Here is a 57,158-nt window from a genome sequence, read left to right on the forward strand (position 1 = left end):
CGCCGACAACTCCACCGCGGACTCCACGGGCCTGCTCGAGATCGTGTCCGACGACTTCGTCGACCACCTCATCACCAACTCGACGTTCGTCGGCAACGACACCGGCTTCGGCATCGTCGTCGCGTCCTCCGAAGACACGATCTCCCTCCTGCACAACACATTCGCCGACAACACCAGCCCGAACGTGGCCGACGTCCGCGCCTTCGCCCCGGACGTCACGCTCATCGGCAACGTCTTCGCCTCGACGTCCGGCACTGCCAGCTGTCAGATCGACACCAGCGAGGGAGCGATCACGGCGTCCAACTTCGACGTCGACGGCACCTGCACCGACGACTGGTCCGGCACGGGCGACATCGGCGACGGCCTCGATCCGCTGCTTAAGGCCCTCGCCGACAACGGCGGCTACGTGCCCACGATGCTCCCGACGGACGGCAGCCCGCTGATCGACGCCGTCCCGGCGACGTACGACGTCGACGTCGATGCGCGCGGGATCACGCGCCCCCAGGGCCAGGCGAACGACATCGGCGCGGCGGAGGTCGCGGTCCCCACGGCGCGCGAGGAGCTCACCGCATCCATCGAGGCAGCGGTCAAACTCCGCGACGGCTCTCTCTCGCGCTTCCTCACCCCGACGCAGAACCGCTCTCTCAAGAGCGACATCGCCGACGCCAAGGCGCTGCGCGCGAAGGGCACCTCGAAGGCACGCGCCGCCGAGGCGAAGGCCCTGGCTGAGACCGTGTCGAAGCTCAAGGCACGTGCGATCACCAAGCGCACGGCATACCGCGAGCTCACGACCACGATCGAGACTGCCGTGAAGTTCAGGAACAGCGCACTCGCGAAGAACCATCTCTCCACGGCGCAGAAGCACAAGCTCAAGACCGCCGTGGTCGAGGCGAAGGAGACCAACCGCTATGCGGGGGCGTCCACGATCCGAAAGACCGACAGCGATCTCGCGGAACTGGTCACAAAGCTGAAGAAGAAGGCAAAGGCCGCGCGAGACGGCTGAGCCTCCACGCGCCATCCGGCCCCGTGTGCCGCCGGGGGTGCGCGTTCATCATGATTTCCTGAGGATCACGGTTGATCTGTCATCTTGTGTCGCATCAGCGCTAGGGTGACGCCGATACCAGGACGGACGCTTCGCCCGTCGGGTCGAATTCTGGGGGGAACACCATGACGATCGATCTCACACGCCCGCGCGAGCGCGCCCTCGCACTCGCCACCGGCACCGCACTGCTCGCCGCGGGCCTCACCGCGGTCACTGCCTCGCCCGCGCACGCGACGACGCTCGAGGCTTACGACGCGGACTCGTGGGCCGCGGCGGTGCAGGCCGCGATGGACAACGCGGGCGCCGACACCATCGTCATCACGGCCGACTTCTCGGCTCCCGGCGGCGAGTGGTACTACAAGCACCAGGACCTCACCATCGACGGCCAGGGACACACGGTCACGTGGGACGGCACGCGGATGGGGCCGTTCATCGAGGCCCACGCCTACACCACCCTGGACGCCAACCTCACGATGCGCGACCTCACCATCGACGGCTTCGGCAGCGACGGCGACTTCGGCTTCTCGCTCGACGCCCGCAAGGCCATCGTGGTGGACAACGTCACCGTGCATCAGGCCGACGACGCGCGCCCCTACTTCATGTACGTCGACGGCACGGCCACGATCACCGACTCGACGTTCGACTACACCGGCTCGAGCACCACGGCGATGGCGATCATGATGACCTATCTGAGCGACTCCGGCGAGGTGACGATCGAGGACTCGACGTTCGCGAACCAGAACGGGGAGGGCTTCGGCGCGCTCCAGCTGCGCGACATGAACGCCACCATCACGGGCTCGACCTTCGACTCGAACACGTCGAACACCTCCGCTGCCGCGGCGGGCAACGGAGGCGCGATCTACGCCGACGGTGAGGGAAGCCTCGCCGTCGAGGACTCCACGTTCGAGGACAACACCGCTGAGGGAACCGGCGGGGCGATCTACTCCGAGGTGCCGCTCACGGTGACCGGCAGTACGTTCACCGCCAACGGCGCGCTCACGGCCAGCGCGATCATGATGAACGACGACTCGGCCTCGCTCGACATCACCGGATCGCTCTTCACGGACCACCTCGACGCCAGCCTCCTGCAGGCCGGCGGGCGGGTGGAGATCGACTCCTCCACGTTCGCGTTCAACTCTGCGGGCGTCGGGACGGGACTGCTGTCGCTCGCCGCGGACGACGAGTCGGATCGCACCATCACGAACTCGACGTTCGTGGGCAACGAGACCGGCCTCGGCGCCGTCGTCGCGTCCTCGGAGTCCACCGTCGCACTGCTCCACAACACGTTCGCGGACAACGCGAGCCCCGGAGCGGCGGATGCACTCGTGACCGCGCGCTCGGTCGAGGTTGTCGGCAACGTGTTCGCGTCGACCGCAGGCACCTCGGCATGCACGGTCAGCGGCACCATCGACGACGCCGTTCACACCGCCGGCAACTTCGACGTCGACGGCACCTGCACCGACGACTGGTCCGGCACGGGCGACATCGGCGACGGCCTCGATCCGCTGCTTAAGGCCCTCGCCGACAACGGCGGCGACGTGCCCACGATGCTCCCGACGGACGGCAGTCCGCTGATCGACGCCGTCCCGGCGACGTACGACGTCGACGTCGATGCGCGCGGGATCACGCGCCCCCAGGGCCAGGCGAACGACATCGGCGCGGCGGAGGTCGCGGTCCCCACGGCGCGCGAGGAGCTCACCGCATCCATCGAGGCAGCGGTCAAGCTCCGCGACGGCTCTCTCTCGCGCTTCCTCACCCCGACGCAGAACCGCTCTCTCAAGAGCGACATCGCCGACGCCAAGGCGCTGCGCGCGAAGGGCACCTCGAAGGCACGCGCCGCCGAGGCGAAGGCCCTGGCTGAGACCGTGTCGAAGCTCAAGGCACGTGCGATCACCAAGCGCACGGCATACCGCGAGCTCACGACCACGATCGAGACTGCCGTGAAGTTCAGGAACAGCGCACTCGCGAAGAACCATCTCTCCACGGCGCAGAAGCACAAGCTCAAGACCGCCGTGGTCGAGGCGAAGGAGACCAACCGCTATGCGGGGGCGTCCACGATCCGAAAGACCGACAGCGATCTCGCGGAACTGGTCACAAAGCTGAAGAAGAAGGCAAAGGCCGCGCGAGACGGCTGAGCCTCCACGCGCCATCCGGCCCCGTGTGCCGCCGACCGGCGGTCAGACGTGAAGGAGCCCCGGGGAGATCTCCCCGGGGCTCCTTCACGCTCCGCTCAGGCGACCCCGAACTTCTCCGCGGTCTCGCGGATCGAGCGGGCCGACGCCTCGAGCGCGGCCTGCTCCTCCGCGTTCATGGGCACCGACGCGTGATGCTCGATGCCATGGCGGCCGATGACGGCGGGGAGGGACATGCAGACCTCGCCGACGTTCGGGTAATCGATGAGCGTGGACACGGGCATGATGCGGCGCTGGTCGCCGAGCACGGCTTCGACGATGCGCGCGCCCGCGACGCCGACCGCATAGTTCGTCGCGCCCTTGCCTTCGATGATCGTGTACGCGGAGCGCATGACGTCGTGGTGGATCTGCTCGCGCACCTCGGGGGTCATGACGACCTCGCCGTCGCGTCCGCGCCACTCCGTCAGCAGCTGGCCGCCGATCGTCGCGGACGACCACAGCGCGACCTCGGAGTCGCCGTGCTCGCCCGCGATGTAGCCGTGGACGTTGCCCACCGCGATGTCGCACTTCGCCGCGATCTGGTGGCGCAGGCGTGAGGTGTCGAGGGCGGTTCCCGAGCCGAACATCTGGGCGGGATCCATGCCGGACTTCTTGATCGCGGCGTACGTCACGACGTCGACCGGGTTCGTCACGAGGATGTAGATCGCGTCGGGCGCGACCTTCAGCAGCGGCGGCAGGACCTTGTCCATGAGCGAGATCGTCGCCCCCGCGAGCTCCATGCGGGACTGGCCGGGCTGCTGCTTCGCGCCGGCCGTGATCACGACGACGTCCGAGTCACGCACGACCTCGACATCGTCCGATCCGAGCACGGTCGCCTCGGGCATGAACTGGATGCCCTGCGCGAGGTCGAGCGCCTCCGCCTCGACCTTCGCCTTGTTGATGTCGTACAGGGCGACGGTGCGCGCGAATCCGCGCATCAGCCCTGCATAGGCGAGGGTCGAGCCCACCGCCCCGGCTCCGATGATCGAGACCTTGGACGTCTTGGATTCCATCATTCCTCCGCAGGTTCGGGGTCCGGGACGAGCCTACTCGGAATGCGGGTCCAAGGTCCCGCAGGGGACGCGTCGTCGAGGCGCCTCCCGGCTAGAGCTTCTCGAGGTTGTTGAAGCGCAGCACGAGGCGCTTGACCTCGCTGCCGAAGTCGACCTTCGCGACGGCATTGCGGCCCGAGCCCTCGGTGCCGACGACCTTGCCCATGCCGAACTTGTCGTGCAGCACGCGGTCGCCGACCTCGAACCCGGTGTCGCCCCCGCCCGAGCCCGGCGGGCTCGGCGGCACGCGTCGCGTCGACACCGCGCCGGCGCGCGAGTACGAGTTGCCGTCGCCGCGATCCTGGTTGCCGCCGTAGCCCATGCCTGACCACGCTCCCGAGCGCGACGAGCCGCGGTCCGAGCGCGCGCGCAGGGCCGCCATCGACGCCTTCGACTTCTTCCACTCCATGAGCTCGGAAGGGATCTCGTCGACGAAGCGCGACGCTCCGAAGTACTGCGGCGCACCCCAGCTCGAGCGCACCTCAGCGCGCGAGAGGTACAGCCGCTGGCGGGCACGCGTCAGCCCCACGTAGGCGAGGCGCCGCTCCTCCTCCATGTCCTTCACGTTACCCGACTCGATCGAGCGCATGTGCGGGAAGGTCCCGTCCTCCATGCCCGTGAGGAAGACGACGGGGAACTCGAGGCCCTTGGCGGTGTGCAGCGTCATGAGCGTGACGACGCCGCCCGTGCCCTCGGCGTCGGGGAGCTGGTCCGCGTCGGCGACGAGCGCGACCTTCTCGAGGAAGTCCGCGAGCGTGCCGTCCGGATTCTCCTCCGAGAACTCACGGCCGACCGCCACGAGCTCCATGATGTTCTCGATCCGCGTCTCGTCCTGCGGGTCGTCAGACGAGCGAAGGGTCGACAGCAGGCCGCTGCGGTCGGCGATCGCGTCGAGCACGCCCGCCGGGCCGTTGTCGACCGCGAGCGAGCGCAGGTCGTCCATGAGGGCGACGAAGTCCTGGATCGACCGCAGCGAGCGGGTCGCGAGGCCGGCCTCGTCCGCCTTGCGCAGGGCGGCACCGAAGCTGATCGGCGCCACGGCGTTCGCGCGCTGCAGGATCGCGACGGAGTCGACTGCCGCATCGCCGATCCCGCGCTTGGGGGTGTTGACGATGCGTCGCGTCGCCACGTCGTCGTCCTCGTTCACGACCGCCGCCAGGTAGGCGAGCATGTCCTTGATCTCCTTGCGCTCGTAGAAGCGCGTGCCACCGATCACCTTGTAGGGGATGTCGGCGCGCATGAAGCGCTCCTCGAGCGCGCGCGACTGCGCGTTGGCGCGGTACATGATCGCGACATCGGACGGGTTCACGTCGTCCTCGCGCATGAGGCGCTTGATCTCGTCGGCGACGAACTGCGCCTCATCCTGCTCGGAGTCGCCGGAGAAGCCCATGATGCGTGCGCCCGCGCCGGCGTCGGTCCACAGGTGCTTGGGTCGCCGGCCCTCGTTGTTCGCGATCACCGCGTTGGCGGCGGACAGGATGGTCTGCGTCGAGCGGTAGTTCTGCTCGAGGTGGACGATGTGCGCCTCCGGGTAGTCCTTCTCGAACTCCAGGATGTTGCGGATCGTCGCGCCACGGAACGCATAGATGGACTGGTCGGCGTCACCGACGACGGTCAGCTCCCCTGACGCGCCGACCAGCTCGCGCACGAGCACGTACTGGGCGTGGTTGGTGTCCTGGTACTCGTCGACGAGCACGTGGCGGAAGCGCGCGCGGTACTCCCCCGCGATCTCGGGGTGGTCCTGCATGAGGTGGACCGTGCGCACGATGATGTCGTCGAAGTCGACGGCGTGTGCCGCGGCGAGGCGGCGCTGGTACGGACCGTACGCGATCGCGGCAGCATGATCGATGCTGAACCGGCTCTTGCCCTCGTTGGCCGCGAGCGCCTGCTCGGGGCTGATGAGCTCGTCCTTGAACGTGCCGATGCGCCCCAGGATCGCCTTCGGCGTGAACTTCTTCGGGTCGAGCTCGAGCTCCTTCATGACGAGCTTCATGAGGTTGACCGAGTCGGCGGTGTCGTAGATCGAGAACGACGAGCGCAGACCCGCGGCCTCGTGGTGCTGTCGCAGGATCCTCACGCACGCCGAGTGGAACGTGGACACCCACATGTGGCGGGCCTCAGGGCCCACCAGCGCGGCGACGCGCTCGCGCATCTCCCCCGCCGCCTTGTTCGTGAACGTGATCGCGAGGATCTCGTGCGGACGCGCGCGGCCCGACTCGAGCAGATGAGCGATGCGGTGCGTCAGCACGCGGGTCTTGCCCGAGCCCGCGCCCGCGATGATCAGCAGCGCGTGGCCCTGATGCAGGACAGCCTCCGCCTGGGGAGGGTTGAGCCCCTCGACGAGCGCCGAGGTGGCGGGCTGGGTGGGCGCCGGGGTCTGGTCGGCGGGGTCCGTGAGATCGAAGAGCGCATCCATGACCGGGCCAGTCTAGGTGCAGCCTCCGACGCACGGAGTCGTGTCGGGGCCCGCGTCAGCGCGCGTCATCGGCGTGCTTCGAGTCCGGCTCGACCGGCGCGTAGTCGTCGACCAGGACGACGCGATCACGTCCCTCCTGCTTCGCACGGTAGAGCGCGTGGTCGGCCGCGGCGAAGCAGTCATCCGGGGTGCGGCCAGGACGCCCATGAGCGGCGCCGATCGAGACCGTGAGGGACGTCCCGCGGCCCTTGCAGGCGAGCTCCGCGGCGGCGACCTGCCTCCTCACCCGCTCGAGCACCTGCGGGACCTCGACGGTCAGCACGCGCGGGATGACCACGACGAACTCGTCCCCTCCCCAGCGGGACACGATGTCCTCCTCGCGGAACGAGTCGGCGAGCACGTCCGCCACGAGGCTGATCGCGGCGTCGCCGCACTCATGACCGAACGAGTCGTTGACATCCTTGAAGTTGTCGAGGTCGAGGACCGCGATCGCGTAGGACGCGCGCCCCTCCCGCGCGAGCCGCTCGAGCTGGTCGTATACGGGTCGGCGGTTGACCAGCCCCGTGAGCGGGTCGGTCGCCGCCTGGAGCTCGCCGAACCGTGCCACCCCCTCGAGGATCCGGCGCGTGGCGGCGAACCTCAGCTGCAGCACCAGGACCGCGATCATCCCCGTCGCCACCGTGAGCATGTTGCACGCGAAGGAGGCGATCTCGAGCCGAGCCATGTCGACGCCGAGCGCCTCCGGATGGCCCACGGGGACGATCTGGAGGACGACGAATGCACCGCAGATCAGGAACATGAAGCCGATCTTCAGGTACAGCGACTCGTCGAAGAGCAGCACGAAGAGTGCGAGCCCCACCCCGAGCAGCAGGAGGTCGAAGGACGCCTCCTTCGAGAACGCGAGGGTCAGGAGTATCGGCAGGGAGACATTCACGAGCAGGACGATGATGCCTGCAAGGAGCAGGGGCGCGAGGTAGCTGAGCACGAACGCCAGGGCGAGTACGACGATCGCGACCCCGGCGATGGCGCCGAACTGCGGCAGGTCGTTGCGCAGTGACATCGCGAGCACGCCGATCACCATGAGGATCGAGTACACGATGTACCCGCGGGCGAACTGCACCGTCCGCTCCCGCTCGAGCCGGGCCGCCGCTCGCGCCTGGGCGGGCGACAGCGCCACGGGCGCGTCACGGCGACCGCGGCGGCGGTCGAGGATCGTCCACGACCTCAGCTCGGAGAATGCACGGCGGTGCATCCCTCCACGCTAGGGGGAGGGATGACTCCGCGGACCCGGGCGTGACGCGCGTCACATCCCGCTTGCCCCGGATGTCCCTTACCAATATCTGGAACGACGAAGTTGCAGGAACGAAGCCCTCAATCCGACGCCTGTGGCACCTCGTCGCAGTCGGCCTCGCCGAGCACGACCACGCGGTCGCGACCCTCCTGCTTGGCGCGGTACAGGGCACCGTCTGCCGCGGCGATGACGTCGTCCGGCTCGGAGCCCTCGCGCCCCATCGCCGCGCCGATCGAGACGGTGACCGAGAGGAGCCCGCCTTCATGAGGGAGCGGGGTCTCCCCGACGGCCTCACGGAGTCTCTCAAGCAGCGGCTCGAGGTCGCCGGGCCGCATCCCGGCGAGCAGCACGAGGAACTCGTCCCCTCCCCAGCGGCTCACCAGGTCGGCATCCCGGAAGTGCACCCGCATCGTCTCCGCGACCTTCTGGATCATGCGGTCGCCACACTCGTGGCCATGCACGTCGTTCACCGTCTTGAACTCGTCGACGTCGACCAGCGCGATCGCATAGTCATCCCGACCCGAGAGCTCCTCGAGCCGCTGGATCATGGGTCGCCGGTTGAACAGGCCTGTGAGCTCGTCCGTGGTGGCCCGCAGCTCGGCGTAGCGCGCCACTCCGAGAAGGATCAGCCTGCTCTGCACGAACCGGACCTGCATGAGGGCGACGTCGACCGCGATGTGCGCGGCCATCGCCATGCGAATCGCCGCCTCGACCTGGGAGTTGAGCTCGCTGTCGAGCGGCACGAGCCCGCTGCCAGGCGGGATCAGGAGCTCCACGTAGAGGAAGCCTGCGAGGCCGAACAGCCCCATGGCCCATCGGGCGCCGTCCTCCTCCGGCTGAAGGAGGACGTAGGCCGCGAACAGGAGCCCGATGATGAGCAGGTGGGCGTTGGCGTCGGTGAAGACCGTGGCTGAGTAGAGGACGATCGCCACGGTGCCGACGAAGAACACCGCCATGCTCGCGAACAGCCGGTAGCCCTTGATCGCCGCGGCGAGCAGGCCGGCGTTGATGGCCAGGAGCACCCAGGTGCCGACCAGCAGGCCCCGACCCCCTGGCCCGTCGGCGAGCCCGTACACGAACCAGAGCATCGCGGCCGTCGCGAGGACATCGGCGGCCAGATACACGACGACGGCCCGGCCCAGGAAGCGCACGACCTCCGCCTGCCGCTCGAGCGCGCGCACAGGCGAGAGCGGCACCGGTGCGGCCCGCACGGCCTCCCGGCGCCGGTCGAAGAGGCGCGGGCGCGTCAGGATCCACCTCCCTGGGAGGTCTCACCGCGAGAGTATCCGAGCCGCCTGTCGCGCGTCATCGCTCCCCCTGGGCCGCACGAGAGACCAGTTCGATCCCCTCGCCGAGCACGACGACACGGTCCCGGCCTGCGGCCTTGGCGAGATACAGGGCACGGTCAGCCTCGGTGATCACCTCGTCAGGCGTCTCTCCCGGGGCCCCGAGGGCGGCGCCGACCGAGACGGTCACCCGGACCGACCGGTCACCGCACACGCGCGGCGAGCCGTTGACGGTCGTGCGCACGCGCTCGAGGACCGCGAGCACGTCCTGGCCCGAGAGATCCGACATGATCACGAGGAACTCGTCCCCTCCCCAGCGGCTCACCATGTCCGACTCGCGGAAGCGGCTCGAGAGGATGTCGGCGACCTCCTTGATGAGGCGGTCTCCGCAATCATGGCCGAGGCCGTCGTTGATCGCCTTGAACTCGTCGACGTCGATCACCGCGATCGCGTAGCCGCCCGCACCCTGCGCGGCGAGCTCCTCGAGGCGACGAACCATCGGGCGTCGGTTGTGGAGCCCTGTGAGCTGGTCGGTGTTCGCCCGCTTCTCCCCGTGCCGCGCGACGCCCTGCAGGATCCTGCGGCTGGAACGGAAGCGGTACTGCATGGCGGCGACCGCGATGCTCACATGTGCGACCACACACACGCGGACCACGACGGCGACGCCGACGAGGGCCTCGCCGTCGAGCGGAGCGAATCCTGCGCCGTAGGGGAGGCCGAACTCGACGATCAGATAGACCGAGACGGCCACGGTCGGCATGACGTATCGCATGGCGATCCGGTCGGGCGGAAGGAAGACCAGCGCAGCGAAGAACATCCCCAGCAGCAGGAGATGCGCCTGCGCCGCTGCGGAGAACACCAGCGAGTAGGCGAGGATCAGCGCCGTGCCGACGAAGAAGAACAGGACATTCGCGAGCACGTGGTGGCCGCGGAGCGAGGCGAGGAAGAGAGCCAGGTAGACGAAGACGACGATGCCTGTGAACAGGGCGAGCGGGGCGTAGCGCGGATCCGTCGCGAGGTCCCGCATCCACCACAGGAGCATGGACGCTGACACTGCCGACGACAGCATGTAGAACGTCACGAACTTCCCGACGAAGCTCTCGTCCGCGGCCTCTCGCGCAGCGACCTGCGCACGGTCGAGCGCGGGCGGCTGCGCATGCGCGCGGCGCCAGGCAGCGATCCATGCAGCCAGCACGCGCACCTCCGGAAAGGACTGGGGACGCGGTCGCGTCGCTCTCCCCCTCCCTATCGGCTCACGGGCGCTCGCGGGCGAGAGAACCGGTTTGAGGAATGCGTCACGCAGTCAGACGATGCGGCGCTGCGCGGCCCAATGAGCGAGCTCGTGACGGCTTGTGAGCTGCAGCTTGTGAAGCACCTTGCCCACATGCGTCTCGACGGTCTTGATCGAGATGAACAGCTTCTCCCCCACCTCGCGGTACGTGTAGCCGCGAGCGATCAGCCGCATGACCTCCTGCTCGCGGGCCGTGAGCTTGTCGAGGTCCTCGTCCGCCTGCGCGACCTCGCCGCCGGCGACGTTGAAGGCGTCGAGCACGAAGCCCGCGAGCCGCGGGGAGAACACCGCGTCTCCGGAGGCCACGCGTCGCACCGCATCGGAAAGCTCCGGCCCGGAGATCGACTTCGTGACGTAGCCGCGCGCACCTGCACGCACCGTCGAGACCACGTCCTCGGCGGCGTCGGAGACCGACAGCGCGAGGACCCGGGGCGGCTCGGGATCCGTGAGAATCTCCGCGAGCACGTCGAGCGCCCCGCCGCCCGTGCCCCCCGGCAGGTGGACGTCGAGGATCACGACCTCGGGGTGGGCCTGCCGCACCGCCGCGATCGCGGACTCGACGTCGCGCCCCTCCCCCACGACCTCGATGTCGTCGTCGAGCGACTCCCGCACGCCGACGCGGATCACGTCGTGGTCGTCCACGATGACGACTCTGGTGGTGCTGCTGCTGTCCATCATTCCTCCTGACGCGGCACGCTGATGGTGACCTCGGTGCGACCGCCAGGAGCGGACGCGATGGACGCGTCGCCGCCGTAGCGGCGGGCGCGGCCCACGATCGAGTTGCGGATGCCCGCGCGGTCCTCGGGGACCTGCGTCGGGTCGAAGCCGGGGCCCGAGTCCCTCACGAAGACCTCGTAGCGGTCCGCGGTGAGCTCGGCGTAGACGCTGATCGGCTCACTGCCGTGCCGCGCGGCGTTCTGGACGGCCTCGCGCGCGGCTTTCACCGCGGCCCGCAGCGCGCGCGCCGTCGGGGCGTCGCCGACGTGGACGACGTCCACGGTCACGCCGTGTGCGTCCTCGACCTCGGACACCGCCTGCTGGAGCGCGGTCGCCACCGAGTCGTCCTCGCTGCGGCGATCCTGATAGAGATACGCGCGCAGGTCACGCTCCTGCGCCCTCGCGAGTCTCGACACGGCATCGGGGTCGTTCGCCTTCGCCCTGATGAGGGTGAGCGTCTGCAGGACCGAGTCGTGCAGGTGAGCCGCGATCTCCGCGCGCTCGAACTCTCGCACGCGGCGCTCCCTCTCGACGCCCACCTGGCGGATCAGGCGCAGCCACCACGGCGCAAGGATGAGCGCGAACGCGACGAGGACGACCACGGGCATGAGGAGCACGCGGAGCACCGGATCATCGGAGAACTCCCACTGCGCGAACCACACGAGGGTCACGATCGCGAGGACGAGGCCCAGCACCACGCGCGCCCAGGCGTCCTTGGAGAAGAGTGCGACCACGTCGGGGCGCCGCGCGTCCGACTGGACCGCGCTCTCGAGCGGGCTCCACACGAGCACGAGCGAGGCGGCGAACAGGAACGCCGGGATCATCCATGGTGCGACGCCCATGAAGCCCCACCGGTGCGCGAGCAGTGTGAGCGCCATCGCGAGCAGCAGGCCTCCGAGCGTCGCCAGCCACCACCGCGACTGCGGGGCGCGGCGACGCAGCGGGGTCGCGAGGCGCTCGTCGGTCACGCTCCCATCGTGGCAGAGCGGTCCTCAGCATGTCGTCCCTCCTGCGACGGACCCCGACGCCAAGGATCCACGCGAAGATCAGGGGTCGTCTCAGGGGGATACCCAATAGCGTGGGCGAACCCCGCGGCGGGAGCATGGAGGCAGACACACGACCATGAGGGAGTCATCATGAGCCAGCAGGGAGAGCAGCCGCCCCGCGAGGCCGCGTTCTTCACGACCATCCGGTCGTGGGGCCTCACACGCGGAGACCACGGGATCCTCGGCGGCGTCGTCGAGGGCGTGGGCGAGCGCATCGGCCTCGCACGCGTGCCGGCCCGCCTGATCTTCGTCGTCATCGCGCTGGTGACGGCGGGCTTCGGCGTGCTCGCCTACGCCGCGGGATGGGCGCTGCTGCCCGACCGGCGCGGCAACATCATCGTCCAGAACTTCGGCCGCGGCATCCCCAACGTCGGCGCCCTGCTCGGCATCGCGCTGCTCACCCTGATCGGCCTCGGGGGGCTGCCCGACGGGCTCAAGCGCCTCGCACCGTGGAGCTGGTCCGAGGGCTGGCCGTGGGACGGCGGCTGGGGCGTCGGCGACACGCTCGCCATCGTGTGGTGGTTCATCGTCGTCGGCGGCCTCACGTGGCTCGTGATCTACCTCATCCGTCGCGGCCGGGACAGCGCCCCGAGCGCCGGGGCCCAGCCCGGGTCCGCCGCGAGCGACGCGGCAGGAGCGGCAGCGCCCTCCGCCTCCGAGCCCGTGTACGCCGCGCTTCCCGGGGAGGCTGGCCCTGCCGCCGCTCCGCCGTACGCGGCGACACGCGACCCGCACCCGGGGGCGGCACAGGCCGCTTGGGACGCGGACCGACAGGGATGGGACGCGCAGCAGCAGGCGCAGCGGCAGGCATGGCAGGCCCAGCAGGAGGCTCAGCGACGCGCCGCGGAGGCGCAGCGTCAGGCTCACGCCGCCGCGGTCGAGGCGCGGCGTCGGTCCCGCATCCCGGGTCCCGGGGCCGCCGGCTACCTCACGGCGCTCGCCTGGCTGGTCCTGTCGGGGGTCGGCCTGTGGATCGCCGAGCGGAATGACCTGCTCGCGGTGCATCCCCTCGTCGCGTGGCCCGTGGCCGTGCTCATCGGATGGGGAGCGATCCTCGTCGTCGTCAGCCTGCTCGGCCGTCGCCTCGGCTTCCTCGGCGTGCTGACCGTGCTCGGCGTCATCCCCGTCCTGCTGATCGGCTCCGCCGCGACCGGCCTGCGCGGCTACTGGGAGGAGGACCACTCCTTCCTGCCGCACTGGGAGCATGAGAACGACGCGGAGATCGAGGAGAACGTGAAGTCCGCCGTCGAGGGCTGGATCCAGGACAACATCGATCCGGAGTTCGAGATCGACGAGGGCGACGGCGAGGCCTCGGCCGAGACCGGGCCCGAGGCCGAGGCCGAGGCGAGCGCCGACCCCGAGGCCACGGTGGCACCCGTCCCGTACTTCGACGACTACTCGACGGTCGTGCTCCGGGGCGACTGCTACGACGCGGCCGCGAACCCGATGGAGAGCGAGGGTGGCAACGAGCAGATCGCGCTGAGCGCCCTCACCTCGGATCAGGAGCTGTCGCTCTCGGCCGAGAACACCCTCATCACGATCCCCTCCGGCACCGCGGTGAGCATCGTGACCGACGACAGCGCCCAGGTCGACGTCGAGTGGGCCGCGCGCGAGGTGTGGTGCTCGGTCGCAGGGTCCGACACGACTCTTGCCGCCGTCGCGACAGACGAGGACGCTCCGACGCTCACGCTCGTCGTCACCGACGAGGACGTCGCGACCGTCACCATCAACGAGATCGAGGAGTGAGACCGATGGACACCATCGCCCGTCCCCGCCGCAGCCCCGCCCAGCGTCTCGGCTGGTCGACCGTCGGCGCCGCATCGTCCGCCGTGGGCGTCATGGTCGCGTACGAGCTGTCCGGCTACGAGATCGACCTGGAGCTCATCGCGATCGTCGCGCTCGGCGCGCTCGGCGTGTGGTTCCTGATCACCGCCGCCGTCGCGGGCCGTCGCGAACGCACCCAGGCCCCCACCGCATCGTCCATGGGCGACGGAACCGCGCCCTACGCGGGCACGCCGGACGCCTAGCCCGCCGCCACCGTAGACGGCCCGCGACTCGTGGACCGTCCGGTGTAGGCGACGACGAGGCGGAACACCGCCCAGGCGACTCCTCCCACCGCGGAGGCGGTCATCACGAGGGCCATGTCGGGCTGGAACACCCACACGGTCGACAGCGGCGCCCCCATCCAGCCCGGTACCAGGAACAGCAGCACCCACGCCGCCACGGCGGTGGTGAGCAGCGGGAACCACAGGCTGAACAGTCCCGCCACGCCGGCCTTGGCGCGAATCTCCGCGCGGTGCCACCATGCCCACGCCATGCTCAGGAGGTACACGACCGGCAGGAGCGCAAGCCCGAGAAAGAGCGCCTTCTGCGACCAGCGCGAACCCTCGCCGGCGTAGTCCAGGCCCAGCGCGAGCGCGGTGATCCCGTAGCGCAGCTGCACGGTCTCGCCGAAGCCGACCCCACTGCCTCCGTTGACGAGGACCACGACGGCATCGCCCCCGGCGGGCCGCATCGTCGCCTGGGTCTCGACGCCGGGGATCGCACCGGTGTGGCCCGCGGTGCCATCGGCCGTGTCGACGTACCAGCCCAGTCCGTAGAACGGCGAGACGTCGCTCGCCGGCCGCAGCATCTCGGCCTTTCCCTCGGCGCTGAGCACGTCGTCCTCGCCGTTCATCATCACGACGAGGTAGGCCGCCACGTCGCTCGCGCTCGCGACGATTCCTCCCTGGGGAGCCGTCACGACGTCCGTCGGGCCCTCGGCGAGGGGCCCCTTGGTCCAGAACCACGGCACATGACCGGTAGCCATTTCCTCGTGGACCTCGCCGTCGGCGACGAAGCTGTGATCCATTCCGACAGGCTCAAGGATGTACTCGGTCACGTACGACTGGTAGTCGGAGCCGGACACCTCCTCGATGAGACTTCCGAGTACCTGGTAGTTGGTGTTCGAGTACTCCCAGACGGTGCCCGGCGCGTAGGCAGGCTCGACGTCGACGAGCGCGGCGACGGCCGCCTCGAGGCTGCCGGTCGACGCGCCACGGGAGGTGTTGCCCTGCAGCGTCGAGAAACCGCTCGTGTGGCTGAGCAGCTCGCGCACTGTGGGCTCGCCGGCCGGCGTCTCAGCCAGAGCGTCCAGATAGCTGCCCACGCCCGCGTCCAGTTCGACATCCCCTGCCTCGGCCAGCTGCATGACCGCGAGCGCGGTGAAGCTCTTGGAGATCGAGCCGATCCCGAAGGGCGAGTCCGGGGTGACGGTCTCGTCGGTTCCCGCGCGCATCACCCCGCGTGCGCCCGACTCGGTCAGCTCGCCATCGGTCACGACCGCGTACGCCATCCCAGGCGCGCCGGATGCGGGCATCTCCGCGTCGATGAACTCGTCGATCGAGCCTCTCGGAGCGGCCGTCGCGACGGCCGTGCTCACCGCGAGCACCACCACTGACAACAGGAGTCGCACGGGAAACCTCCGGGGCGGGTTGCACGGTGCTCCCGAGGCTAGCGACGCGAGACTGACCTGGCAACGGCATCGTCCCTCGCAACGTGGCCGTACGCGGGCACTCCTGACGCCTGACCACCCGTTCCGGAATGCTGTCCGGAGCAGACGCAGAAGGGGCGCCGTGCGCTGGATCTCCAGCGGACGGCGCCCCTTCTCATGCGGCTACTCCCACTCGATGGTGCCCGGCGGCTTGCTCGTGACGTCGAGCGTGACGCGGTTGACCTCGGCCACCTCGTTGGTGATGCGGTTGGAGATGTGCGCGAGCACCTCGTAGGGCAGTCGCGACCAGTCGGCGGTCATCGCGTCCTCCGAGGACACGGGACGCAGGACGATCGGGTGGCCGTAGGTGCGGCCGTCTCCCTGGACGCCGACCGAGCGGACATCCGCGAGCAGCACCACGGGGCACTGCCAGATCTCCTGGTCCAGGCCCGCCTTCGTGAGCTCCTCGCGCGCAATCGCGTCGGCCGCGCGCAGGATCTCGAGGCGCTCCCACGTGACCTCGCCGATGATGCGGATGCCGAGGCCCGGGCCCGGGAAGGGCTGGCGGCCGACGATCTCCTCGGGGATGCCGAGCTCGCGTCCCACGGCGCGGACCTCGTCCTTGAACAGCGTGCGCAGCGGCTCGACGAGCGAGAACTGCAGGTCGTCGGGGAGGCCGCCCACGTTGTGATGGCTCTTGATGTTGGCCGCGCCCTCGCCGCCACCGGACTCGACGACGTCAGGGTAGAGCGTGCCCTGGACCAGGAACTCGACCTCCTCGCCGTGCGCGCCGGCCTCCTCGACCACCTGTCGCGCGGAGTCCTCGAACACGCGGATGAACTCGCGGCCGATGATCTTGCGCTTGGTCTCGGGGTCGGACACTCCCGCGAGGGCGCTCAGGAAGCGCTCCTTCTCATCGCGGATGATGAGGCGGACGCCGGTCGACGCGACGAAGTCCTTCTCGATCTGCTCGACCTCGCCCGCACGCATGAGCCCGTGGTCCACGTGGATGCACGTGAGCTGGTCGCCCACGGCCTTCTGCACGATGGCCGCGGCGACCGCGGAGTCCACGCCGCCGGACAGCGCGCAGATGACGCGCTTGTCGCCGACCTGCTCGCGGATGAGCGCGACCTGCTCGTCGATGACGTTGGCGCTGGTCCAGTCCGGGGTCAGCCCCGCGACCCGGTACAGGAAGTTCTCGATCGCGGCCTGGCCGAGCGGCGAGTGCTTGACCTCGGGATGCCACTGGACGCCGCACAGCTGGGCGTCGACGTTCTCGAACGCCGCGACGGGAGCGCCCTCCGTGGTCGCGAGCACGGTGAAGCCCTCGGGCGCCTCGTGGACCGAGTCGCCGTGGCTCATCCACACCTCCTGCGTGGAGGGGCTTCCCGAGAGCTGGGCTCCCGCCTCGCCGACGTGCGCCTGGGTGCGGCCGTACTCGCGCAGCCCGGTCTTCGCGACCGTGCCGCCGAGCGCCTTCGCCATGACCTGGAAGCCGTAGCAGATGCCCATGACGGGCACCCCTGCCGCGAACAGGGCGGCCTCGTCGTCCAGGTGGGGCGCGCCGTCCTCGTACACGGACGACGGGCCGCCCGAGAGGATCACCGCGGCGGGGTCCTTCTCGAGCATCCGCGCGACCGGCATGGTGTGCGGGACGATCTCTGAGTACACGCTCGCCTCGCGGACCCGTCGTGCGATCAGCTGCGCGTACTGCGCGCCGAAGTCGACGACCAGGACCGGGCGGTGCTGGGTGGGGTTGCTCACGGCTTCACACTACCGGCGACCTCGTGCGCGATGCGGCGCTCGGCGAAGAACGACAGCAGGGGGACGATGCCTCCCGCGGCCATGTAGATCAGGCACCCGAGGCCCCACCTCATGCGCATCCACAGCATCACGACGGTGACGAGGTACACGATGTAGATCCAGCCGTGGATGATCGCGACCGCGGAGAAGAAGGTGTCCACGGGACCCTCGTCCAGACCGATCGCAGGGATGTACCTCAGCAGGCCGACGAAGACCGTGAGCAGGAAGGTGCCGGTGATGATCGCCATCACCCGATAGCGCTTCAGGTCTCCTGCGAGGCGCGGGTCCACCCCCGCGTCGTCCTGGGGGCTGGGCTGCACGGCAGGCTCGGTCACGTGTCCTCCTGGGCTCCGGGGTCCTCGTCCTCGACGGGACGCACGCGCCCATTGTCACGCATCCAGCGCACCGCGACGAACGCCGCGAAGGCGCCGAAGATCCACCACTCGACCGCGTACGCGGCGTTGCGGAAGTTCGTCTCGCGCGTCGGCTCGAGCGGCTCGAGCGCCTCCCAGCCGTCGATGCCCTCGTACGAGACGAGCACGGCCGTGTAGAGGGGCGACGGCCACTCCTGCGCGAACACCGAGGTCGCGACGGACCCGGCGACAGTCGCGCCGACGGCCGAGCCGGCCGTCGCCGATGCCGACGACTCGGCCGCGCGCAGGTACCCCTCGAGCTCGACGTCACCCGAGGGCACGTCGACCGACGGCGCAGCGTCGGCGTCAGCCCATCCGACGATCACTGCGAGGGTCGCGGGCTCGCCCGTCCCCGTCGCATCCGCGTCGACGAGCAGGGCCCGCACGAGGAACTGAGCCGCCTGGCCGTCGACCTCGCGCCCGGTGACGACGAAGGGCTCGGCATCGGCCCACCGGCCGGTCACGGTGACCTGCCGACCGATCTCCGCGCCCGAGGCGTCGCCGGGCAGCACCACCTCGGCGAGCGGCACCGCAGGGTCGGGGACGACGGTCCGACCGGTCTCGTGCGCGCGGGTCCACTGCCACCATCCGAGCGCACCCGTGACGGTGACGGCGACGATCATGAGGGCCACGGCGGCGCTCAGCGCGCCCCACCGCAGGCGCCCGCGGGTCCCGCTCACGCGTCCCCGTCGCCGGACGGGATCGCGTCGGTGCGGGGGAGGTCGCGGTCGGAGTCGGCGGACAGGTCGCTGACGGCGCGGAGGCACAGGCGGTTGCGCCCCGTCGACTTCGCCTCGTAGAGCGCCTCGTCGGCTCGCTTGACCACGCGATGGCTCCTCTCATCGTCCCGGCCATCCGCCAGGCCGATAGACATCTGCACCTCGTGCGAATGCCCCGAGCAGGGTATCGCGTGGCCCGCCACGACCACGCGCGCGCTCCATCACCTGGGCGGCGTCGTCGAGGCTCGTCAGCGGCATCACGAACACGAACTCCTCGCCTCCCCAGCGGCCGATCATGTCCCCGGCCCTGAGGTGCTCGCGCAGCCGGTGCCCCACGACCGAGAGCACGACGTCGCCGCAGGAGTGCCCGAACGTGTCGTTGATCCGCTTGAAGTGGTCGAGGTCGGCGACCGCGACGCAGTACGCGCCGGCGCCCGGCGCCGAGAGCGAGTCCAGCAGCTCGAGGATGGGGCGACGGTTCGGGAGCCCGGTGAGCTCGTCGGTGTTCGCGAGGTGCTCCGAGCGAGCGGAGGACGCCGCGACTGCGCGCCACGCGGTGCTCGCCCTCGTGTGCGTCGCGAGCGACACGATGGTCGTGGCGAGAGCGGTGAAGATCGCGTTGGCCGTGAACAGGACGGACCTCTGCTCCGGTGTCACGCCGAAGCGGTCGACCTGGTCGGGGAGCGCGAACTGACAGAACACGAAGACGCCGACGCTGAGGACGCCGAATCCCCACCGCAGCGCGCGCTGCCGATCGGTGAACACGAGCACCGCGAGCGCCCCGCCCGCGATGAGGAACAGGTGGACGCCCGACTGCCAGCCCAGCACCCACGCGGACACCACGATCTGCACGATCGCGAGCACGAATATCGCGATGGATCCGAACAGCACGTGGCCGCGACGCACCATCGCGATCGACCCGAGCGCGCCGACGATGCCGAGGAAGTCCATGACCAGCAGGCCCCAGAGCACGTCGCGCCACAGCGACGTGACCATCACCGCGTAGAAGACATCGACCACCGCGACGAGCCCGAGGACGATCGTGACGGCGCGGGCAACCTGGCCCAGATAGTTCTCCTGGCCCTGGACCCACGGGAGGACGGGCTCAGCCACCCGAGAGGCTCCGGTCGCCCGCCACCTCCGGGAGCCGCCGGCGCGCGCGTTCGCGCAGGGTCACGCCTCGGACCATGTTGCGCCCCTCGCGCTTGGCCTCGTAAAGCTGGCCATCCGCGCGAGCGATGGCGACGTCGACGGACCCGGGCTGATCGACCCTGACGGCGCCGATCGAGATGGTGACGTGCTCGGTCTCGTCATCGACCGTGATGGAGCGCTCGGCCGCGGCGCGGGCCCTATCGAGCATCGTGAGCGCGTCGGGCAGCTGCGTCTGGATCATGACCACCAGGAACTCCTCGCCGCCCCAGCGAGCGATCGCGGCCGCGCGCGGAAGCGCGGCGCGGATGTCGGCGGCGACCTCGCTCAGCACCTCGTCGCCCACCTGGTGGCCGAGCCTGTCGTTGATCTGCTTGAAGTGATCGACGTCGGCGATCGCGAGCACGTAGTCGCCTGTGATCTCGGCGGACTGGAGCTCGGGCTCGATGCCGCGCCTGTTGTACAGGCCCGTGAGCGCGTCCGTCACGGCGAGCAGGTGCGCCTCCGACAGGAGCTCCTGGTTCCGCCGACGCTCGCGCTGGAGATAGCTGTTGTTGAAGAACCCCGTGAGGAACAGGAAGAAGGCGACGTTCGCGAGGTTGTAGGCCGCGGCGACCGAGAGCCACCACGCGGGCACGTCGACGCGCGGCTCGGCGAACGCGGGCACGGCCACGAGCACCGCTGCGGTGAGCAACCCGACCACCGAGAACAGCAGCCCCCAGCGCCACCGCGTCGGCACGAACACCACGTAGATCAGGCCGCCGAGCAGCAGCAGCTGAACCTCGAACAGCGACCCCGCGGAGAACAGCACCGACAGGTACAGGTACTGGATCAGCGGCAGCGCGATCCCGAGCAGGCTCGCAGCGGCGAGCCGTCCCCGCCCATTGAGGAAGACGGCCACGTACCAGCCGATGATCATCGCGAGATGAGACACCGCGGGCGAGAGCGTGAGGGGCCACGACCCGACGGCGATGAGGAGGACCAGCGGGGCGTTGGTGACGGTCGAGATGAGGAAGAAGTGGTTGGCACCCTGCACCATGCGCACGTGATTCGGAGGCACCCGGTCTGCTCCGCTGTCGCTCAGGCGCGCGAAGGACGCGGCCAGGCCACTCCACGCGCGCGCTAGCAACACGACTCACCCCTCAGTCCTCAGCCCCCAAAGGGGCGGGTCGGCGCTCGTGCGAGCCCTCGCGCCTTGCGAGCGATTCTAGGGTCCGCGACTGACACGTGGCCAGGACGCGTCGCGTACCTCACACGCGCAGCACACGGTTGACGTGTCAATTCGTACGAATCGTCCCTGAGCACGGAGAAAGTACTCCGCGACGCGTGAACAGTGCTGAACACGTGCCATGCTTGAAGTCGTGTCTAGATCCATCTACATCGCCTCGACCGAAGGCGACACTGGCAAGTCCACCATCGCTCTGGGCATCACTGCGATGCTCTCTCGCACCGTCGGCCGCGTGGGGATCTTCCGTCCCGTCGCGCGCGTCGCCGACGGCTCCGACTATGTCCTCCAGCTCCTCCTCGGCCACGACGGCATCGACCAGTCGTACGAGGAGTCCGTGGGCGTCACCTACGACGACGTGCACGCGAACCCCGACGTCGCCCTCGCGACGATCGTGCAGCGCTATCACGAGGTCGCGCGCAAGTCCGATGTCGTCGTGATCGTCGGCACCGACTACACCGACAAGTCGGCCGCGGCTGAGTTCGAGCTCAACGCGCGCATCGCCGCGAACCTCGGCGCCCCGGTCGCGCTGGTCGTGCGCGGCATGGACCGCACGCCCGCGGAGATCGCGCAGACGATCGACGGCGCACACAAGGAGATGGAGAACAACCACGCCCGTGTGGCCGCGGTGTTCGCCAATCGCTGCGACGCCGACGCGGTCCAGGAGATCGCCTCGCTCCTGCCCGACGGCCTGGTCGGCGGAGCGCTTCCGGAGGAGCCGCTGCTCGTCGCCCCCGCGCTCGCCTCGCTCATCGAGGCCGTGAACGGCACGGTCATCTCCGGCTCGCCCGAGCTGATGTCGCGCGAGGTGTCGACGATCGTCGTCGGCGCGATGAGCCCCGAGCACCTGCTCGGACGGCTCAAGGAGGGCGCGGTCGTCGTCACCCCTGGCGACCGCTCCGACGCGCTGCTCGCGATCCTCACCGCGCACGCCGCGGGCGGCTTCCCCGCGCTTTCCGGCGTGATCCTCAACGGCGGCTTCGAGCCCGCCGAGCCGATCCGCCGCCTCATCGACGGCCTCGGTTCGTCGCTCCCGATCGCGACCACCGACCTGGGCACCTACGACACCGCGAGCACCTGCTGGAACACCCGAGGCCGGCTCTCGCGCGACTCGCAGCTCAAGGTCGACACCGCGCTCGAGATGTTCGAGTCGCACGTCGACACCGAGGCCCTCGCGCGCCTGCTCGACGTCGCGAAGACCGACGTCGTCACCCCGCTCATGTTCGAGAACCGACTGCTCGACCGCGCGCGCGGCTCGATGCAGCACATCGTCCTGCCCGAGGGAGGCGACGACCGCATCCTGCGCGCCGCGTCGACCCTGCTGCGACGCAACGTCGTCGAGCTCACGATCCTCGGTGACGAGGCGGCGATCCGCGCCCGCGGCGCCGAGCTCGGCCTGGACCTCGACAAGGCGCGCATCATCTCCCCGCATGACGAGGAGTACGTGTCCCGCTACGCGGACAAGTACTACGAGATGCGCAAGCACAAGGGCGCCACGATGGACGTCGCCCGCGACCGCGTCCAGGACGTCAGCTACTTCGGCACGATGATGGTCCAGGAGGGCGACGCCGACGGCATGGTCTCCGGCGCCGCGCACACCACGGCCCACACCATCACGCCGTCGTTCCAGATCATCAAGACCGTCCCCGGCACGTCCGTCGTGTCGTCCGTGTTCCTGATGTGCCTGGCCGACCGCGTGCTCGTCTACGGCGACTGCGCCGTGAACCCCGACCCGACGGCCCCCGAGCTCGCGGACATCGCGATCTCGTCGGCCGCGACGGCCGAGCAGTTCGGCATCGCCCCGAAGATCGCGATGCTGTCCTACTCGACCGGTGAGTCCGGCAAGGGCTCCGACGTCGACAAGGTCCGCGAGGCGACCGCGATCGTCCGCGAGCGCCGCCCCGATCTCCTTGTCGAGGGCCCGATCCAGTACGACGCGGCCGTCGATCCGTCCGTCGCTGCGTCCAAGGCCCCGGGTTCCCCCGTGGCCGGACAGGCTACTGTTCTCGTGTTCCCGGACCTCAACACAGGCAACAACACCTACAAGGCGGTGCAGCGTTCCGCGGGTGCCGTGGCCATCGGCCCGGTCCTGCAGGGACTCCGCAAGCCCGTCAACGACCTGTCCAGGGGAGCCCTGGTGCAGGACATCGTCAACACGGTGGCCATCACGGCCATCCAGGCACAGCAGATCGACGCGGAAGGCTGATCAGAACAGTGGCAGTGAACTACGAGGGGATCGCTCTGGTCCTCAACTGCGGGTCCAGCTCGGTGAAGTACCAGGTGGTGGACACGACCAAGGAGGAGCCGCTGGCCTCCGGCATCGTGGAGCGAGTGACCGATCACGGTGTCGCGATCCACGAGATCATCGACGTGCTCGGCAAGCCCGACTCGGGCGTCGACCTCAGCGCGCTGACCGTCGTCGGTCACCGCGTGGTCCAGGGAGGCGAGGAGTTCTCCGCGCCGACCATCATCGACGACGAGGTGGAGCGCGGCATCGCGAAGCTCTCCGTCCTCGCGCCTCTGCACAACCCGGGCCACGTGGCCGGCATCTCGGCCGCGCGCGCCCAGTTCCCGAACATCCCGCACGTCGCGGTGTTCGACACGGCGTTCCACACAACGCTCTCGGAGGCGGCGTACACGTACCCGCTGGACCTGCGCGTCGCCAAGGAGCACGGGATCCGCAAGTACGGCTTCCACGGCACCTCGCACGGCTACGTGTCCCGCGAGTGCGCCGCGCTCATGGGCAAGGAGCCCAAGGACGTCAACATCATCACGCTGCACCTGGGCAACGGCGCGTCCGCCGATGCCGTCCAGGGCGGTCACGCGGTCGACACGTCGATGGGCCTCACCCCGCTCGACGGCCTCATGATGGGCTCGCGCACGGGCACCATCGACCCCGCGGTCGTGTTCCACCTGCACCGCGCGGCCGGCATGTCGATCGACGAGATCGACACGCTCTTCAACAAGCAGTCGGGCCTGCTCGGCATGTGCGGCTACTCGGACCTGCGCGACGTCCACAAGGCGATCGACGAGGGCAGCCACGACGCGCGCCTCGCGCTCGACGTGTACACCCGCCGCATCAAGGGCTACGTGGGCCAGTACTTCGCGCTCATGGGATCCGTCGACGCGATCGTGTTCACCGCGGGCGTCGGAGAGAACGACGACGTCGTGCGCCTCGAGTCGCTCCAGGGCCTCGAGGGTCTCGGCATCAAGATCGACGAGGAGAAGAACGCGGGCCGCAAGAAGCAGGCCACGCTCGTCTCCGCCGACGACTCGAAGGTGCAGATCTGGGTGATCCCGACCGACGAGGAGCGCGAGATCGCGACGCAGTCGATCGCGGCCGTCTCCTAAGACTCGGCAGACTCACGAAGGCCCGTCCCGCAAGGGGCGGGCCTTCGTCGTCCCCGGGCACCGCATTGTCCCCGGCCCTGACCCGGGCTGCCAGCCCCCCTCCACCCCCCGTGCAGGCGGTACGAAAACGTCCACCAGGTGACGCGAGGGGTCCCAGAACGACCATGAGTGTCCACTGGGAGACATCGATCGCGCCGGTGCGCGCCAGTGGACACTCATGGTCGTCTCGCGGCCGGAGCTGCACGCCAGTGGACGATTCTGTACCGCCCGCGGGGCAGGGGCCGGGCCAGGGACGATGCAGAGGCTGGGACCGCGGCACCCGGGACCTCTCGCGCGTCGCAGTGGCGCGCCCGGGCATAGGTTGGAATCATGCTCGCCGCCTACGCCGCCCGATTCAGCCCCGACGACCCTGCCTCCGCCCTCGACATCGGGGATCGCCCCGCTCCCGAGGCGCGCGAGAACTGGACCACCGTCGACGTGCGCGCCGCGAGCATCAACCACCACGACCTCTGGAGCCTCAAGGGCGTGGGGCTCACGGACCGCCAGCTGCCGATGATCCTCGGCTGCGACGCGGCGGGCGTCGCCCCGGACGGCAGCGAGGTCGTCGTCCATGGTGTGATCGGCGCGGACGGCCACGGCGTCGGCCCGCGCGAGCCGCGCAGCATCCTCTCCGAGCGCTACGACGGCACGCTCGCCGAGCAGGTCGCCGTGCCCACCGCGAACCTCATCCCCAAGCCCAAGGAGCTCAGCTTCGAGGAGGCGGCCTGCCTGCCCACGGCGTGGCTCACCGCGTACCGCATGCTGTTCCACGGCGCGGACCTCAAGCCGGGCGACTCGGTGCTGGTCCAGGGCGTGGGCGGAGGCGTCGCGAGCGCGGCGATCTCTCTCGGCGCCGCCGCGGGGCTCGAGGTCTTCGCGACTTCCCGCTCCGAGTGGAAGCGCGAGGCCGCGCTGAGCATGGGCGCCGTCGAGGCGGTCGAGCCCGGCGACCGGCTGCCGACCCGTGTCGACGCCGTGATCGAGACCGTGGGCCGCGCGACGTGGAAGCACTCGATCGCCTCAGTCAAGAACGGCGGCACGATCGCGATCGCCGGTCACACCACGGGCGACCCCGAGCCCGCGCTCCTGACGCGCGTGTTCTTCCACGAGCTGCGGATCCAGGGCGTGACCATGGGCACCCGCAAGGACCTCGCCGCGCTCATGAGCTTCCTGGTGCGCACCGGGCTGCGCCCGACCATCGACCGGGTGATTCCGCTCGCCGAGGCTCGCGCGGCGGTGGACCGCGTCGCCTCAGGCGACCACCTGGGGAAGGTCGTCGTCACCGTCGGGTGAGGCTCGCGGGGCGCGCCAGCCTCAGTCGGCGACGAACCACCGCTGCAGCGCCTCGACGACCTCCGGGTGACCGCTGCCGCTTCCGAAGCTCCCCCATGGGTCGGGGGCGGCTCCCCTGAGCCACGCGAGGACGTCGGCAGGGTCCGCGTGCCCTCCCGCGTCGAACGGCGCCAGTTGCTGCTTGTCAGCTGGAGCCCCGTGGGGCACGCGCCGCCATCCGACGCCGTCTTCCGTGTCGACGATGATCCAGGTGGATGCACACTCGAGCGAGATGCATGCGCAGATCGACAGCGCGTGCCGCGCGCGTCCCTCCCACTCGCCCGCGGGATGCCGCCTCGCCGCCGCATCGAGCAGCGCCTCGACCTCCGCGACCGCGGGGTCCCACACCGGCTCATGCTTCGGGCGCCATCTGAACATGACCACACGGTAGACCCGGCGCGCGCAGCCCGGAAGGACGCCGCACGCGTCCGCCCCGAGGGACGGCGGTCAGAGCGCGCGCAGCCAGTCGCGGATCATCTGCACGCCACCCATGGTCGCCGCGTCGCCGTGCTCGCGGGCTGCAGTCCGCAGGTCGGCAATGGAGAGCCCCCACGCGCGCAGGTCCGAGGTGTGCCCGATGAGCCAGCGCTCGATCGCCTCGGGATCGGCCTCGGGATGGAACTGCACCGCGAGCCACGGCCCGAGCGCGAAGGCCTGATGCGCGTTGGCCTCATTGCCGGCGAGCAGCGTCGCCCCGAACGGCAGGTCGAAGGTGTCGGCGTGCCAATGGAGCACCGGATTGCAGTCGAGCGCCCGGAGCGACGAGGCGCGGCCAGCCTCGGTCAGGTCCACGGTGCCGAAGCCGACCTCGCGGTTCCCCGGGTTGACGGCGGCGCCCGCCACGAGCGCCATGAGCTGCGCGCCGAGGCAGACGCCGATGGTCGGCCGGTCCCGCCTCGCCGACAGCACCTCGCGGACCGAGTCGAGCACGGGGTACGTCTCCGAGTCCCCCGCGTCGATCGGCGCGCCCAGCACGATGGCGACGTCAGCCGAGGCCGCCTCCGCCACATCGTCCACACCGACGTCGAGGTACCGGACCTCGTAGCCGTGTGCGAGGATCTCCGCCTCCCACGTGCCCAGGTCCTCGAACGCGACGAAGCGGACGACGTCGCACCTCATCCCTTGAGCCCCTTGCGCTTCGCGATGAAGCCGGAGATCACCCGCCACCCGACCAGGAAGGCCGCGAGGACGGTGCCGGCGACGATCACGAACGACACCTGCACGCCCTGACCGCTCGCGAGCCTCAGCAGCATCCCCCAGGCGACCGTCGAGCCCCACACCATGAGCCCCGTCGGCTTCCACGCGCACGGGGCCTTCCAGCCGCGCGCGAGGGCCCACCCGATCCCGGCACCGACCAGGAACGGCCATGCGGTCGTCGCCAGCCCGCTCCCCCACGGCCCGAGGATGCCCTCGTCGTGGCTCGCCCGTCCGATGGCCGAGAAGAGGATGATCGCGCCCGCGTCGAGCGCCGCGGCGCCGGCCGCCGCCTGCCTGATGTTCATGCTCGTCAGTCTGCCGCACGGGGCCCTCGGAACGGGTCATGGCGGAGCCCCGACTACCCTTGTCGGGTGGCTCATCTTCTTGGCGCGGAACACCTGCACATCGACTTCGGCACCGGTCCCGTCCTGGACGATGCGACCATCGGCCTCGAGGACGGGGACAGGATCGGCATCGTCGGCGCGAACGGCGCGGGCAAGTCGACGCTCATGAAGGCCCTCGCGGGACGCCAGGAGGCCCACGACGGCCGCGTGACCACCGCGCGCGGCACGACGCTCGGGGTCCTCGACCAGTCGGACAGCGTCGACCCCGACCTCACGGTGCTCGCGGCGATCGTCGGCGACGCGGACGAGCACGAGTGGGCCTCCGACCCCCGCATCCGCGACATCATGTCCGGACTGGTGCCCGACCTCGACGCGGACGCCCTCGTCGGCTCCCTCTCGGGCGGCCAGCAGCGCCGCGTCGCGCTCGCCAAGGTGCTCGTGGGCGATCACGACGTCGTGTTCCTCGACGAGCCGACCAACCACCTGGACGTCGACGGCGTCGTGTGGCTCGCCGAGCACCTCAAGCGGCGATGGGGAGCCAACCGCGGCGCCCTGCTCGTCGTGACCCACGACCGCTGGTTCCTCGACGAGGTCACGAACCGCACGTGGGAGGTCCATGACGGCATCGTCGAGTCGTACGAGGGCGGCTACGCGGCCTACGTGCTTCAGCGCGTGGAACGCGACCGCATCGCCGCGGCGACGGAGCAGAAGCGGCAGAACCTCATGCGCAAGGAACTCGCGTGGCTGCGTCGCGGGGCCCCGGCCCGCACCTCGAAGCCCAAGTTCCGCATCGACGCCGCGAACGCGCTCATCGAGGACGTGCCGCCGATCCGCGACTCGATCCAGCTGCACCGCATGGCCGCGTCGCGCCTGGGCAAGGACGTCGTCAACCTCATCTCCGCGGGCGTCACCTATGGGACCGGGGACGACGCCAAGGAGGTGCTCCACGAGGTCGACTGGAACATCGGCCCGGGCGAGCGCACCGGCATCCTCGGCGAGAACGGCGCAGGCAAGTCGACGCTCCTGAAGCTCATCACGGGCGAGCTCGAGCCCACCAAGGGCCGCGTGAAGCGCGGCATGACGGTGCGCGTCGCGACGCTGAGCCAGCAGCTCGCGGAGCTCGAGGAGCACGCCGAGGAGCGCGTCTCGGCGCTCGTGAAGCAGTACTCGTCGATCACGCTCTCGGACGGCAACGAGATGACGCCCACGCAACTCCTCGAGCGCCTGGGCTTCACGTCGATCCAGCTCAAGACGCAGGTCAAGCGCCTGTCCGGAGGCCAGCGCCGCCGCCTCCAGCTCCTCGTCGTGCTCCTGAGCGAGCCCAACGTGCTGGTCCTCGACGAGCCCACCAACGACCTCGACACCGACATGCTCGCCGCGCTCGAGGACCTGCTCGACTCGTGGCCCGGCACGCTGATCGTCGTGAGCCACGACCGCTACCTCATGGAGCGCGTCACCGACCAGCAGTACGCGGTGCTCGACGGCGGGCTGCGCCACCTCCCCGGAGGCGTGGAGGAGTACGTCCAGCTGCAGCGCGACCGCAAGGCCGGCTCGGGCGGCATCGGCACGTTCGGTCAGAGCGCGTCCGGCGCGGCCTCCGAGGCTTCGGGCGCCGCGGTCGTGGAGAGCGTCCTTGGCGCATCGTCGGCACCGCCCGCCCTTGAGGGCGCCGAGCGCCGCGCCGTCCAGAAGGAGCTCACCGCCGTCGAGCGCCGCATGGGCAAGATCACCGAGCTCACCGAGGGCGTGCACCACGAGATGCTCATGCACGATCAGACGGACTTCGCGGGGCTCGCGAAGCTCAGCAAGCGCATCACCGAGCTCGAGGACGAGAACGCCGAGCTCGAGGACAAGTGGCTCGACCTGTCGGAGCGGCTGGGCTAGATTCGCCGCATGAGACTCGCGAGGCCGGGATCGCTCCTGGCAGCCATGGGAAAGAGGGAGCGCGTCGCGTTCATCGCGGCGTTCGCCGCCTGGCTTGCATTGACGGCCTGGTCGCTCTCCACCGGGTCGCACCGCGCGGTGGTGCCGTCGCTGCTCCTCACGACCGTGCAGCTCGCCATACCTGCGTACGGGCTGATCCGCATGTGGCAGCTCCGCCACACGATGGGCGAGGCGCGGGAGACGGCCCGGCGCGCGCGACGGGCGTCACGAGATTCCGCTTCCCGCCCTTGACACGCCGGGCTAACCTGAACGGCGTGAAGCTGTAGCACCCATGCACGTCCCGCGCCCGAGGCGAAAGCCCGGCGGGAGCCGTCCCGACACCTCAGGACGCCCATGGCTACGCTCCACCCTTCTCTATCCGACTACGCCGCCCAACTGCGCCTCGACGGCGTCTCCTTCGCGTATCCCGATCGCCGGGTCCTCACCGACGTCTCGCTCACCGTCTCGGGCGGCGAGCGCGTCGGCCTGATCGGCGAGAACGGCTCGGGCAAGTCGACTCTGCTGCGCCTCGCGGCTGGCGCGCTGATCCCGGACGCGGGTGAGATCCGCGCGACCGCGCCGGGCGGTCGTGCGCCCAGCATCGGCCTGCTCCACCAGGAGCCGACGTTCGTGGACGATGCAACGGTCGCCGAGGCGCTCGAGCTCGCCGTCGCACGGGCCCGGGAGGCCGCGAGCGCAGTGGACGCCCTGGGCGCGGAGATGGCCGCGCGCCCGGACGATGCGGGGGTCGCGACCGACTTCGCCGACGCCTTGGACGCGGCCGAGCGCCTCGAGGCGTGGACCATCGACGCCCGGATCGGGACGATGCTGTCGGGGCTGGGCCTCGCGGGACTCGATCGCGAGCGCCCCACCGGGCAGCTGTCGGGAGGTCAGCGCTCGCGCCTGTCGCTCGCCTGGCTGCTGCTGTCTGCGCCGGACGTGCTCCTACTCGACGAGCCGACGAACCACCTGGACGACGCGGCGGCCGCCCACCTGGCGAGCGTCCTGAGCGCATGGCGCGGGCCCGTCGTGCTGGCGAGCCACGATCGCGCGTTCCTGGACGAGGTCGCGACGGTCCTCGTCGACCTGGACCCCTCGCCCGTCCCCCATGCGGTCGCGAGCGCCGTGGACGACGGCGGACCCGGCTCGGGGGTCGGCGTCACGCGCTTCGGTGGCTCCTTCACGGAGTACCTGGCGGAGCGGGCGAGCGCCCGGGAGCGCTGGGAGCGCCGGTACCGCGACGAGCAGGCCGAGCTGGGGCGCCTGCGTGCCGGGGTGCGCGACAGCCACCAGGTGGGTCACACGGATTGGAAGCCCCGCACCGAGGGCCGAGCGGCGCAGAAGTTCTACGCCGACCGCAACGCGACCGTGGTGGCACGGCGCGTGAACGACGCCCGCTCGCGCCTCGAGGACCTCGAGGAGCGGCAGACAGTCAAGCCCCCGGCGCCACTCGCCTTCGGCGGGCTCGCGGCAGGGACGATGCGGCGACGGGCGACCTCGACAACCGGCCCGGCGGTCATCGCGTCGGGCCTCGCGGTCGACGGCAGGCTCGTCCCCGTGTCACTCGCAGTCGCACCGGGCGAGCACCTGCTGATCACGGGCGCCAACGGCTCGGGCAAGTCGACGCTCCTGGCAGTCCTCGCGGGGCTCCTCTCCCCGACCCACGGCGGCTTCGGCATCGGGCCAGGGCTGAGCGTCGGACTGCTGTCCCAGGACCCCCGCATCGGCGACCCGAGAGACCGAGGACCCGGCCTCACCGCCCGCCAGGCGTACGCCGACGCGACCGAGCGCGGCGTCGCCGCAGGCCGCCGCATCGTCCCCCACCGCAGCATCGTCCCGATGTCCACGTTCGGGCTGATCCACGGCCGCGACGAGAACCGACCCGTCTCCTCGCTGAGCGTCGGCCAGCAGCGCCGGCTGGCGCTCGCGATCCTGCTCGCCGATCCGCCGGATGTGCTGCTGCTCGACGAGCCGACCAACCACCTGTCGCTCGCGCTCGTCACCGCGCTCGAGGAGGCGATCCCCACCTACCCCGGCACCGTCGTGGTGGCCTCGCACGACCGCTGGCTGCGCCGACGATGGAACGGCCGAGCGCTGCGGCTCGGCGGCTGAGCGAAGGCTAGCTCGGACGGGCGCGAGGCGCGCGCCGCGCCCCCGGGTCGCGACGGTTCGGAACCTGGCAACCACCCGGCGCGAATCGGGACCTAGGTCGGGGCGCCGCCGCGAGAATCGGCCGAGTTCTGGGACCTTCGCCGCGCGATGTGAACGCTCACCATGACATTCTGAAGACACCGTCTAACCGGAGGACAGCGATGACGCAGAACCCCTGGTCGCACCGTGCGACTGACGCAGCAACCGCCGAAGAGGTCGAGGGAATCGACCGCTGGTGGCGTGCCGCCAACTACATGAGCGTTGGCCAGATCTACCTGCTCGACAACCCCCTGCTCCGTGAGCCGCTTCACCGCGACCACGTGAAGAAGCGCCTTGTCGGACACTGGGGCACGACCCCCGGCCTGAACTTCATCTACTCGCACCTGAACCGCATGATCAAGTCGCGCCAGCAGCCGACCATGTACATCATCGGTCCGGGCCACGGTGGCCCCGGCCTCGTCGCCGCGAGCTACCTCGAGGGCACCTACAACGAGACCTACCCGGAGATCTCCGAAGACGAGCGCGGCCTGCAGCGCCTGTTCAAGCAGTTCTCGTTCCCGGGCGGCATCCCGTCGCACGTCGCGCCCGAGACCCCTGGCTCGATCCACGAGGGCGGCGAGCTCGGCTACGCGCTGAGCCACGCCTACGGCGCCGCGTTCGACAACCCCGACCTGCTGGTCGCCGCGGTCGTCGGTGACGGCGAGGCGGAGACCGGCCCGCTGGCCACCTCGTGGCACTCGAACAAGTTCATCAACCCCGCCACCGACGGCGTCGTCCTGCCGATCCTGCACCTCAACGGGTACAAGATCGCGAACCCGACGGTCCTCGCGCGCATCTCCGAGGAGGAGCTCGTCGACCTGATGAAGGGCTACGGCCACAAGCCGCACGTCTTCACCGCGGGCTTCGATGAGGAGTCGCCGGCCGAGTTCCACGCGCGCTTCGCCGCCGTGCTCGACGACGTCATGGACGAGATCGCCGCGATCAAGGCCGAGGCCAAGGCGAACCCGAACATGGACCGCCCGATGTGGCCCATGATCGTGCTGCGCACCCCCAAGGGCTGGACCTGCCCGCCGGAGATCGACGGCAAGCGCACCGAGAACTCGTGGCGCGCGCACCAGGTGCCGCTGTCGAACGCTCGCGACACCGACGACCACCTGCACACGCTCGAGAACTGGCTCAAGTCCTACGGGCCCGAGGAGCTGTTCGACGACAACGGCGAGGTCTACCCGGACGTCCTCACGACCGTCCCCGAGGGCGAGCTGCGCATGTCGGCCCGTCCCGAGGCCAACGGCGGCCTGCTCATGCAGGACCTCGTGATGCCGGACTATCGCGACTACGCGGTCGACGTGCCCGCCCCGGGCGCCGCGATCGGCGAGGCGACCCGCACGCTCGGTGACTTCCTCAAGGGCGTCATGGAGAACAACCCGAACAACTTCCGCGTCTTCGCGCCCGATGAGCTCGCCTCGAACCGCATCCAGGCGGTCCTCGACGTGACCCAGAAGGTCTGGAACGCGGACATCGACCCGGACGACGGCCCCATGGGCCACGAGGGTCGCGTCGTGGAGATGCTCTCCGAGCACCAGTGCCAGGGCTGGCTCGAGGCCTACAACCTCACCGGCCGCCACGGCCTGTTCACCTCGTACGAGGCGTTCATCCACATCGTCGACTCGATGTTCAACCAGCACGCCAAGTGGCTCAAGGTCGCCCACGAGCTGCCGTGGCGTCGGCCGATCCCGTCGCTCAACTACCTGCTGTCGAGCCACGTGTGGCGCCAGGACCACAACGGCTTCTCGCACCAGGACCCGGGCTTCATCGACCACGTCGTGAACAAGAAGGCCGAGGTCGTCCGCGTCTACCTGCCCGCCGACGCGAACACCCTGCTCGCGACGTACGACCAGTGCCTGCGCTCGCGCGACAAGGTCAACGTCGTCGTCGCCGGCAAGCAGCCCCAGGCCCAGTGGCTCACGATCGAGGAGGCGGAGAACCACTTCGCCCGCGGCGCCGGCATCTGGGAGTTCGCCTCCAACGTGCCGCTCGGCGAGGAGCCCGATGTCGTCATGTGCGGCATCGGCGACGTGCCGACCATGGAGGTCCTCGCGGCGATCGACATCATCCGCGAGGAGCTGCCGGAGCTCAAGGTCCGCATGGTCAACGTCGTGGACCTCATGAAGCTGCAGCCGGAGAAGGAGCACCCGCACGGCCTCTCGGACCGCGAGTTCGACCAGCTGTTCACGACCGACAAGCCTGTGATCATGAACTACCACGGCTACCCGTGGCTCATCCACCGCCTCACCTACCGCCGCAACGGCCACGCGAACCTGCACGTCCGCGGCTTCAAGGAGGAGGGCACCACCACCTCGCCGTTCGACATGGCGATGGTCAACGACATCGACCGGTACCACCTGGTCATGGATGTCATCGACCGCGTCCCGGGTCTCGGCACGCGCGCCGCCGCCCTGCGCCAGAAGCTGCAGGACAAGCGCTTCGAGGCGCAGCGCTTCGCGTACGAGACCGGCGCCGACCTTCCCGAGGTCGCCGAGTGGGTCTGGTCCGGCGCGGGCACCGAGGTGCAGGCGCAGCTGTCGGGTGCGCTCGCGACCGACGGTGACAACGAGTAGGCGCTCCTTCGCCTGACTCTTCCGAGGGCCCGCATCCCCGCCTGGGGTGCGGGCCCTCGTCGCGTCGCGGGCGCACGGGGCGCGCTCTACGATCGAGGGACGCGCCGTCCGCGCGCGACCCCGGAGGTCCCCATGTCGTTCCAGGCCTATCTCGACGCGATCGAGGCGAAGACGGGCCTCACGCCCCGCGCGCTCCTCGCGCTCGCGCGCGAGCGCGGCTTCGATGAGTCGACCAAGGCGACGCCGATCCTCGCGTGGCTCGCGGAGGACTATGGGCTCGGCCGCGGTCACGGCATGGCGATGGTCCACGTGATCACCAAGGGCCCCACCATCAGCGGCAAGCACGTCGGCTCGGGCACCGCGCACTCCGATCCCAGCGATGTCCTGTGGCTCGACGGCAAGGACTCGAACCCGCACCGGTGAAACGGGCGTCCTCGCGCATCGTCGGGCATCCTGGGGTGTCATGAACCATGTCGTCATCGAGACGTCGCGCGACCGGCCGCGCATCGTCGTCGCGATGGACTCCTTCAAGGGATCGGTGACGAGCGCCGAGGCCAACGGGGCCGTCCGCGCTGGCGCGCTGCGGGCCGCACCCGAAGCCTCCGTGACTGCCGTGGCCGTCGCGGACGGCGGCGAGGGCACCCTCGCGGCACTCGCGGCCTCGGGACGGACGAGATCAGCGGACGCGGTGGACCTCCTCGGTCGCCACACCGAGGCGCCGTACGTCGCACTGGACGACGCCGTCGCGGTCGAGTCGGCGTCGACGGTCGGCCTCACTCTGTTGGATGAGCCCTCCCCCGAGACCGCCCGGCGCGCGCACTCGTTCGGCCTGGGGCTCCAGGTGCGGCGCGCGGCGCTCGCGACGGACGCCCACCGCGTGCTCATCGGACTCGGAGGCACGGGCACCACCGACGGCGGGATCGGGATGCTGCTCGCGCTCGGAGCAAGGATCCGCACCGCCGACGGAGCGACGCTGGAGGGGACCGCTGAGATCCCGTCAGGCAACCCCCTGCTCCTGCGGCCGGTCCAGGTCGACCTTCCGCGCCCCAGGGCGCTGCTGCTCGGCCTCTCCGACGTCTCCACGCCGCTGCTGGGCCCCCGCGGTGCGGCGCGTCTCTTCGGTCCGCAGAAAGGCGCGGACGCCGCGCTCGTCGAGGAGCTCGAGCGCGCGATGAAGGGGTGGGCTGCTGCGCTCGCTTGCGCGGGAGCGGACGTCGCCAGCTCCCCGGGCGCGGGGGCCGCCGGCGGGCTCGGAGCCGCGGTGCTGGCCCTCGGGGGCGAGCTCACCCCAGGGCTCGACCGAGTGTTCGCGGAGACCGGGGCGGGTGCGGCGCTCGCCGAGGCCGACCTTGTGATCACGGGCGAGGGATGCCTCGACGCGCAGACCGCTGAGGGCAAGGCCACCGCAGCGATCGCGCGCCTGGCCGCGCGTGGGCGCGGCGACGGCGGGGCACGGGTCGTCGCGCTCGCGGGGAGCGTCGCCGCCGAGCCCCACACGCTCGCCGGAATCGGGCTCGCCGACGCGATCGCGATCCACGAGCAGGGGCTCCCCCTGGCTCGGGCGATGGACCGAGCGACGACGCTCGCCGCACTCGAGCGAGCGGCCACGCGCGCGGTCGCCGCGCACCTCGTCTGACACCCGCCACGCCTGACACACATCACCGCTCCGCCGCACCACATCGCGGCCGCGCGCCGTGCGCCGCGCACGCCTCGCCCCGTGCGGGGCAAGCACGCCTCACCCCGCGCATCCGCTCAGGTCAAGTGAACATGTGCGAAATAGTGACCAAAGTCCCCTCGATGCACGAGTCACGTGTGCCACAACGCTCACATCTGGCACCGAGGGTCGATGGGAGGAGGAGAAGAGGGGAAACCGACTCAACGAAGGAAGGCCCCGAGACAATGACTCTCCCAACCCTGCGGACGAGCCTGCGGATGCAGCTCGTGGCGATCGGCGCTGTCGCGGTGCTCGGCACCTCGGCCGCGCTCACGACCGTCGGCACGCTCCAGGCGCACAGCCTGGCCGACCAGGCCACCGAGGACGTCGAGCAGCTGAACGCCGAAGCGCTCAACCAGACCACGGTCTCCGCGCGCGAGCTCGTCTCGACCCAGGTCGACACGGTCACGACCCGCATGGAGTCCGAGCTCAACGTCGCCCAGGCGGTCCTCGACAGCTCCGGCGAGGTGTCCTTCGGCGCCGACAGGACGTGGGACGCGACGAACCAGACCACCGGCGATGTCACGACCCTCGACCTGCCGCGCATGCTCGTCGGCGGGCAGGACCTGGGCCAGATCAGCAGCCTCGACCAGGACGTGCCGATCGTCGACACCGTCACCGGGCTCCTCGGCGCGGAGACCACCGTGTTCCAGCGCATGAACGACGACGGCGACATGCTCCGCGTCGCCACCACCGTGCCCGGTGCGGACGGCGACCGCGCCATCGGAACCTACATCGGCTCGGACAGCGCCGTCGTCCAGGCACTGCTCGCGGGCGAGTCGTTCTACGGCACCGCGACCGTCGTGGGCGAGGTCTACGTGACCGCCTACGGGCCCGTCTACCAGGGCGACGAGGTCGTCGGCGCGATCTTCGTGGGCCTCCCCCAGTCCGAGGTCGCCGAGCCTCTGATCGCAAGCCTCGCCTCGGTCACCGTGGGCGACTCCGGCTACGTCACGGTGATGGACGCCAACGGCTCCTGGGTGGTGCCGCCGCCCGGAGCCGAGGCCGGCTCCGCCGCGGACGAGAGCTACGCACAGACGCTCATCGACGCGGGTGCGACCGTGACCGACGAGACCACGACGGCGACCGTCGAGGTCCAACTCGCCGACGAGGAGGCGCATGTCGACGTCACCGCCTACTCGCCGTGGGGATGGACCATCGCGGCGTGGGGCATGAGCACCGACCTCGACGTGGTCCCGCAGCACCTCGCAGAGGGCATCCAGAGCCTCACCCTGACGCTCATCGGCGTCGGGCTCGCCGTGGCCGTGCTCGCGGTCGGATTCATCGTCTTCGTGTCCGGGCGGATCGTGAACCGCGTGTCCCGCCTCACCGCCGCCCTGCGCCGCGTGGCGGACCGCGACCTCTCGGTCGACGTCACGGGCGAGGGCCGCGATGAGATCGGCCAGATGGGCGACGCGCTCGGCGAGACGATCCTCGCGATGCGCACCGCGGTCGGCACGATCCAGACCGGCGCCGAGTCGGTCGCGAGCACCGCGCAGCAGCTCGACGGCTCCAGTACGGGCCTCCAGGGCGTCGCCGCGCAAACGGCCTCGCACGCGAACAGCACCGCGACGAGCGCGACGTCGATGAGCACCGAGGTGCAGTCCGTGACCGCCGCCATGACCGAGATGCGCGCCACGATCGAGTCCGTCGCTCGCGACGTCGAGGCCGCCACGGGCGAGACCCGCACCGCGGTCGGGGCCACCTCGGCGGCGGCCGACATCTCGGCCCGACTGGGCGACTCGTCGTCCCGGATCGCCGAGGTGCTCAAGACGATCACCGCGATCGCCTCGCAGACCAACCTGCTCGCCCTCAACGCGACGATCGAAGCGGCGCGCGCCGGGGAGGCCGGCAAGGGCTTCGCGGTCGTCGCGAGCGAGGTCAAGGACCTCGCTCAGCAGACCGCTCACGCGATCGAGACGATCCGCCCCGTGCTCGAGGAGGTGGCGGACGGCTCCGAGCAGGTGCAGGCCGCCGTGGACCGAGTCACGCAGTCGATCGCGCTCGTCGACGAGCACCAGTCGTCGATCTCCGCAGCCATCGAGGAGCAGAGCGTCACGACGAGCGAGATCGAGCGCAACCTCGTCGTGGCCGCCGACGGCGCGAGCGAGATCTCGACCTCGGCTCACCAGCTGTCCGACTCCGCGAAGGACGCACAGGCGAGCGCGAACGAGGTCGGGGGCGCCGTGTCGAACCTCACCGGCATCGCCACGGACCTCGCCGAGGCAGTGGACATGTTCTCTCTCAAGTAGCGCAGGCGACAAGGACCCCCGAGCCGACAAGGCTCGGGGGTCCCTGTGCGTCCGGGGTCAGACCCCGGAGGGGATCCTGCCGGCGAGCGCGTCGAGCGAGGCCGTGGTCGCATCGTCCATGTGGGGGACGACGACGGCACGCCCCAGCAGGGTGCCGTTCTCCAGGTGCGCGTAGGCCTCGAGAGCATCGTCGAGGCTGAAGCGCGTGATGTCCACGTCGATCGATCCCGCACGGTAGAGCGCCGCGAGCTCGTGCAGCTCCTCGATCGTGCCCCAGTAGGTGTTCGTGAGCTCGGCCTCGTACGGGTTCGAGTAGAAGTCCCACTGGACGGGGCCGCCAGCGATCCCGACGACCGTGATCCGGCCCTGCTTCGCGACGACCTTCTGGGCGAGCGAGATCGTCGGCGTGAGGCCAACGAAGTCGAAGACCGCGTCGACGCCCTTGCCATCCGTGAGCTCGCGGATGCGGTCGGCCTGACCCTCGCCGCCCTCGACGGTCACGGCGCCGCGCTTGGCCGCGAGCTCCATGGCCTCGGGCTTCATGTCGGTGGCGATCACGGTCGCCGCGGTCGTGGCCTTGAGGATCTGCACGGCGATCTGCCCCAGGCCACCGAGGCCGATGACGAGCGCGGTCTTGCCGCCGCCCTGAAGCTTCGGCAGGGCGAGCTTGATGGCGTGGTACGGGGTGAGGCCCGCGTCCGCGAGGGGAGCCGCCGCGACCGGGTCGGCGTCGCCGAGCGGCACCAGGTTGCGCGCCGGCACGGCCATGTACTCGGCCATGCCGCCGTCCTTGCCCAGCCCGGAGGCGAGGAACGGCGTCTTCGCGGCGTTGTCGCAGTAGGTGTCCTGACCGCGCGAGCACGCGGGGCAGTGCCCGCATCCGATCGGACCGTAGACCAGGTAGGCGTCGCCCTTGGTGAGGCCGAGGACACCCTCACCCACCTCCTCGATCCAGCCGGCCGTCTCGTGCCCGAGCGTGTACTCGGGGGCGAGCTGCGCGCCCACGGTCGTCTCGTCAAACTGCTCGTACACGGCGACGTCGGAGTGGCACGCGCCCGCGCCAGCGACCTTGAGCAGCACCTCGCCGGGAGCGGGCTTGGGCTTGGGGACCTCGCGAAGCGACGGCTTGGTCTTCCATTCGGTGAAACGCACAGCCTTCATGGGCGGCGCTCCTTTCCTGAGGGCGCCCTGCGGGGATGAAGGGGACGAGTGGTCCGGCGCCCTTGCTGGCCACATGTCACTTTCATCATGACACTTCAGCCACGATGAATATTCCGAGATGGTGGATCAGTCACGCACGTGCTCGCATCAGTTCCGGCCCGCCTCGCGACGGCCGCACCCCTTGCGGCCCTTCCTGAGCACGCCCGCCGCCGTCAACAGTGTCGAAACATCCCGGGCGTAGCGTGGGACCCATGGATGTCGCGATCATCGGGGCCACGGGCGACGTCGGGCGGGCGATCTGCACCGCGCTCATCGAGCAGGGGGAGCTGGGCGCGAGCTCGCGCCTCCAGCTCGTGGGCCGCGCGGGAGGCTCGTCCGAGTCGGCCGTCCACGGCCTCAGGGTGGACCTCATCGACGCCTATGACGAGCGCGCCCCCCAGATCGACGTCGCCGTGAGCCCGGACGATGTGGTGGCCGACGTCGTCGTGGTCGCCGCGGGCGGGACGATCCCCACCAAGGCGACCGGGCCGATCAACCGCGACGAGCTCGCCACCCGGAACCGTGCGGTCTTCGAGTCGTACGCCGACGCGCTCGCGACGCACGGCAGCGGCCACGAGATCGTCATCGTCGTGTCGAACCCCGTCGAGCTCGCGGTGGACGTGTTCGCGCGCAGGCTCGGCCGGCATCGCGTGATCGGCATGGGCGCGTGGCTCGACTCGCTGCGCTTCCGCCGCGAGATCGCCGCGACCCTCGGCATTCGCCGTCAGCGCGTGAGCGGCTTCGTCGCGGGACAGCACGGCGACCGGATGGTCCCGCTGTGGTCGACCGTGCGGCTGCGCGGCCTCGACCCGGACGAGCGGCTCGAGATCGTCGAGCGCCTGCGTGGCGACAGGACGCTCGCGTCGTTCGCCTCCGAGGTGGCCTCCGCGAAGGAGACGATCGCGACGGGGCCCGACGCGGCCTCGGCGTTCGCCCGCGTCGACTCCTTCCCCCCGGACGTCCAGGCGGTCGTCCGGCCCTACCTGACCCATACGAGCGGCGCGAAGACCGCGAACGGCACCGCGGCCGCGACCGTCGACCTCGTGAAAACCGTGCTCGACGGGCGGGACATCGTCGTGGCCGGGCAGGTGCTGCTCGATGGCGAGATCGAGCTCGGCGGCATGCCGTGGCACGGGGTCCTCGGGGTGCCGGTCGCGGTCGGCCCCGAGGGGTGGACCCGCGTCCTGCTCGACGGCCTCGCACCGGATGAGGCCCGGCTGCTGTGGGAGGTCGGACAGGCCCTCAACGAGGCGATCGTGGGCTGGGGAGGCGGCCGATGAGCATGCTGACGACGCGCTGGTTCGCGTTCGTGACGGTCGAGGACAGGGCCGGCGCCTCCGCCGCGCTCACCGGGGTGTTCTCCGAGCGGGGCGTCAGCTTCGGCTCGATCTCGACCCTCGACGTGCACGGCGGCGTCGGCACGCTGTCCGTCGAGTTCTCCGCATCGGAGCGGCTCGCGCAGGTGCTCGTGCGCACCCTCGAACGGCTCGCGGTCGTGCGTTCGGTGACGCTCGTGCATGTCGAGGACCCGCGCGTGCGCGCGGTCGCGGTGATCTGCTGCCCTCCCCCGGAGATCGACCTTCCCGGCGTCTCGGCATGGACCGAGGACGTCGACGGCGAGCCGACCACGATCCTGCGCGGGTCGCTGCCGGCCATCGAGGCTGCGGTGGCCGAGCTGCGCGAGGCGGGGTCTCCCCCGGCCGCGGTGACCGTCCTGCCGCCTCGCCTCTAGAGCGCCGCGACGTACTCCCGCAGGAGAGCGAGGCTCGCCTCGACCGCCGCGGGGCCGCGCGCGGCCATCTCCGCGCGGAACTCGGGGATCGAGACCCCGATCTCGCGCAGTTCGACCATGTTGCCGATGACCCACCGCTCGAACGTCGCTGGATCGACCTCGGGGTGGAACTGCACCGCGAGCGAGCGGCCGTACGAGAACGCGTGAACCTCGACGTCGTCCGTCGATGCGAGCAGGGTCGCGCCCTCAGGAAGCCGCGCCTCGTCGCCGTGCCACACGAACATCGGGGTGTCCGCGACGTGGCGCATCGTCCCTTCCCAGGCTGGGAAGGGACGATGCGCTTCCACCCGAGCTCGAACGTCCCCTTGCCGACCTCGGCGCCAAGCGCGGCGGACATGAACTGGAGCCCTAGGCAGACCGCGAGCGTCGGCCGATCGGCGTCGAGACGCTCGCGGATCAGGGCGATCTCCTCGCCGATGTTCGGGTAGTCGGCCGCGTCCTGGACCCCGATGGGCCCGCCGAGAACGATGCCGAGATCGGCGTCGCGGAACGGCGCGAGCTCGTCGACCCCGGCCTCGAGGTAGCGCACCTCGTAGCCGAGGCGCGGAAGCTCCGCCTCCCAGCAGCCGAGGTCCTCGAAGGCGACGTGCCTGAGGACGGCGCAGCGCACGTCAGCCGGCCTGATAGGGGCTGACGACCACGTCGACCCGCTGGAACTCCTTGAGGTCCGAGTACCCGGTGGTCGCCATCGAGCGGCGCAGCGCGCCCATGATGTTGGTCGTGCCGTCGGCGCGCGTGCCCGGGCCGAACAGGACCTCCGCGAGGGTGCCGGTGGTGCCGACCCGCACGCGCTCGCCACGCGGCAGGGCCGAGTGATACGACTCGGGACCCCAGTGGTAGCCGGCGCCGGGCGCCTCCGCGGCGCGCGCGAGCGCCGAGCCGAGCATGATCGCGTCGGCACCGCACGCGATCGCCTTGGCCATGTCGCCCGAGCGGCCCAGTCCGCCGTCGGCGATCACGTGCACGTAGCGACCGCCGGACTCGTCCAGGTAGTCGCGGCGCGCCGCCGCGACGTCGGCGACCGCGGTCGCCATCGGCGCGTGGATGCCGAGGGTGGTCCTCGTGGTCTGCGCGGCGCCGCCGCCGAAGCCCACGAGCACGCCTGCGGCGCCCGTGCGCATGAGGTGCAGCGCGGCCTGGTAGGTCGAGGCTCCGCCGACGATCACAGGCACGTCGAGGTCGTAGATGAACTTCTTGAGGTTGAGCGGCTCCGCCTCGGCCGAGACATGCTCGGCGGACACCGTCGTGCCACGGATGACGAACAGGTCCACGCCCGCCTTGAGCACCGTCTCGTAGTGCTCCTGCGTGCGCTGGGGGCTGAGGGCGCCGGCGACCGTCACACCCGCCGCGCGGATCTCCTGGAGGCGCTGGACGATCAGCTCGTCCTTGATCGGCTCCTGGTAGATCTCCTGCATCCGGTGGGTCGCCTCGTCCATCGAGAGGGTCGAGATCTCCTCGAGCAGCGGCTGGGGGTCGTCGTAGCGCGTCCACAGCCCCTCGAGGTCGAGCACGCCGAGCCCACCATGCTGGCCCAGCGCGATCGCGGTGTCCGGCGACATCACCGAGTCCATCGGCGCGCCGATGACCGGGATCTCGAACCGGAACGCGTCGATCTGCCAGGCCAGGCTCACCTGACGCGGGTCGCGCGTGCGGCGCGAGGGCACCACCGCGACGTCGTCGAAGCTGTATGCGCGGCGGCCACGCTTGCCGCGCCCGATCTCCATCTCGTTGCTCACCGTCCCAGCCTAGCGGTGACGGCTGACGTCGGACCCGGGCCGATGCGCCCAGGCCGCGCGCGACCGCCGCGGCCCGCGACAAGGGACCTCGGTGCGACGCCGATGTCGGCCAGGCGTGACAAGGTGGTCACCATGACTTGGCTCGACGAGACGATGGTGGGATTCGACACGGAGACCACGGGGGTGTCGACGGCGAACGACCGCATCGTCACCGCCGCGATCATCACGCGACGCGCGGGCGAGGAGCCCGTGACGCGCACGTGGCTCGTGAACCCCGGGGTGGAGATCCCCGCGCGGGCCATCGAGGTGCACGGCATCACCAACGAGCAGGCACGCGCCGAGGGCATGGACCCCAAGGTCGCGCTCGAGGAGATCGCAGCGGCGCTCGCGGCGGCGCTGTCCGCGGGCACCCCGGTCGTCGGCTTCAACGTCCAGTACGACCTCAGCATCCTTGAGTCGGAGCTCGCGCGCCACGGCCTGCCCTCGCTCGCCTCGCGTCTCAGCAACGGAATCCGGCCGGTGATCGACCCGCTCGTGATCGACCGCTTCCTGGACCGGTACCGCAAGGGCAGCCGCAAGCTCATCGACATGTGCCGCATCTACGCGGTGCCCGTCGTCGCAGACGACCTCCACGCGGCCGACGCCGATGTCCTCGCGACGCTCGACCTGCTGCCCGCGATGGCGCAGCTGCACCCTTCGCTGCACACGGTCGCGCTCGACGACCTCCACGACCAGCAGATCGAGGCGCACCGCCTGTGGGCGACCCGCTTCGCGGCCTTCCTCAAGTCGAAGGGGACCACGGACGACCTGCCGAGCCCGCTGTGGCCGGTGGCGCTGCCGGAGCCCGAGCCGGAGCCCGAGGAGGAGCTCGGCGCGCTGTTCTAGACGCCTGGCCAACTGTGCATCCGCGCCTCGTCCCGGGGCGTAGCCTGACAGCACAGGCACCAGGAGGAAGCAATGACGCTCCCCGACTCTGCGGTCGTCCCCGACGCCGCTGGTCCGCTCGTCGACGCGATGGCACAGCTGCACAAGGCAGCCGCGACGCTCGAGCTCCCCGATGGACTCCACGAGCTTCTCGGCTCGCCTCGACGCGAGATGGCGGTGAGCATCCCGCTGCGCAGGGACGACGGCTCGATCGCGGTGTACTCCGGCTATCGCGTGCAGCACAACTTCACGCGCGGCCCCGCGAAGGGCGGCCTGAGGTACGCCCCGTCGGTCGACCTGGACGAGGTCCGCGCGCTCGCGATGTGGATGACGTGGAAGTGCGCTCTGGTCGACGTGCCCTATGGAGGCGCGAAGGGTGGCGTCGCGATCGACCCGCGCACCCACAGCACCGCGGAGCTCGAGCGCGTCACGCGCCGCTACACCTCGGAGATCCTGCCGATCATCGGGCCGGAGGTGGACATCCCCGCGCCGGACATCGGCACGGACGAGCGCACCATGGCATGGATCATGGACACGTACTCGGTCGCACGGGGATACACGGTCACGGGCATCGTCACGGGCAAGCCGCTCAGCCTCGGCGGCTCGCAGGGCCGAGCCATGGCCACGTCTCGGGGCGTCGCGCACATCGCGCTGCTCGCGATGGCGAGCCGGGGCATCGACCCCGCGCATGCCACCGCCGCTGTGCAGGGCTTCGGCAAGGTGGGCTACGGCGCCGCGCGCTTCCTCGCGGAGGCTGGCGTGAAGGTCCGCGCCGTGAGCGACGTGGATGGCGCGGTGTACGCGCACGACGGCCTCGACATCGCCCACCTCGCCGCGCACGTCGAGCGCACGGGGACGGTGGCCGGTTTCGACGGGGCGGAGGCGATCGATCCCGCGTCGGTGCTCACGCTCGACGTCGACGTCGTGGTCCCGGCCGCGGTCGAGGGCGTGCTGACCGAGGAGAACGCACCGAAGGTCCAGGCACGCATCGTCGTCGAGGGCGCGAACGGTCCGACGACGGGTGCCGCCGACGCGATCCTCAAGGAACGCGACGTGCTCGTGGTCCCGGACATCCTCGCGAACGCCGGTGGCGTGGTCGTGTCGTACTTCGAGTGGGTGCAGGCGAACCAGGCGTATCAGTGGAGCGAGCGCGAGGTGAACGACAGGCTCGAGGAGCGCATGGCCAGGGCGTGGCACGACGTGGTCGCGCACTCCGGCGCGCACGGCATGACGTATCGCGAGGCCGCGACGGTGCTGGCGGTCGAGCGCGTCGTCGACGCGCATCGGCTCAGGGGCCTGTACCCCTGAGCCGAGCCTGCACAGGGACGATGCGGGCTCCTGGGCGCGCCGGGAGCGCCGCCCCGGCGCCGGTCACGCGAGCAGGAACCTCACGAGCATCGCGACGGACACGACGACGATCAGCACGCGCAGCACGAGCGGGTTGACGCGCAGCAGCAGGCGCGAGCCGAGCCATGCGCCGCACAGTTGCCCCAGCGCCATCACCCCGCCGACGATCCACACGACCTTGCCCGCGATGATGAACACGATCAGCGCGGCGAGGTTGGTCGCGAAGTTGAGCGTCTTCGCGAGCGCGGTCGACCGGCGCAGGTCGAAGCCCCGCAGCGCCACGCCGCCGAGTGCGAAGAGCGAGCCGGTGCCCGGCCCGAAGGCCCCGTCGTAGGCGCCGATCGCGGGCACCACCGTCGACACGTAGGTGCGCCTCGACATCCGGGCGCGCGGCGGAGGCAGGTGCGCGTCTCGGACCAGCAGGAAGTACGCGGCGATCGCGACCAGGACGAGCGGGATCACGATCTCGAGGGCCGCGGGGTCGATGAGAAGGACCACCACCGAGCCCACCGCGGAGCCGAGGAAGGCGACGAGCATCGGCCCCCGCACGTCGCGCCACGCGACTCCGTGGCGGCGTATCACCGCCACGGTCGCGGTGAGCGTCCCGAAGGAGCCCTGGAGCTTGTTGGTGCCGAGCGCTTGGACGGGCGGGACGCCCGCGAGCAGGAGCGCGGGCACGGTGATGAGCCCGCCGCCGCCGGCGAGGGTGTCGAGCAGCCCCGCCGCGAAGGCGGCGAGGGCCAGCGCGACGAGGACCTCCGCGCTCAGCTGCGGCCCGAGTAGTTCGGCGCCTCGACCGCGATCTGGACGTCGTGCGGGTGGCTCTCCTTGAGGCCCGCCGGCGTGATGCGGACGAACTTGCCCTTGGCCTGGAGCTCGGGGATCGTGCGCGCGCCCACGTAGAACATCGACTGTCCGAGGCCGCCGACAAGCTGACGCACGACCGACGAGAGCGGGCCCTTGTAGGGCACGCGACCCTCGATGCCCTCGGGGATCAGGTCGTCGTCGCTCGGCGCATCGGCCTGGAAGTAGCGGTCCTTGGAGTACGAGACGCGGCCGCGCGAGGCCATGGCCCCCATCGAGCCCATGCCGCGGTAGCTCTTGAACTGCTTGCCGTTGATGAGGACCAGGTCGCCCGGGGTCTCGGAGACACCCGCGAAGAGCGAGCCGAGCATCACGGAAGAGGCGCCCGCGACCAGAGCCTTCGCGATGTCGCCCGAGTACTGGAGGCCGCCGTCGGCGATCACGGGCACGCCCGCGTCCTTCGCGGCCTGCGCGGCCTCGTAGACCGCGCTCACCTGCGGGACGCCGACGCCGGCGACGACGCGCGTCGTGCAGATCGAGCCGGGGCCGACCCCGACCTTGACCGCGTCGACGCCCGCGTCGACCAGGGCCTTGGCTCCCGCGCGAGTCGCGACATTGCCGCCGATGACCTGCACGTGGCGCGTGGCGGGGTCGGACTTGAGGCGCTTGATCATGTCGATCATCGCCTGGGCGTGGCCGTGCGCGGTGTCGACGACGAGCGCGTCGACCTCGGCCTCGACGAGCGTGGTGGCGCGCTCCCAGGCGTCTCCGAAGAAGCCGACCGCCGCGGCGACGCGCAGGCGCCCCTCGTCGTCCTTGGTCGCGAGCGGGTACTTCTCGGTCTTGACGAAGTCCTTCACCGTGATGAGGCCCGTGAGCTTGCCTGCGGCATCGACGAGCGGCAGCTTCTCCACGCGGTGCTGGCCGAGCAGCTTCGCGGCGTCGGCGTTGCTGACCCCCTCGGGCGCCGTGATGAGCGGCATGGGAGTCATCTGGTCCTTGACCAGCATGCTCGGGAAGTCCGCGTGGTTGAGGAACCGCATGTCGCGGTTGGTGATGATGCCCACGAGCGTGCCGTCGGGCTGGACGACCGGCAGGCCGGAGACGCGGTAGCGCGCGCACAGCGCGTCGAGCTCCGCGAGCGTCGCATCGGGGCCGACCGTGACGGGGTCGGTGATCATGCCCGACTCGGAGCGCTTGACGGTGACGACCTGCTGCGCCTGATCCTCGATGGAGAGGTTGCGGTGCAGGACGCCGATGCCGCCGAGGCGGGCGAGCGCGATCGCGAGCCGAGACTCGGTGACGGTATCCATCGCCGCGCTCAGCAGCGGCACCTTGATCGAGATCTCGCGGGTGAGCCGGGTCGTGGTGTCGACCTCGGACGGGATGACGTCGCTCTCGCCGGGGAGCAGGAGCACGTCGTCGTAGGTGAGTCCGGTGTAGCCGAAGGGATCGTTGTCAGCGGGCGCCATGTCCCGATTCTACGGCGCGGATCTCTGCCAGCATTCCCACGTCGACCAGCCGACATCCTCGAACGGAGGGGGGTATTGCCAAGTGGGCGCGAAGGGGATAGACAGTCACTAAGTGTTCAACGAGGAACGCTTGACCTGGGTGAAATGTCCGATCTATGGTCATGATCACGGTTTGATAACGACGTCGCCAGTGACATCGCCATCTCGCCGTCCAGGGGGAACGACACAAGGGAGTTGCCATGGAGTCGATCGCAAGACTGCCGGCACCAACGCAAGACCAGTGGGAGTGGCAGTACCGGGGGGCCTGCCGCGGAGTGGATCCGGATCTCTTCTTTCATCCCGAGGGCGAACGTGGCGCAGCGCGTCGCCGTCGGGCGGAGGCCGCGAAGCAGTACTGCGCGAACTGTCCGGTACAGGAGCTCTGCCGTGAGCGCTCGCTCATGGCTCGCGAACCGTTCGGGGTCTGGGGCGGCCTGAGCGAGGACGAGCGTCACTCGATGCTCGTCAACAGCCGGATCAAGGCGGCGAGCTGAACCTCAGCGCTCGCACCGAGGTCCGCACAGAGAGACGCCGAGACCCCCGGAAGGATCATCCTTCCGGGGGTCTCGTCATGCACGAAGGGCTCCCGAGCCGAAGCCCGGGAGCCCTTCGACGCCTAGGCGTCTACTCAGCCGACGATGGCGAGCAGGTCGCGCGCGGAGAGGATGAGGTACTCCTCGCCCGCGTACTTCACCTCGGTGCCGCCGTACTTGCTGTAGATGACCTTGTCGCCCTCGGCGACGTCCACGGGGACGCGGTTGCCGTTGTCGTCGATACGACCCGGGCCGACCGCCACGACGATGCCCTCCTGGGGCTTCTCCTTGGCGGTGTCAGGGATCACGAGGCCGGAGGCCGTGGTCGTCTCGGCGGCAGCCGCCTTGACCACGACCTTGTCCTCCAGAGGCTTGATTGAGACCGACACTGCGGACCTCACCTTCCTTCTCGAAGTTCAGGTGATGACATCTCCCGGGCGACCTGCCGTCGCGGGGGTCAGGCGAGCCGGATCGATGCCACGCTCCCTTGCGGAGCACCGTCAGATTAGCACTCGCACGCGGCGAGTGCTAATGCGTCTGCGGGCGTTCGCCATGCGTGGAATCATCGCCGGTATGGACGCCGCCACCGCACGCCTGCTGCGGGCGCCCGAGACCCTCGCCCTGATCGATGGGCTGCCGCCGTACGACGCGATCGAACCACTGTCCTTCGGCAGCCGCCTGCGCGCCCAGGGGCTGGACGGAGCGCTCGTGGCCGCCGTGCTCACCCAGGCCGAACTGCGGCTCAAGGCGAGGGCCAAGCTCGGAGACTTCGCCGCCGGGATGCTCTTCACCAGGGAAGGGCTTGAGCAGGCGACGCGGCTGAGCGTCGCCGCGCGGCACGCGCGCCGGTACGCCGAAGCCGGATGCACGCGGGTCGCCGACCTCACCTCGGGGCTGGGGGTCGACGCGATGGCGCTTGCCGCTCTGGGGATGCCCGTCGTCGCCTTCGAGCTCGACGAGGCGACCGCCCTGCTCGCGGACCACAACCTGCGCCACTGGGACGATGCGGTGGTCGTCCACGCGGACTCGATGACGACGGTGCGGGGCGTCGACGGCGTCGACGCCGCCTTCGCCGATCCCGCCCGCCGCACGGGCCGCGGGCGCCGGCACGATCCGCGCGACTACTCCCCCGCGCTCGACGAGGTCCTCGCGCTGCGCGACGCGCTCCCCGCGTTGGGCGTCAAGGTCGGCCCCGGCATCCCTCACGACGCCATCCCCGCCTCGACGCCGGCGTCCCCGGTCGAGGCGCAGTGGGTGTCGGTCGACGGCGACGTAGTGGAGGCGGGGCTGTGGTGCGGACCGCTCGCCCGCCACGAGGGCCACGCCGCGCTCGTGATCCGGGGCGACGAGTCCCACGAGCTCGTGGGCGACCCCGTGCCCGGCGAGGCCGGCACGCTCGGCGAGTACCTCTACGAGCCCGACGGGGCCGTCATCAGGGCGGGCCTGGTCGGCCCTCTCGCGGACCGGACGGACGCGCGGCTGGTCGACCCGACCATCGCCTACCTCACCTCCGATGCCGAGACCGCGACCCCGTTCGCGCGCGGCTACCGCGTGCTCGAGGCCATGCCCTACTCGACGTCCCGCCTCGCGAAGGCGCTGCGGGAGCGGGGCGTGGGCCGCGTGGAGATCAAGAAGCGCGGGATCGACGTCACCCCCGAGCGGCTGCGCCCGCAGCTCAAGCTGCGCGGCCCCGAGTCCGCCACGGTGGTCCTCACGAGGCTCGCGGGCCGCCACACGGCCCTGCTCGTCGAGCCGCTCGACCGCTGACCGCTGGTCTCGGAGCCGCCGACCGCCCCGGCAGTGCGTTCCCGCGCGGACGACAGCATCGTCCGCGTGCCTCAGCAGGCGTCCGGCACTCCCGCGAGCGAGACCGGCCAGTCCCCCTCGGGGCCGGCTTCCCCGGCGAGCACCGCCGCGACGGCGGCGAGCGTCGCCTTCCCGCGCCCGTACGCTCCGACGTACACGTCCGCGTCCGACCCCTCGAGCCCCCACGGGCCGCCCATCGCGACCACGACATCCGCGCTGCCCGAGGAGCCGTCACCGCCCGTGACCCAGATCGACGTCCCCCCGGCGCCGACCGCGACGCCGAGCTTCTCGAAGGCGTCCGCAAGCGCGGCGCGGTCGGCCTCGAAGCCGCCCGAGAGGGTCACCGAGTCGCCGATGAACGGTGCCGAGCAGTCTCCGGCCGCGACCGTGGCGGAGCCGAGCGCGAGCGCCGCCGCATAGTCGCCGGTCACGGCGGTCGACGCGGGCGTGAGCCCCTCCTGCCAGCGCGACAGCAGGATCACGCGCGCGACCGCCTCGTCCAGGCGGTCGCGCGAGAGCGTGCCGTCCTTGACGGCCTGGACGATCGCGCGGCGCGCGGCGTCGGTGGACTCGGGCATGAGCAGCAGGTCGGCGCCGGCCGACAGCGCGGCGACCGCCGCCTCACCCGCGTCGTGGTCCCCCGTCACGGCGCCCATGTTGAGCGCGTCGGTGACCACCACCCCGGTGAAGCCGAGCTCGTCGCGCAGGTAGGCATAGGCCTCAGGATCGAGGCTTGCGGGAACGCCGCCCCATGCCTCGACCGCGACGTGGCTCATCATCACCATGGGCGCGCCGACAGCGATCGCCCTGCGGAACGGCACGAGCTCGGAGCCCTCGAGGTCGTCGAGCGAGCCGGACAGCACCGGCACCGACTTGTGCGAGTCGGTCGTCGCGGCGCCGTGCCCCGGGAAGTGCTTGAGCGCGGGGACGATGCCGCCATCCAGGTAGCCGAGCATCGACGCGACGACGGTTCCCGCCACCTCGGACGGGTCGTCGCCCGCGGAGCGCGAACGGATCACGGGGTCGGACAGGCCGACGGTGACGTCGGCGACAGGAGCGAAGTCCACCGTGAACCCCAGCTCGGCGATGTCCGCTCCGGCGCGCGCGTAGACCCCGCGCACGAGCGACTTGTCGGCGGCCGCTCCCGCGGCGAGGAACGCCGGGAGCTCGGGCACGATGCCATCGAGCCGCGCGACCGTGCCGCCCTCCTGGTCGACCGCGACGAGCGCCTGCCAGCCGCGGTCGCCCGCGCCGTCCTGCGCCGCGGCGGTGAGGGCCTTCACCGTCTTCTCCGACCGGGTGGCGTCGCCCATGAGGATCACTCCGGCGAGCGCCGAGTCGGACACGAGGTCGGCGAGCGCCTCGGGGTCGGTACCCGAGTAGGCCGGCATGAGCACCGCTCCCGCGGCCTGCCCGAGCGGCAGCGAGGACGCCTCGGCGAGGGTGAGCTCCCAGTCAGCGACCGTCGGCCCCCACGCGAGGGTCTCGGCCGCGGTGCCCGCCGTCGCGGCGGCGTCGCCGGTCGCCGGCGAGGAGGACTCGGAACCGCCCGGCTCGGCCGTGGACGATGCGGCGGCGGACGGGGCGTCGCCGGCGGAAGACGCGGGGGTCGCGGTAGGCGACGGGGTCACCTCTGTGGCGGTGCCGCTGCACGCGGCGAGCATCGCGACGGCCGCGACGAGCGCGACGCTCCTGAGCGCCGCTGGGACCGGCCTCCTCATGCGCTCCTCAGACGGTGATGGTGCTCAGCGGCATGGACGAGTCGACACCGATGCTGAGCTCGCTCGGCGCCACTCCGCGACGCGCGACCGCCGAGCCGAGCGCGGCGATCATCGCGCCGTTGTCGGTGCAGTAGCGGATCGGAGGGATGCGCACGTCGATGCCGGCCCGCTCGCAGCGCTCCGTCGCGAGCTCGCGCAGCTGCGAGTTCGCAGAGAACCCGCCACCGATCACCAGGGTGTCGACGTCGTTCGCGCGGCAGGCCGCGATGGTCTTCTCGACGAGGACGTCCGCGACGGCCGCCGCGAAGGAGGCCGCGACGTCGGCCACGGGGATCTCCTGGCCTGCCTCCTCGCGCGCCTCGATCCAGCGGGCGACCGCGGTCTTGAGGCCCGAGAAGGAGAAGTCGTACGCATGCTTCTGCATCGCCTTCGCGCTCGTGAGCGCACGCGGGAACGGGATCGCCTCGGGGTCTCCCTCGCGGGCGAGCCTGTCCACGTGGGGGCCGCCCGGGTACGGCAGCCCGAGAAGCCTGCCGACCTTGTCGAAGGCCTCGCCTGCCGCATCGTCCAGGGTGTGGCCCAGCTCGATCACGTCGGTCGCGAGGTCGTTGACCAGGAGCAGCGATGTGTGGCCGCCCGACACGACGAGCGCCATGGTCCGCTCCGGCATCGGCCCGTGCACGAGCTCGTCGACGGCGGCGTGGCCGATCACGTGGTTGACGCCGTACAGCGGCTTGTCGAGCGCGAGGGACAGCGCCTTCGCCGCGGCGACCCCGACGGTCAGCGACCCGACGAGCCCGGGTCCCGAGGCCACCGCGATACCGTCGACTTCGGACAGGCTCGCGCCGGCGCGGTCGAGCGCCTCCTCGACCGTCGGCACGAAGGCCTCGAGGTGGGCACGGGACGCGACCTCGGGGACGATGCCGCCGAACCTGGCGTGCTCATCCATGGACGAGGCGACGACGTCGGCGAGCAGCTCGGTGCCCCGCACGAGCGCGGCGCCCGTCTCATCGCACGTGCTCTCAAGGCCAAGGATCAGGGGTTCCACGCCTCCCAGGGTAGTCGGCGGGAATACCTGAGCGCGCCGGATCGTCACTACTCGACGTGACAGCAGTGCCTCCGCCCTCCCACGCGAGCTTCCCGATCCCCGGGGACGTGCTCGACCTCCTCTTCCTCGACGCGCGCTCGTCCACACGCTGGTCGGACCGACCGGTCTCCTCGGAGACACTGCGCGCGGTGCATGAGCTGGTGCGGTGGGCCCCGTCCGCCAACAACTCCTCGCCGCTCAGGCTCGTGGTCGCCGAGTCCGAGCACGCGCGCGAGATCGTGATGGAGCACGCGAACCCCGGCAATCGCCTCAAGCTCGACCGGGCTCCCCTGATCCTCGTGGCGGCCTCGGACCCCCGGTATCACGAGCACCTCGAGGTGACCGCTCCCGGCAGACCGGGCCTCTACGAGGTCCTCGAGAGCCGGCCGGACGCGCGTGCGATCACCGCGCACGACAGCGCGTGGCTCCAGATCGGCTTCCTCATCGTCGCGCTGCGCGCCGCCGGGCTGGAGGTTCGCCCCATGGCGGGGTTCGACCACGGCGGGCTGTGCCGCGCGCTGCTCGGTGACAGGGCCTGGTATCCCGAGCTGATCCTCGCGGTCGGCTACCCGGCGGAGGATGGCGACCACGGGGCAGGCGAGCGCCACGGCCGCCCCGACTGGGACGCGACGACGCTCGAGCTGTAGTCCGCCGGCGGCCGCGTCAGAACCCGGCGGGCTCCCTCATGGGGCGGCGCATCACGAGTGCGTCGACGCCTTCGGGCTGGTAGTACTTCCGACGCACCCTCACGTCCTCGAAGCCGTAGTCGCGGTACAGCGCCAACGCAGGCTCGTTGGTGACGGCGACCTCGAGCCACACGTACGGGACGCTGAGACCCTCCGCCTCGGACAGCAGGTCGTCCATGATGAGGCGCGCGAGGCCCTCCCGACGATGCGCGGGCACGACCGCGAGGTTCATGAGGCTGAAGGCGTCGCCCTCGAAGCCATAGACCGCGTAGGCCGCCGGATCGTCGCCGACCCACACTCCCCGATAGCGTCGACCGCCGTAGCGGAAGTCCTCGCGGATCAGCGACTCGGACCAGGCCGATGCTCCGAACAGCTCCTCCTCGACGCCCGCCATCCAGGCGATGTCGCGCTCGTGGAGATCGCGCAGGAGCGGCGCGACCGGAGAGTCGCTCACGCCCCGGGGAGGCCGTGCACGTCGGGACGACGCAGGTACAGCGGCTCGGTCGGCAGGTCCGTGTCGCCCTCGGAGACGCGACGCGCCACGACGCGCGCGAGCCACGCGGGGTCCACGTCCATGACGCGCCCGTCGGGAAGGGACTCGGGGTACAGCTCGGCTCCAGGTCCGACGACGACGCCGGCGACGGGCACGTCGCCGGGATACGCCACGCCGGGCCCGTCGACGCGGACGCCGTCGCGATAGGTCGCCCAGTAGAGCTCCTTGCGGCGAGCGTCGGAGACGACGGTGACCTCTCCCTCGTCCGCGAGCGCGGCGCCGATCGCGTCGAGGGAGCATGTGCCACGCACGGGGACACCCCACGCGAAGCCGAGGGTGCGGGCGGTGACGAGACCCACGCGCAGACCGGTGAACGGGGCGGGCCCGGTGCCGACGACGATGGTCTCGACATCGCCGAGCGCGCAGCCGGCCTCGGCCATCGCGTCCCTCACGAGGCCCGAGAGCAGCTCGGCGTGGCCGCGCGGCGCGTGCTCGGTGCGCGCGGCCTTGACCTCGTCGCCGTCGAGGACGGCGACGGCGACGGCGGCGGACGTGTCGAGCGCGAGGATCATGGGACCAGCCTAGGCGTCGCCGACGAAGGCGCCCTGCCACCGGTCGCCGTGACCGGTGACCGTCACCTGCCGGGTGCCCGCGTCCGGAGCCTCCATGTCGAGCACTCCCCCGCGCTCGCGGCGGATCACGATGTGCAGCCGGTCCTGCGAGAGCTGCTCGGCGGCTCCCTCGCCCCACTCGACGACCGTCACCGAGTCCTCGAGCGCCGCGTCGAGGTCCAGGTCGTCGAGCTCGGCGAGCGAGCCCAGGCGATACGCGTCCACGTGGACGAGCGCGGGGCCGCCCACCTCGGACGGGTGGGTGCGCGCGATGATGAAGGTGGGGCTCGCGACCGGGCCGCGCACGCGCAGCGCCTCGCCGAGGCCCTGCGTGAAGGTGGTCTTGCCGGCTCCCAGGTCGCCGGAGAGGATCACGAGGTCGCCCGCGGTGAGCATCGGGCCCACGACGTCCCTGCCCAGGTGCTGCATCGTCGCCGCGTCCGGCACGTCGTACGTCGTCATGAGTCCGCCTTCGGTCGCAGGCCGCCGAAGCGGCACAGGATCTCGTAGTCGATGGTGCCGACCGCCTCCGCCCAGTCTGCCGCGGACGGACCGTCGGCGCCGATAAGGGTCACCTCGTCGCCCTCGGTCGCCTCGGTGTCGGCGCCGAGGTCGACGACGAACTGATCCATGCAGACCCTGCCGGCGATCGGATAGCGACGTCCGCCGATCGCCACCTGGGCGCGCCCTCCCCCGCCCGCGCGGAAGACCCCGTCCGCGTACCCGACGGGGACGAGGCCCAGCATCGTCTCGCGGTCGGTCGTGTACTCGTGGCCGTAGCTCACTCCCTGGCCCGCGTGGACGGGCTTCACGAGGGCGAGCCGCGTCGTCACGGACATCGCGGGCACGAGGCCCCAGTCGCCACCGTCGGGGTCCTCGACCGGGGGGCGACCGTACATCGCGATCCCGGGGCGCACGAGGTCGAAGTGGAGGTCGGGACGCGTGAGCGTCGCCGCGGAGTTCGCGAGATGGCGCACCTCGAGCGCGATTCCGCGCTCGTCCGCCATCTCGAGCCCGACCAGGAACACGGTCGCCTGCAGGTTGATGGTCGGGTGGCCGGGCTGGTCGGCCCAGGCCAGGTGCGACCACATCCCGACGATGCGGACCACGCCCTCGTCCTGAAGCTCCTTCGCGCGGTCGAGCAGCTCGGGAAGAAGGTCGAGCGGGCAGCCCTCACGGCCCAGCCCCGTGTCCACGAAGAGGTGCAGGCGCGGTGCCGTGCCAGCCGCGCGCGCCGCCGACGCGATCGCCTCAAGAACCTTGAGCGAGCCGAAGGACATGTCGATGTCCGCGGCCACGAGAGCCGGGAACGGGCCGTCGGGACCGTAGAGCCACGTGAGGATCCGCCCCGTGTCACCGGCCTCGCGCAGCGCGAGTGCCTCTGCAGGCTGCGCGGTGCCGAGCCACGTCGCGCCTCCCGCGCGCGCGGCCCGGCCGGACTCGATCAGACCATGGCCATAGCCGTCGGCCTTGACCACTCCCATGACCTGCGCGCCGTCAGCGTGCTCGCGCAGAGTCCGGACGTTGGCGGCGATCGCGTCGGTGTCGATCCTGATGGTGATGCTCATGCGCTCAGTCTCTCAGGTGTCAATCAACTCTCGGCGACGACGACGGCCGACGCGATGCCGGCGTCGTGCGTCAGGGACAGGTGGAGGGTCGCGATGCCGAGCTCTGCGACCCTCGCGGCGACCGTGCCCGTGAGCGTGAAGCGCGGCGCGGCACCGTCCTCACGCGAGACCTCGCAGTCCTGCCACGACAGCCCGCCCGGGGCGCCGAGCGCCTTCGCGAGCGCCTCCTTCGCGGCCCACCTGGCCGCGAGCGAATGCTGTCCGAGCGTGCGCTCGGCCGGGGTGAAGACGCGTTCGAGGAACCCGGGCGAGCGTTCGAGGGCGTCCTCGAACCGCTCGATCGCCACAACATCGATGCCGAGCCCCACCACCGCCACGGCTCACTCCACCGTGACGGACTTGGCGAGGTTGCGTGGCTGGTCCACGTCGTAGCCCTTGGCCGAGGCGAGCTCGTGCGCGAAGACCTGGAGCGGCACGACGGTCAGCAGAGGCGTCATGAGCACCGGCGCGGACGGCACGTAGAACACGTTCTCGGCGTGCTCGGCCGCCTCCGTGTCGCCCTCCTCCGCGATCACGAAGGTGCGGGCGCCGCGCGCGCGGACCTCCTGGATGTTGGAGATCACCTTCGCGTGCAGCGTCTCGCGGCCGCGCGGGCTGGGCAGGATGATGATGACCGGCTGGCCCTCGTCGATCAGTGCGATCGGGCCGTGCTTGAGCTCTCCCGCGGCGAAGCCCTCGGCGTGGATGTACGCGAGCTCCTTGAGCTTGAGCGCGCCCTCGAGCGCGACCGGGAAGCCGACGTGGCGGCCCAGGAACAGCACGCTGCTCTCGTTCGCGAGCGCCCGCGCGAGCTCGCGCACGGGCTCGACGGTGTCGAGCACGCGCTGGATCTTCGCCGGCAGCTGGTCGAGCTGGTCGAGCAGCGTCTCGATCTCATCCGGGTACTTGTTGCCGCGCAGCTCGGACAGGTAGATGCCGAGCAGGAAGGCCGCGGTGATCTGCGACAGGAACGCCTTGGTCGAGGCGACCGCGATCTCGGGGCCGGCGCGCGTGTAGAGCACCGCGTCCGCCTCGCGCGCGATCGTCGAGCCCTGGGCGTTGACGATCGCGACCACGGGCGCGCCCTGGTGCTGCGCGTGGCGCACGGCCATGATCGTGTCCATCGTCTCGCCGGACTGGCTGATCGCGACGACGAGCGTGCGGACGCTCACGACCGGATCGCGGTAGCGGAACTCGTGAGCGAGCTCGACCTCCACCGGGATCCTGGTCCAGTGCTCGATCGCGTAGCGCGCCACGAGGCCCGCGTAGGACGCCGTGCCGCAGGC

Annotated in this window: 52 protein-coding genes and 1 pseudogene (2 of these 53 only partly in view); 21 read left to right on the top strand and 32 right to left on the bottom strand. The window is 70.7% G+C overall.

The window, feature by feature from the left end; translation table 11 throughout:
* A protein-coding gene (locus tag B7K23_RS01025) for a right-handed parallel beta-helix repeat-containing protein (RefSeq protein WP_084124350.1) crosses the window boundary here: on the top strand, positions 1–1,003 show its 3' portion. 983 nt of this gene lie to the left of the window's left edge; 1,003 of the gene's 1,986 nt are visible here — the last part of the coding sequence; its start codon lies beyond the left edge, outside the window; the stop codon is at positions 1,001–1,003.
* 164 nt (positions 1,004–1,167) lie between these two features.
* Positions 1,168–3,177, top strand: coding sequence for a right-handed parallel beta-helix repeat-containing protein (locus B7K23_RS01030; protein WP_084124352.1), 2,010 nt, complete (start codon positions 1,168–1,170; stop codon positions 3,175–3,177).
* A 95-nt stretch (positions 3,178–3,272) separates the two neighbouring features.
* Here B7K23_RS01030 and B7K23_RS01035 read toward each other — a convergent pair whose 3' ends face one another.
* From B7K23_RS01035 to B7K23_RS01065, 7 genes are all read right to left on the bottom strand, one after another.
* Positions 3,273–4,226 (bottom strand): L-lactate dehydrogenase, encoded by a 954-nt coding sequence (locus B7K23_RS01035; protein ID WP_084124354.1) that lies wholly within the window; start codon positions 4,224–4,226, stop codon positions 3,273–3,275.
* 91 nt (positions 4,227–4,317) lie between these two features.
* A complete protein-coding gene (gene pcrA / locus B7K23_RS01040; RefSeq protein ID WP_084124356.1) occupies positions 4,318–6,681 on the bottom strand; it encodes a DNA helicase PcrA in 2,364 nt (787 codons plus the stop codon).
* A gap of 55 nt (positions 6,682–6,736) precedes the next feature.
* A complete protein-coding gene (locus tag B7K23_RS01045) occupies positions 6,737–7,933 on the bottom strand; it encodes a GGDEF domain-containing protein (protein WP_084124358.1) in 1,197 nt (398 codons plus the stop codon).
* Between the two features lie 119 nt (positions 7,934–8,052).
* Positions 8,053–9,183: a GGDEF domain-containing protein gene (locus tag B7K23_RS01050; RefSeq protein ID WP_143338029.1), complete on the bottom strand. Its 1,131-nt coding sequence runs from the start codon at positions 9,181–9,183 to the stop codon at positions 8,053–8,055.
* A 94-nt stretch (positions 9,184–9,277) separates the two neighbouring features.
* The gene (locus tag B7K23_RS01055; RefSeq protein ID WP_143338030.1) at positions 9,278–10,453 is read right to left on the bottom strand and encodes a diguanylate cyclase; all 1,176 of its coding nucleotides are present in this window, start codon (positions 10,451–10,453) and stop codon (positions 9,278–9,280) included.
* A gap of 108 nt (positions 10,454–10,561) precedes the next feature.
* Positions 10,562–11,224 (bottom strand): response regulator transcription factor, encoded by a 663-nt coding sequence (locus B7K23_RS01060; RefSeq protein ID WP_084124364.1) that lies wholly within the window; start codon positions 11,222–11,224, stop codon positions 10,562–10,564.
* Positions 11,224–12,234 (bottom strand): sensor histidine kinase, encoded by a 1,011-nt coding sequence (locus B7K23_RS01065; protein WP_084124366.1) that lies wholly within the window; start codon positions 12,232–12,234, stop codon positions 11,224–11,226. Before B7K23_RS01065 ends, B7K23_RS01060 begins: the two co-directional genes overlap by 1 nt.
* A 168-nt stretch (positions 12,235–12,402) precedes the next feature.
* Here B7K23_RS01065 and B7K23_RS01070 point away from each other — a divergent pair, with 168 nt between their 5' ends.
* Positions 12,403–14,058: a PspC domain-containing protein gene (locus tag B7K23_RS01070; RefSeq protein WP_084124368.1), complete on the top strand. Its 1,656-nt coding sequence runs from the start codon at positions 12,403–12,405 to the stop codon at positions 14,056–14,058.
* A 5-nt stretch (positions 14,059–14,063) separates the two neighbouring features.
* Entirely contained in the window at positions 14,064–14,339 is a 276-nt protein-coding gene (locus tag B7K23_RS01075; protein ID WP_084124370.1) for a hypothetical protein, read from the top strand.
* Here B7K23_RS01075 and B7K23_RS01080 read toward each other — a convergent pair.
* The 7 genes from B7K23_RS01080 to B7K23_RS01110 all read right to left on the bottom strand — a co-directional run bounded on the left by B7K23_RS01080 (position 14,336) and on the right by B7K23_RS01110 (position 20,907).
* Positions 14,336–15,766, bottom strand: a complete 1,431-nt coding sequence (locus B7K23_RS01080; protein ID WP_084124372.1) for a serine hydrolase — start codon at positions 15,764–15,766, stop codon at positions 14,336–14,338. The genes B7K23_RS01075 and B7K23_RS01080 overlap by 4 nt on opposite strands.
* A 201-nt stretch (positions 15,767–15,967) precedes the next feature.
* Positions 15,968–17,548: a glutamine-hydrolyzing GMP synthase gene (guaA, locus tag B7K23_RS01085; RefSeq protein ID WP_084124374.1), complete on the bottom strand. Its 1,581-nt coding sequence runs from the start codon at positions 17,546–17,548 to the stop codon at positions 15,968–15,970.
* The gene (locus tag B7K23_RS01090) at positions 17,545–17,922 is read right to left on the bottom strand and encodes a DUF3817 domain-containing protein (protein WP_143338031.1); all 378 of its coding nucleotides are present in this window, start codon (positions 17,920–17,922) and stop codon (positions 17,545–17,547) included. The genes guaA and B7K23_RS01090 overlap by 4 nt, the downstream gene beginning before the upstream one ends.
* Entirely contained in the window at positions 17,919–18,680 is a 762-nt protein-coding gene (locus B7K23_RS01095; protein ID WP_143338032.1) for an SURF1 family protein, read from the bottom strand. Before B7K23_RS01095 ends, B7K23_RS01090 begins: the two co-directional genes overlap by 4 nt.
* Positions 18,677–18,874: a diguanylate cyclase gene (locus B7K23_RS01100; protein WP_084124377.1), complete on the bottom strand. Its 198-nt coding sequence runs from the start codon at positions 18,872–18,874 to the stop codon at positions 18,677–18,679. The genes B7K23_RS01095 and B7K23_RS01100 overlap by 4 nt, the downstream gene beginning before the upstream one ends.
* Complete coding sequence (locus B7K23_RS01105) at positions 18,840–19,832, bottom strand: diguanylate cyclase (protein ID WP_084124379.1); 993 nt, start codon at positions 19,830–19,832, stop codon at positions 18,840–18,842. The genes B7K23_RS01100 and B7K23_RS01105 overlap by 35 nt, the downstream gene beginning before the upstream one ends.
* Positions 19,825–20,907, bottom strand: a complete 1,083-nt coding sequence (locus tag B7K23_RS01110; RefSeq protein WP_084124381.1) for a diguanylate cyclase — start codon at positions 20,905–20,907, stop codon at positions 19,825–19,827. Before B7K23_RS01110 ends, B7K23_RS01105 begins: the two co-directional genes overlap by 8 nt.
* Before the next feature lie 322 nt (positions 20,908–21,229).
* Here B7K23_RS01110 and pta point away from each other — a divergent pair, with 322 nt between their 5' ends.
* From pta to B7K23_RS01125, 3 genes are all read left to right on the top strand, one after another.
* Complete coding sequence (pta, locus tag B7K23_RS01115) at positions 21,230–23,299, top strand: phosphate acetyltransferase (RefSeq protein ID WP_200809751.1); 2,070 nt, start codon at positions 21,230–21,232, stop codon at positions 23,297–23,299.
* 8 nt (positions 23,300–23,307) lie between these two features.
* The gene (locus B7K23_RS01120; protein ID WP_234996357.1) at positions 23,308–24,444 is read left to right on the top strand and encodes an acetate/propionate family kinase; all 1,137 of its coding nucleotides are present in this window, start codon (positions 23,308–23,310) and stop codon (positions 24,442–24,444) included.
* 369 nt (positions 24,445–24,813) lie between these two features.
* Positions 24,814–25,776: a zinc-binding dehydrogenase gene (locus tag B7K23_RS01125; protein WP_084124386.1), complete on the top strand. Its 963-nt coding sequence runs from the start codon at positions 24,814–24,816 to the stop codon at positions 25,774–25,776.
* A gap of 21 nt (positions 25,777–25,797) precedes the next feature.
* Here B7K23_RS01125 and B7K23_RS01130 read toward each other — a convergent pair whose 3' ends face one another.
* From B7K23_RS01130 to B7K23_RS01140, 3 genes are all read right to left on the bottom strand, one after another.
* The gene (locus tag B7K23_RS01130) at positions 25,798–26,193 is read right to left on the bottom strand and encodes a hypothetical protein (RefSeq protein ID WP_143338033.1); all 396 of its coding nucleotides are present in this window, start codon (positions 26,191–26,193) and stop codon (positions 25,798–25,800) included.
* Positions 26,194–26,262: 69 nt separating this feature from the next.
* On the bottom strand, positions 26,263–26,934 hold the full coding sequence (locus tag B7K23_RS01135; protein ID WP_084124389.1) for a hypothetical protein: 672 nt from the start codon (positions 26,932–26,934) through the stop codon (positions 26,263–26,265).
* A complete protein-coding gene (locus tag B7K23_RS01140) occupies positions 26,931–27,317 on the bottom strand; it encodes a DUF3054 domain-containing protein (RefSeq protein WP_062200814.1) in 387 nt (128 codons plus the stop codon). The genes B7K23_RS01135 and B7K23_RS01140 overlap by 4 nt, the downstream gene beginning before the upstream one ends.
* A 66-nt stretch (positions 27,318–27,383) precedes the next feature.
* On the opposite strand from B7K23_RS01140, the gene B7K23_RS01145 reads away from it, so the two are divergent.
* From B7K23_RS01145 to B7K23_RS01175, 7 genes are all read left to right on the top strand, one after another.
* The gene (locus tag B7K23_RS01145; protein WP_084124391.1) at positions 27,384–29,240 is read left to right on the top strand and encodes an ABC-F family ATP-binding cassette domain-containing protein; all 1,857 of its coding nucleotides are present in this window, start codon (positions 27,384–27,386) and stop codon (positions 29,238–29,240) included.
* 9 nt (positions 29,241–29,249) lie between these two features.
* Complete coding sequence (locus B7K23_RS01150) at positions 29,250–29,531, top strand: hypothetical protein (RefSeq protein WP_143338034.1); 282 nt, start codon at positions 29,250–29,252, stop codon at positions 29,529–29,531.
* A 102-nt stretch (positions 29,532–29,633) separates the two neighbouring features.
* Positions 29,634–31,391, top strand: a complete 1,758-nt coding sequence (locus tag B7K23_RS01155; protein ID WP_084124394.1) for an ABC-F family ATP-binding cassette domain-containing protein — start codon at positions 29,634–29,636, stop codon at positions 31,389–31,391.
* A gap of 200 nt (positions 31,392–31,591) precedes the next feature.
* Positions 31,592–34,048, top strand: coding sequence for a phosphoketolase (locus B7K23_RS01160; protein ID WP_084124396.1), 2,457 nt, complete (start codon positions 31,592–31,594; stop codon positions 34,046–34,048).
* Between the two features lie 132 nt (positions 34,049–34,180).
* The gene (locus B7K23_RS01165) at positions 34,181–34,471 is read left to right on the top strand and encodes a DUF4287 domain-containing protein (RefSeq protein WP_084124398.1); all 291 of its coding nucleotides are present in this window, start codon (positions 34,181–34,183) and stop codon (positions 34,469–34,471) included.
* A 40-nt stretch (positions 34,472–34,511) separates the two neighbouring features.
* Positions 34,512–35,684, top strand: coding sequence for a glycerate kinase (locus B7K23_RS01170; RefSeq protein WP_159451259.1), 1,173 nt, complete (start codon positions 34,512–34,514; stop codon positions 35,682–35,684).
* A 263-nt stretch (positions 35,685–35,947) separates the two neighbouring features.
* On the top strand, positions 35,948–38,014 hold the full coding sequence (locus B7K23_RS01175) for a methyl-accepting chemotaxis protein (RefSeq protein WP_159451260.1): 2,067 nt from the start codon (positions 35,948–35,950) through the stop codon (positions 38,012–38,014).
* A 57-nt stretch (positions 38,015–38,071) separates the two neighbouring features.
* Here B7K23_RS01175 and B7K23_RS01180 read toward each other — a convergent pair whose 3' ends face one another.
* Positions 38,072–39,175 carry an NAD(P)-dependent alcohol dehydrogenase gene (locus tag B7K23_RS01180; protein WP_084124404.1) on the bottom strand — a complete coding sequence of 368 codons (1,104 nt, stop codon included), beginning with the start codon at positions 39,173–39,175 and terminating at the stop codon, positions 38,072–38,074.
* A 251-nt stretch (positions 39,176–39,426) separates the two neighbouring features.
* On the opposite strand from B7K23_RS01180, the gene B7K23_RS01185 reads away from it, so the two are divergent.
* Positions 39,427–40,494 (top strand): lactate dehydrogenase, encoded by a 1,068-nt coding sequence (locus tag B7K23_RS01185; RefSeq protein WP_084124406.1) that lies wholly within the window; start codon positions 39,427–39,429, stop codon positions 40,492–40,494.
* Positions 40,491–40,946 carry a hypothetical protein gene (locus B7K23_RS01190; RefSeq protein WP_143338035.1) on the top strand — a complete coding sequence of 152 codons (456 nt, stop codon included), beginning with the start codon at positions 40,491–40,493 and terminating at the stop codon, positions 40,944–40,946. The genes B7K23_RS01185 and B7K23_RS01190 overlap by 4 nt, the downstream gene beginning before the upstream one ends.
* Here the strand turns inward: B7K23_RS01190 and B7K23_RS01195 are convergent.
* The 3 genes and pseudogenes from B7K23_RS01195 to B7K23_RS01205 all read right to left on the bottom strand — a co-directional run bounded on the left by B7K23_RS01195 (position 40,943) and on the right by B7K23_RS01205 (position 42,742).
* Positions 40,943–41,254: a hypothetical protein gene (locus B7K23_RS01195; protein WP_084124410.1), complete on the bottom strand. Its 312-nt coding sequence runs from the start codon at positions 41,252–41,254 to the stop codon at positions 40,943–40,945. The two genes, B7K23_RS01190 and B7K23_RS01195, sit on opposite strands and share 4 nt — an antisense overlap.
* A 56-nt stretch (positions 41,255–41,310) precedes the next feature.
* Positions 41,311–41,616, bottom strand: a pseudogene (locus tag B7K23_RS16110) (gamma-glutamyl-gamma-aminobutyrate hydrolase family protein); the annotation flags it as partial.
* Position 41,617: 1 nt separating this feature from the next.
* Positions 41,618–42,742, bottom strand: coding sequence for a GuaB3 family IMP dehydrogenase-related protein (locus tag B7K23_RS01205; protein ID WP_084124412.1), 1,125 nt, complete (start codon positions 42,740–42,742; stop codon positions 41,618–41,620).
* A 132-nt stretch (positions 42,743–42,874) separates the two neighbouring features.
* Here B7K23_RS01205 and B7K23_RS01210 point away from each other — a divergent pair, with 132 nt between their 5' ends.
* Entirely contained in the window at positions 42,875–43,627 is a 753-nt protein-coding gene (locus B7K23_RS01210; protein ID WP_084126056.1) for an exonuclease domain-containing protein, read from the top strand.
* Positions 43,628–43,699: 72 nt separating this feature from the next.
* Positions 43,700–44,974 (top strand): Glu/Leu/Phe/Val dehydrogenase, encoded by a 1,275-nt coding sequence (locus tag B7K23_RS01215; RefSeq protein WP_084124414.1) that lies wholly within the window; start codon positions 43,700–43,702, stop codon positions 44,972–44,974.
* Between the two features lie 63 nt (positions 44,975–45,037).
* On the opposite strand, the gene B7K23_RS01220 is transcribed toward B7K23_RS01215, so the two are convergent.
* Positions 45,038–45,781: a TSUP family transporter gene (locus B7K23_RS01220; RefSeq protein WP_084126057.1), complete on the bottom strand. Its 744-nt coding sequence runs from the start codon at positions 45,779–45,781 to the stop codon at positions 45,038–45,040.
* The gene (gene guaB, locus B7K23_RS01225; RefSeq protein WP_084124415.1) at positions 45,778–47,289 is read right to left on the bottom strand and encodes an IMP dehydrogenase; all 1,512 of its coding nucleotides are present in this window, start codon (positions 47,287–47,289) and stop codon (positions 45,778–45,780) included. The genes B7K23_RS01220 and guaB overlap by 4 nt, the downstream gene beginning before the upstream one ends.
* A 239-nt stretch (positions 47,290–47,528) precedes the next feature.
* Here guaB and B7K23_RS01230 point away from each other — a divergent pair, with 239 nt between their 5' ends.
* Positions 47,529–47,822, top strand: coding sequence for a WhiB family transcriptional regulator (locus B7K23_RS01230; RefSeq protein ID WP_084124417.1), 294 nt, complete (start codon positions 47,529–47,531; stop codon positions 47,820–47,822).
* A gap of 134 nt (positions 47,823–47,956) precedes the next feature.
* Here B7K23_RS01230 and groES read toward each other — a convergent pair whose 3' ends face one another.
* Entirely contained in the window at positions 47,957–48,250 is a 294-nt protein-coding gene (gene groES / locus B7K23_RS01235; RefSeq protein ID WP_084124418.1) for a co-chaperone GroES, read from the bottom strand.
* 184 nt (positions 48,251–48,434) lie between these two features.
* Here groES and B7K23_RS01240 point away from each other — a divergent pair, with 184 nt between their 5' ends.
* Complete coding sequence (locus B7K23_RS01240) at positions 48,435–49,628, top strand: SAM-dependent methyltransferase (protein WP_084124420.1); 1,194 nt, start codon at positions 48,435–48,437, stop codon at positions 49,626–49,628.
* 71 nt (positions 49,629–49,699) lie between these two features.
* On the opposite strand, the gene B7K23_RS01245 is transcribed toward B7K23_RS01240, so the two are convergent.
* Positions 49,700–51,388, bottom strand: coding sequence for a glycoside hydrolase family 3 N-terminal domain-containing protein (locus tag B7K23_RS01245; RefSeq protein WP_084124422.1), 1,689 nt, complete (start codon positions 51,386–51,388; stop codon positions 49,700–49,702).
* Positions 51,389–51,395: 7 nt separating this feature from the next.
* Positions 51,396–52,436, bottom strand: a complete 1,041-nt coding sequence (gene tsaD, locus B7K23_RS01250) for a tRNA (adenosine(37)-N6)-threonylcarbamoyltransferase complex transferase subunit TsaD (RefSeq protein WP_375730871.1) — start codon at positions 52,434–52,436, stop codon at positions 51,396–51,398.
* A 56-nt stretch (positions 52,437–52,492) separates the two neighbouring features.
* Between tsaD and B7K23_RS01255 the strand changes: the two genes are divergently transcribed.
* Entirely contained in the window at positions 52,493–53,122 is a 630-nt protein-coding gene (locus tag B7K23_RS01255) for a malonic semialdehyde reductase (protein WP_159451261.1), read from the top strand.
* A gap of 16 nt (positions 53,123–53,138) precedes the next feature.
* Here the strand turns inward: B7K23_RS01255 and B7K23_RS01260 are convergent, their stop codons facing one another.
* The 6 genes in view from B7K23_RS01260 to glmS are tightly spaced (at most 23 nt apart) and all read right to left on the bottom strand, a layout consistent with a single transcriptional unit that may run on beyond the window.
* The gene (locus tag B7K23_RS01260) at positions 53,139–53,615 is read right to left on the bottom strand and encodes a GNAT family N-acetyltransferase (protein ID WP_084124426.1); all 477 of its coding nucleotides are present in this window, start codon (positions 53,613–53,615) and stop codon (positions 53,139–53,141) included.
* Positions 53,612–54,226 (bottom strand): tRNA (adenosine(37)-N6)-threonylcarbamoyltransferase complex dimerization subunit type 1 TsaB, encoded by a 615-nt coding sequence (tsaB, locus tag B7K23_RS01265; protein ID WP_084124428.1) that lies wholly within the window; start codon positions 54,224–54,226, stop codon positions 53,612–53,614. Before tsaB ends, B7K23_RS01260 begins: the two co-directional genes overlap by 4 nt.
* 9 nt (positions 54,227–54,235) lie before the next feature.
* Positions 54,236–54,727, bottom strand: coding sequence for a tRNA (adenosine(37)-N6)-threonylcarbamoyltransferase complex ATPase subunit type 1 TsaE (tsaE, locus tag B7K23_RS01270; protein ID WP_084124430.1), 492 nt, complete (start codon positions 54,725–54,727; stop codon positions 54,236–54,238).
* Positions 54,724–55,833: an alanine racemase gene (alr, locus tag B7K23_RS01275; RefSeq protein ID WP_084124432.1), complete on the bottom strand. Its 1,110-nt coding sequence runs from the start codon at positions 55,831–55,833 to the stop codon at positions 54,724–54,726. The genes tsaE and alr overlap by 4 nt, the downstream gene beginning before the upstream one ends.
* A 23-nt stretch (positions 55,834–55,856) precedes the next feature.
* On the bottom strand, positions 55,857–56,210 hold the full coding sequence (locus tag B7K23_RS01280; RefSeq protein WP_084124434.1) for a holo-ACP synthase: 354 nt from the start codon (positions 56,208–56,210) through the stop codon (positions 55,857–55,859).
* 3 nt (positions 56,211–56,213) lie between these two features.
* Positions 56,214–57,158: the 3' portion of a glutamine--fructose-6-phosphate transaminase (isomerizing) gene (gene glmS, locus B7K23_RS01285; protein WP_084124436.1), read on the bottom strand. The gene runs 921 nt beyond the window's last position; only the last 945 of its 1,866 coding nucleotides appear in the window; its start codon lies beyond the right edge, outside the window — the gene reads right to left on this strand; the stop codon is at positions 56,214–56,216.

Source organism: Demequina sp. NBRC 110054 (assembly GCF_002090115.1).
Taxonomy (GTDB): Bacteria; Actinomycetota; Actinomycetes; order Actinomycetales; family Demequinaceae; genus Demequina.

What these genes read in the sequence shown, in the direction of transcription:
- B7K23_RS01030 (WP_084124352.1), top strand. Translation starts at nt 1,168, where the DNA reads ATGACGATCGATCTCACACGCCCGCGCGAGCGCGCCCTCGCACTCGCC.
- B7K23_RS01035 (WP_084124354.1), bottom strand. Translation starts at nt 4,226, where the DNA reads ATGGAATCCAAGACGTCCAAGGTCTCGATCATCGGAGCCGGGGCGGTG.
- pcrA (WP_084124356.1), bottom strand. Translation starts at nt 6,681, where the DNA reads ATGGATGCGCTCTTCGATCTCACGGACCCCGCCGACCAGACCCCGGCG.
- B7K23_RS01045 (WP_084124358.1), bottom strand. Translation starts at nt 7,933, where the DNA reads ATGCACCGCCGTGCATTCTCCGAGCTGAGGTCGTGGACGATCCTCGAC.
- B7K23_RS01060 (WP_084124364.1), bottom strand. Translation starts at nt 11,224, where the DNA reads ATGGACAGCAGCAGCACCACCAGAGTCGTCATCGTGGACGACCACGAC.
- B7K23_RS01070 (WP_084124368.1), top strand. Translation starts at nt 12,403, where the DNA reads ATGAGCCAGCAGGGAGAGCAGCCGCCCCGCGAGGCCGCGTTCTTCACG.
- B7K23_RS01075 (WP_084124370.1), top strand. Translation starts at nt 14,064, where the DNA reads ATGGACACCATCGCCCGTCCCCGCCGCAGCCCCGCCCAGCGTCTCGGC.
- B7K23_RS01100 (WP_084124377.1), bottom strand. Translation starts at nt 18,874, where the DNA reads ATGTCTATCGGCCTGGCGGATGGCCGGGACGATGAGAGGAGCCATCGC.
- B7K23_RS01110 (WP_084124381.1), bottom strand. Translation starts at nt 20,907, where the DNA reads ATGGTGCAGGGTGCCAACCACTTCTTCCTCATCTCGACCGTCACCAAC.
- B7K23_RS01125 (WP_084124386.1), top strand. Translation starts at nt 24,814, where the DNA reads ATGCTCGCCGCCTACGCCGCCCGATTCAGCCCCGACGACCCTGCCTCC.
- B7K23_RS01130 (WP_143338033.1), bottom strand. Translation starts at nt 26,193, where the DNA reads ATGTTCAGATGGCGCCCGAAGCATGAGCCGGTGTGGGACCCCGCGGTC.
- B7K23_RS01135 (WP_084124389.1), bottom strand. Translation starts at nt 26,934, where the DNA reads ATGAGGTGCGACGTCGTCCGCTTCGTCGCGTTCGAGGACCTGGGCACG.
- B7K23_RS01140 (WP_062200814.1), bottom strand. Translation starts at nt 27,317, where the DNA reads ATGAACATCAGGCAGGCGGCGGCCGGCGCCGCGGCGCTCGACGCGGGC.
- B7K23_RS01150 (WP_143338034.1), top strand. Translation starts at nt 29,250, where the DNA reads ATGAGACTCGCGAGGCCGGGATCGCTCCTGGCAGCCATGGGAAAGAGG.
- B7K23_RS01155 (WP_084124394.1), top strand. Translation starts at nt 29,634, where the DNA reads ATGGCTACGCTCCACCCTTCTCTATCCGACTACGCCGCCCAACTGCGC.
- B7K23_RS01160 (WP_084124396.1), top strand. Translation starts at nt 31,592, where the DNA reads ATGACGCAGAACCCCTGGTCGCACCGTGCGACTGACGCAGCAACCGCC.
- B7K23_RS01165 (WP_084124398.1), top strand. Translation starts at nt 34,181, where the DNA reads ATGTCGTTCCAGGCCTATCTCGACGCGATCGAGGCGAAGACGGGCCTC.
- B7K23_RS01170 (WP_159451259.1), top strand. Translation starts at nt 34,512, where the DNA reads ATGAACCATGTCGTCATCGAGACGTCGCGCGACCGGCCGCGCATCGTC.
- B7K23_RS01175 (WP_159451260.1), top strand. Translation starts at nt 35,948, where the DNA reads ATGACTCTCCCAACCCTGCGGACGAGCCTGCGGATGCAGCTCGTGGCG.
- B7K23_RS01180 (WP_084124404.1), bottom strand. Translation starts at nt 39,175, where the DNA reads ATGAAGGCTGTGCGTTTCACCGAATGGAAGACCAAGCCGTCGCTTCGC.
- B7K23_RS01185 (WP_084124406.1), top strand. Translation starts at nt 39,427, where the DNA reads ATGGATGTCGCGATCATCGGGGCCACGGGCGACGTCGGGCGGGCGATC.
- B7K23_RS01190 (WP_143338035.1), top strand. Translation starts at nt 40,491, where the DNA reads ATGAGCATGCTGACGACGCGCTGGTTCGCGTTCGTGACGGTCGAGGAC.
- B7K23_RS01195 (WP_084124410.1), bottom strand. Translation starts at nt 41,254, where the DNA reads ATGCGCCACGTCGCGGACACCCCGATGTTCGTGTGGCACGGCGACGAG.
- B7K23_RS01210 (WP_084126056.1), top strand. Translation starts at nt 42,875, where the DNA reads ATGACTTGGCTCGACGAGACGATGGTGGGATTCGACACGGAGACCACG.
- B7K23_RS01215 (WP_084124414.1), top strand. Translation starts at nt 43,700, where the DNA reads ATGACGCTCCCCGACTCTGCGGTCGTCCCCGACGCCGCTGGTCCGCTC.
- guaB (WP_084124415.1), bottom strand. Translation starts at nt 47,289, where the DNA reads ATGGCGCCCGCTGACAACGATCCCTTCGGCTACACCGGACTCACCTAC.
- B7K23_RS01230 (WP_084124417.1), top strand. Translation starts at nt 47,529, where the DNA reads ATGGAGTCGATCGCAAGACTGCCGGCACCAACGCAAGACCAGTGGGAG.
- B7K23_RS01240 (WP_084124420.1), top strand. Translation starts at nt 48,435, where the DNA reads ATGGACGCCGCCACCGCACGCCTGCTGCGGGCGCCCGAGACCCTCGCC.
- B7K23_RS01245 (WP_084124422.1), bottom strand. Translation starts at nt 51,388, where the DNA reads ATGAGGAGGCCGGTCCCAGCGGCGCTCAGGAGCGTCGCGCTCGTCGCG.
- tsaB (WP_084124428.1), bottom strand. Translation starts at nt 54,226, where the DNA reads ATGATCCTCGCGCTCGACACGTCCGCCGCCGTCGCCGTCGCCGTCCTC.
- tsaE (WP_084124430.1), bottom strand. Translation starts at nt 54,727, where the DNA reads ATGACGACGTACGACGTGCCGGACGCGGCGACGATGCAGCACCTGGGC.
- alr (WP_084124432.1), bottom strand. Translation starts at nt 55,833, where the DNA reads ATGAGCATCACCATCAGGATCGACACCGACGCGATCGCCGCCAACGTC.